Here is a 54942-nt window from a genome sequence, read left to right on the forward strand (position 1 = left end):
TCAGCCCCGGGAAGAACGCGCCCGCATAGAGCTGCACCACCGACACGCCCGCGGTGGCGCCATAGACGATCAGCAGCACCGACGGCGGGATCAGGATGCCCAGGCAGCCGCCCGCCGTGACCGCGCCCGCCGACAGCGCCGTGCTGTAGCCTGCGCGCAGCATTGCGGGGAAGGCCAGCAGCCCCATCAGCGTGACCACGGCGCCGACGATGCCAGTGGCGGTCGCGAAGATCGCGCAGGTCACCAGCGTGGCCACCGCAAGCGAGCCGGGAATCCACGCCAGCGCCAGGTGCAGGCTGCGGAACAGCTTCTCGATCAGGTTGGAGCGCTCGACCAGGTAGCCCATGAACACAAACAGGGGGATCGAGATCAGCACGTCGTTGGTCATGACGGCATACGCCCGCTGCACCATCAGGTCCAGCGTCTGCTGCACCGCGATCTCGGGGTTGGCGTGGCGGTAGGCCAGCCAGGAGAACAGCACGCCCATGCCCATCAGCGTGAACGCGGTGGGGAAGCCCAGCATGATCGCCACCACGATCAGCGCCAGCATCAGCAGGCCAAGGTGCCCGTTGGTCCATTCCGACGGCGCCGGCATGAACCAGATCACCGCGCCGACGATCAGCACCATCAGCGAGACGCCGAACCATAGCTCCTTCCTCATCGCCCGGCTCCGTGCTGGTCGTCAGGAGGGGGAGGGGCAGGGGGAGGCGCCTCCACCATTTCGGCGGTCTGCGTGCCATGCACCATCTCCTTGAGCTTGTCGACATCGACTTCCTCGACGTCGCCCTCGCGCAGCGGCCAGTGCCCGCTGTTCAGGCACAGGATGCAGCGGATGGTCTCGGCCACGCCCTGCAGCAGCAACAGCGCGCCGGCCACGGGAATGACAGCCTTGAACGGGTAGATGGGCGGGCCTTCGGCGGCGATGGAAGAGTGTTCGTTCTGCGCCAGCGAGACCTCGAAGAAATCGATGCCGGCCCAGGCCAGCGCGATCACGCCGGGGAAGAAGAAGACCAGGTAGAGGACCAGGTCGATGCTCGCCTGGATCCGCGGTGGCAGGAAGCCGTACAGGATGTCGCCGCGCACATGGCCGCGCTTGGCCAGCGTGTAGGCGCCGGCCAGCATGAACATCGTGCCGTACAGCATATTGCTGGCATCGAACACCCAGGCGTGCGGCGTGCCCAGGGCGTAGCGCGAGAACACCTCGTAGCTGATCATCAGCGTAAGCCCGATGATCAGCCACGCGGCGGCCTGGCCGACAAAGGTGCTCAGCCAGTCGATGCCCAGCAGCAGGCGCTGCACGATGCGGCCCCGGTGGCGCGGTTCAGATGCGCTTGGAGAAGTAGTAGCTCGATGCCATCCGGAAGTCGACGTTGGTGTCGTTCTGCCAGCGCGTGGCGCGCTGCGCGAAGGCCTTCATCGAGTCGTTGACCTTCTTGAACATCGGGTTCTCTTTTTCCTTGCGCGCCACTATCTCGTCCCAGACCTTCAACTGCGCCTGCAGAACGGAGTTCGGGGTCGCATAGAACTTCACGCCCTGCTGCTGCAGCGCCTGGTAGTCCTTGGAATAGCGGTCGATCGCCTTCATCGACATATCCGCGGACGCCGCGTCCACTGCGTTGGCAATCAGCGCCTTGAGCTTGGCCGGCAGCGCGTCATAGCGCTTCCGGTTGAACAGGATCTCGAACTGCTCCGAGGGCTGGTGGAAGCTGCGCAGCATGCAGACCTTGGAAACGTCCTGGAAGCCCAGCGCGCGGTCCGAGCTGGCATTGTTGAACTCCGCCGCATCGAGCAGGCCGCGGTCCATCGCCGGCACGATCTCCGCGCCCGGCAGCGCATTCACTGCGGCGCCCAGGCCGGTGAAGATATCGATAGACAGGCCCACGGTGCGGAATTTCAGGCCCTTGAAGTCTTCCGGCTTGGTGATCGGCTTCTTGAACCAGCCCAGCGGCTGTGTCGGCATCGGCCCGTACAGGAACGACACCACGTCCAGGTTCAGGCTGCGGTAGATTTCCTGCTGCAGTTCCTTGCCGCCGCCGTACTTGTGCCAGGCCAGCACCATGTTCGGGTCCATGCCCCAAGCCGGGCCAGAGCCCCACAGCGCAAGCGCCGAGTTCTTGCCGTACCAGTACGCGATCACGCCATGGCCGCCGTCCAGCGTGCCCTTGCTGACCGCGTCGATCAGGTCGAAGGCCTTGACCACCGCGCCCGCGGGCAGCAGCTCGATCTTCAGGTCGCCGCCGGACATATTGTTCACCTTGGTGACGAAGTCGCCGGCGAACTCATGGAAGATGTCCTTGGTGGGCCAGGTGCTCTGCCAGCGCATGGTAACCGGGCCCTGCGCCTTCACGATTGCCGGAAAGCCCATTGCCGCCGCGCCCGCTGCCGCCCCCGCGGCGCCGCCAAGGAAGCCGCGTCGTGAAACGCCAGATTTCCTCGTCCTGGATGCCATGACCGTCTCCATATGATGTGTATGTGTAACTACGCACGAGCGCCAGCCGTTGGAGCCGAGCCAACTCGACACTGACGCGAACACCGGAAAAGTCGGGAAATGCGTTGAATCGCTGAACGCTGAAACGCTGAAACGCCGGACCAGGAACGGGTGCACCCAACAGTTGGCGCAAGGTGGTCCGTGATTCCCTTCATGGTAGGAAAGGCACAGGGAACCACAATCTAGGGATTACCCGCGCGGTGTGGAGCGGCGCACTTGGCTCCGCCGTGCCGTCGCTGCGCCTGCGCCGCGCGGCCGCGCATGCGCCGTTCAAGGGGCGGGGGATCAGCCTCGCGCGATCCCGACGGTGAATTCGCCGTCCAGCATGCCGCCGGGGTCGGCCGGCCGGCTGACGCGAACCAGGTTGGGGCGGCTGCCGGCGATCGGGTCCAGCGTGGTCGCGCGCGACGGCACGCCGTGCGCGCGATAGGCCGGATGGCTGCCCAGCACCTCGCGGTTCAGGGCATCGCTGAAGTACAGCTGGCTGGTCAGCGCTTCCGACTGGCCAAGCAATACCTTGAAGTGGATATGGACGGCGCGCGGTGCGTACCAGCCGGGATAGATCGTGGTGAAAGTGGCCATGCCGTCCTGGCCGGCTGGCTGCACCCCGCGCAGGAAGCGCGCCTCACGGTTGCCGGGGCTCTCGCCGCTGTAGCTGCCGTCGGCATCGCAGTGCCAGATGCTCACCAGCGCACCGGGCACCGGCGCGCAGCCGCGGTTGGCATCGACCACCCGGATGTGCAGCCGCAACGGCTGGCCGGGGCGGCCGTCGCGGATGTCGGCGCGTACCAGGGCGTCGTCCAGGTAGAAGGGGCCTTCGGTGGCGGCGGGCGTCAGCAGGCACGCCGCGGGCGCGGCCATGGCAGGCCCGATGCCGGCGGCGGCGAACACGCCGCCCAGCTCATACAGGAAGCGGCGGCGCGCCGCGTCGGTGTGCGCCGTGCTGTCAGCGCCAGCTGCTGGGCGCGCCTTCATCGTTGGCTCCGTGGTGTTGCGTATGCGCCTTGTGACTTGTGGTGCTGCGGCCAGCCGGCGCTTTGCCGCCTGGCCAGGGGGCGCCGGTATCAGCGGCCCATCGCCTTCAGCATAGAGTAGCCGTGGCTGGTAATGCGCGGCTCCTGTTGGCAGCCGTGCAGGACTTCCAGTTGTACCAGTTGTTTTTCGACCAGTGCGTTGAGGTCGACAGGATCGATCTGGCGGGAATCGCTGGAATCGAGGGAATCAGGGCCATCGCTCAACAATAGCAGCGTGGCAAGCTCATGCGGACTCAGCACGTTCGTCTCCTTGGCTAGAGGGGGGCGTTTGCTGGGGGAGTTGCGCGGCGCCGCAATTCTGCTGCGCCTGCGCGCGAAGCCGGCCGGGGCGACCATGCGGCACATGCCACGCATGCCGTTGCGCACTGCGGCAGAACTTGCTGCGGCGCGGCACGGGTGCCCGACGACTAGCTGGTTTGACGGCAGCAGCGGCGCACGGTTCCTTGCGGCAGCGGCCGTTACATCTGGCGGGTCTCCCGTCGTGGCCGCTATCTGCATTATTAGCCAATCCAGATGACAACGTCATGGCCATGGCTGGGTTGGGGGCTTGTGCCGGGCGGCCAGTTGCTTTTGCACTGCCCGCCATTCGGATCCTTAACTTCCATGCGCGCGGGCCGGGTGCCAGAATGCGGGCGCTGGTGCCTGGCGTGCATCAGCGTCACCCTGTGGAACCCCGACCATGAACGCGGCGCGTCTTTCGACCTGTCTTGCCTTTGTCATGACCATGCTGATTTCCCTCGGCGCAGCCGCCGGCGTGCCGTTCGATGCCCAGTTGCGCGAAGCCGCGGCGCGCGGCGATGCCGCAGCCGTTGTGACCCTGCTCGACAAGGGCGCCAGCCTGGAGGCGCGCGACGCACAGAGCCGCACGCCCTTGTTGCTCGCCACGCATGGCAACCACGTTGCGGCGGCAAAGGCGCTGATCGGCGCCGGCGCCGACGTCAATGCCAAGGATGCGATGCAGGACAGTCCCTACCTTTACGCCGGCGCGCGCGGCTTCAACGAGATCCTGCGGCTGACGCTGGCGCACGGCGCCGACCTGCGCAGCACCAACCGCTACGGCGGCACCGCGCTGATCCCGGCCGCAGAGCGTGGCCATGCCGAGACCGTGCGCACGCTGATCGCGGCCGGCGTGGATGTGGATCACGTCAACCGGCTCATGTGGACGGCGTTGCTCGAAGCCATCATCCTTGGCAACGGCGGACCCGCACATACCGAGATCGTGCGCCTGCTGGTCCAGGCCCGCGCCGACGTCAACCTTGCCGATGGCGAGGGCGTGACGCCGCTGCAGCATGCGCGTCAGCGCGGTTATGCGGAAATTGAGCGGATCCTCACCGCTGCGGGCGCACGCTGAACTGTCACAGGCCGATGGCGATGCCGTCGCTGCGTGGATCGTGCGCGCCGGTAATGGTGCCGTCGGCATCGATGCGGATCGCGCCCGGGTGCCCGGCCAGCGGGCTCTGCGCGGCGATCGGGCTGATCTCGTGCCCGCCCGCGGCCAGCGCCTGCATCACCGCCTCGCCGGCATCGGCTTCCAGCTTCAGGCTGTCGCGCGAATCGGAGAAGGTGCGACCCAGCAGGAAGCGCGGGCGCGACAGCGCGGTGAGCGGGTCCATGCCGTAGTCGATCAGCCGTGTCAGCACCGCGGCCAGCGTCTGCGGCTGCCCGTCCGCGCCCTGCGTGCCATAGAGCAGGCGAGGGCGGTCGTGCTCCAGATACATGCCCGGATTGAGCGTATGAAACGGCCGCTTGCCCGGCCGCAGCACGTTGTGGTGCTGCGCGTCGGTGCTGAAGGCGGCGCCGCGGTTGTGCCAGAGGATGCCGGTGTCGCCCGCGAGCACGCCGCTGCCCCAGTCGAAGTAGATGGTCTGCAGCACGCTGGCGCAACGCCCGGCGCGGTCGACCGCCGCCAGGTAGACCGTGTCGCCGGTGCGGAAGGGGTACGGCCACGGCATGGCGTGGCCGGGGCGGATTCGCGCGGCCAGCGCGTCGAGCCGCGCCGGAGACAGCATGGCATCGACCGGCACTTCGCTAAACTCGGGATCGGCCACGTGGTGGTCGCGTTCGGCAAAGGCCAGCTTTATCGCTTCGACCAGCAGGTGGTAGTAGTCGGCGCTGCCTTCGGGGATGCCGGCCACATTGAAACGGTCGAGGATGCCCAGGATCTGGAGCGTCGTGATGCCCTGCGTAGGCGGGCGCAGGCTGACCAGTTCGCCACCCCGGTAGGGCACCCGCAGCGCCGTTTCATCGCGCGCCCGCGTGGCGGCCAGGTCGGCCTCAGTCAGCGGCGAGCCGGCGGCGCGCAAGCCGGCGGCGATCCGTGCGGCCAGCTCACCCTCATAGAACTCGCGCGCCCCGTGCTCCGCAATGCGTTGCAGGCTGCGCGCCAGCGCGGGCTGGCGGAAACGCTCGCCGACTTCCGGGATGCGCCCGTGCGGCATGAAGGCGCGCGCAAAGCCCGGCCAGTCCTGCAGCTCGGCGGCGCGGAAGGTCTGCCAGAAGTGCTGCGACGGCGTCACCGCGAAGCCGTCTTCGGCGTATGTAATCGCGCGCCGGAATAGCGCGCTCCAGTCCTGTGTGCCTGCCCATGCATCGCGGCTGATTGCATAGGCGCGGTCCCAGGTATCGACGGTGGCTGCGGTGGTGAGCGCCGCGGCCGCGCCACGCAGCGGGATCGCCCCATCGAACGCAGGCGGGTTTGCCACTGCCTGGCCGATGCCCGACAGCGTGCGCACCGCGCCCGCGCCGTCGCCGATGATCCAGAACGCATCGCCGCCCAGTCCGGTGAAGTGCGGATAGGTGACGGCCAGCGTCGCGCCGATGGCGATGGCCGCCTCGATCGCATTGCCGCCCGCCCGCAGCACTTCCAGCCCGGCCTGGCTGGCCAGCGCGTGCGGGCTGGTGACCATGCCTGCGGAAGAGCGGGCCAGGTGGCCCTTCACTGGTATGCCGATGGCGCTCATGCGGTGGCCTCGGCAGAAGCGATGGGCGTTGCCGCGGCATCGCCGCCAGTATCGCCACCCAGGTAGGCCTGCACCAGCGCCGGATCGCGCGCCAGCTCTTCGGCCGTACCGCTGGCCACCACGCGGCCTTCTTCCAGCACATAGGCGCGGTCGGCCAGCGCCAGCGCGAGCGCGGCCATCTGGTCGACCAGCAAGATGGTGAGCGAGGCCTCGCGCAGCTGGTCGAGCGAGGCGAAGAGCTCGTCGATGACCTTGGGTGCCAGGCCCAGCGAGGGCTCGTCCAGCAGCAGCACGCGCGGGCGCGACATCAGGCCGCGGGCGACAGCCAGCATCTGTTGCTCGCCGCCGGAGAGCAGGCCGGCGCGCTGGTGCTGCCGCTCGCGCAGGCGTGGGAAGCGCGCGAACATCGACTCGATCCTCTGCTGCATCTCGCCGCGGCCGATGCGCCCGGACGGGAACGCGCCCAGCTTCAGGTTGTCGAGCACCGACAGCTCGGGGAAGACCTGGCGGCCTTCGGGCACCAGCACCACGCCCATGGCGGCGATGCGCGCCGCGTCCAGCCGCGCCAGGTCGGTGCCGTCGAAGGCGATGCCGCCCTGCACCGGGCGATGCAAGCCGGACAGTGTGCGCATCAGCGTGGACTTGCCGGCGCCGTTGGCGCCCAGCAGCGCCACCATTTCGCCTTCGCGCACCTGCAGCGCCACGTCATGCAGCACCGGTGCGGCCCCGTAGCCGGCGCGCAGCGCGCTGACGCCCAGCACTTCGGGCGCGGCAATGCCGTCGCGGCGCTCGCGGGCCGGCCCGGCCACGGCAGCGTCGCCGAGGTAAGCGCGGCGCACGGCCGGATCGGCACGGATCTCGGCGGGCGCGCCGATCGCCAGGCGCTGGCCGGCATCGATCACGACGATATGGTCGGACACGTCCATCACCAACGACATGTCGTGCTCCACCAGCCCGACCGCGATGCCGCTGTCGGCGATGCGCCGCAGCAGCCGGCCCAGGCTGGACTTGTCTTCGCGCGACAGGCCGGCGGCCGGTTCGTCCAGCAGCAAGACCGCGGGGCGCGTGGCCAGCGCGCGGGCGATCTCGACCAGGCGGCGGTCCACGTGCGCCAGGTCGGCCGCACTGGCGTCCGGGTCGCCACGATAGCCGCACGCACTCAACAGTGCGCGCGCCTGCTGGCGGATGGCCGGCTCGGTAAAGCGCGCCGTGCCGAACAGCATGCCGAGCCGCCCGCCGCCCAGCGCGATGGCGACGTTGTCGGCCGCACTCATGCCGCCGAACAGCTGCGAGGTCTGGTAGGTGCGCGCAATGCCCTGGCGCGCGCTGTGGCAGGCGCCGCGCGCGTGCAGTTCGGCCGTGCCCAGCTTGCGGCCGCCGGCGCGCGGCCGGTAGTAACCCGACAGCATGTTCAGCACCGTGGACTTGCCCGCGCCGTTGGGGCCGATCAGGCTGGTGACGGCGCCGGCACGGATCTCGAACGACAGGTTGTCGACCGCGCGCACGCCGCCGAACACCATCGACAAGCCCTCGGCCAGCAACCCGTGCCGCGTACCGTCGGCGCGCTGCGGCAGCCGCACAGCCGCGGTGTCAGCAGCGGCCATGGCATGTCCGGAATGCAGGCGCCGCAGCACGCGTGTCACCACGCCGACGATGCCCTGCGGCGCCACCCACAGCACGACCAGCAGCAGCATGCCGAAGAACAGCAGGCGCAGGTTCTCCAGGCTGGACAGCAGCTCGGGTAGCAATCCGACCACCACCGCGCCGACCACCGGGCCGGCAATGCTGCCCGCGCCGCCGATCATCACCACCAGCACGAACAGGATCGACTGCAGGAACGAAAACATACCTGGCGTGACCATACCCTGCAGCGGCGCGAACAGGCCGCCGGCCAGCCCCGCCAGCGCGGCGGAGAAGGCGAAGGCAACAGTCTTTACCACCAGCGGTTCGATGCCGACCGAGGCAGCCGCGGTCTCGCTGTCGCGCACCGCGCGCATGGCCGCGCCCCAGTTGCCGCGCGCGATGCGCGCATAGGCCGCCAGCGCCACGCCCAGCACCGCCAGCGCGATCAGCGCCAGTGCGCGCTCGCCACCGTCCACGCCCGGCAGCGACGGCTGGGCAATGCCCATCAGGCCGTTCTGCCCACCGGTGAGCGCACGCCATTCCACCGCACCGTGCTCGACGATAAAGCCGAAGGCGATGGTCACCATCGCCAGACCCGGCCCCTTGACGCGCAGGGCCGGCAGCGCGAGCAGCGCACCGGTGGCCGCGGCGATCACGGCGCCGGCCAGCCAGGCCGGCCAGAAGCCCCAGCCGGCCTGGCCGGTCAGGATCGCCACGCTGTAGGAGCCGATCGCATAGAAGCCCACATGGCCGAACGACACCTGCCCGGTCAGCCCGAGCAGCAGGTTCAGGCCCACGCCGCAGATGGCCAGCATGGCGACCCCGGCGATGACGAAGACAAAGTAGCCGTTGAGCAGCAGCGCCGCCGCGCCGGTGGCGCCCAGCGCCAGCACCAGAGCACCGATCTGCAGCGGCGTGCCGAGACCGAGCAGCGGCGAGGCCGGCAGGCGGACAGTCGCCGGCGCCGGTGAAGAGGAGAGCATCGAATCGTTCATACCTTGCGTACCTCCGCGCGTCCGAACAGGCCGGCCGGGCGCAGCGCCAGCAGCGCGATGATCAGCGCGAACGTGATGATCTGGGTGTAGCTGGAGCCGAGCGAGGCGGTAATCATCGCTTCGGCCACGCCGAAGATCAGGCCTGCCACCATCACGCCCCAGGCGCTGGACAGCCCGCCCAGGATGGCGACGGCAAAGGCCTTGAGGCCGAAGACCGTGCCCATGTCGGCCTGCACGTTGAACAGCGGCGCGATCAGCACGCCGGCCACGCCCGCCAGCAGCGTCGATAGCGCGAACGCCGCGGCCACGGTGCGGCGGATCGGGATGCCCATCAGCCGCGCCGCGTCGCGGTTCTGCACCACCGCCAGCATCGCCAGGCCCCAGCGCGAGCGGCGCAGCACGCAGTGCAGCACGCCCGCCAGCGCCAGCCCGACCACCGGGATCAGCAGCTGTAGCGGATAGACGCCGAGCCCGTCGGCAAGCTGCAGCGACGACACCGCCAGCGGCGACGGCAGGCTGCGCGGCTCGGTACCGAAGGTCTGCGTCACCACGTTATCCAGCACGATGCCCAGCGCTACGGTTGCCATCAGCCAGGCGTCCGAGCCGCGGCTGGCGAACGGGCGCACGGCCAGGAACTCCACCGCCAGGCCGTACAGCGCGCAAAGTGCCAGCGCCAGCACGATCGCCAGGGGCATCGGCCAGCCCAGCGTCTGCGCGAAGGTATAGGTGAGCACCGCGCCCAGCATCATCGAGCTACCTTGCGCGAAGTTGACGGTGGCGCTGACCACGTAGGTCAGGTGGAAGCCCAGCGCCATCAGCCCGTACATGCTGCCCAGGCCAAAACCGCTGATGAGGGCGGAGATCCATAACATGATGCGTCCTTGATGAGGCGGCGGGGTTGGCCGAGAGTGCGTAGCCAGCCGTCCGGCTTACTTCGATGCGACCTGCTTGCTTTCCACCGGCACGATGCGGTTGTCGATGAACTGCGCCCAGACGTAGTCGTTCTCGGACAGCGCGTCGTGCATCTGCGGCGTGAAGGGCTTGATGTAGGTCTTGATCAGGCCTTCATAGCGGTCGATCTTGTAGAAGCCCTCGCGCACCGCCTCGCCCTTGGTCGAGCCTGCCTTGGCGATGGCCAGCGCGGCGAGCTGGGTGGCGTCATAGGCGTTGGCCACGCCAACCGCCGGGGTGATGTCGTCCGGGCCCTTGATGTCGCTGTACTTCGCCTTCAGCGCACTGACCACGCGCGTGCTGACCGGCGTCTGCGCGCCGAAGAAGCTGTAGGTCTGCACGAAATGCACGTTGCGCGCGTTGGGCCCGGCCAGCTCGGTGAAGCGCCCGCCCGCGGGACCCCAGTGCGAAACCACTGGCACCTTCCAGCCCATGCGGTCCAGCGACTTGACCACCTGCGCCGACGGGCCGACGTTGCCCACCATCAGCAGCACGTCGGCGCCGGCGGCCTTCAGGCGGCCGAGCTGCGGCACCACGTCGACGTCATTGGCCTCGAACTTCTCGATGCCGGCGGGCTTCATGCCCTTGGCCGCCAGCGCGGCGACGATACCTTTCTCGTTGGACTCGCCCCACGGGTTGTTCACCAGGATCAGCCCGGCCTTGCTGGCCCCGAAGGTCTTCTGCGCGTACTGCAGCATGGCCTTGTCGACCACTTCATCGACTGCCGAGACGCGGAACGCATAGTTCGGATTGGCGCCGTTGCGCGTGATCGGCGTGCCGGCCGCCCACGGGCCCATGAACGGGACCTTCTCCTGGTTGGCGATCGGCACGATCGCCATCGACACCGGCGTGTCCAGCCCGCCGAACAGCACCGCCACCTTCTCCTTGTAGATCAACTCGCGCGCGGCCAGCACGCCCTTGGCGGGGTTCCCTTCATCGTCGCGGCGCACCAGTTCCAGCTTGCGCCCGCCCAGCAGCCCGCCCTTCGCATTGATCTCGTCGATGGCGATGGCCATGCCGCGCGTCAGCGATTCGCCGGCGCGGGCCGACTGGCCCGACAGTGCCGTGATCAGGCCAATCTTGATGGTGTCGGCGGCCAGCGCCGGCAGCGCGGGCAGGGCGCAGGCGGCAGCGGCCGCAAGCATCAGCGCGCGGCGGCGCGGTTGGAAGCGGGGGCGGGACATGGCAGTTCTCCGGAAAGGTGCAGGCAATGAAGGAAGCGTCGGGGAATGACGGGCTCGGCCATGCGCTCGCAAGAGCTGTGCCATCCGTTGACGAATCCACATTTCGATACACACCGATTGGCACGCAAGAATGCGGACGATATGGCCTGCTTTTTGCGAACGATTATGCAATCACATTGCATACGACCAAAGCGGGTGCGCGCTGCACGAGGGCAGTGCGCAATGGGCCAAAGCGGTGCACGATTGCGCCCCCAGTGGGCGCCGCGATGAACCTCATACAGAGAAAGGCAGGTCGATGACCAATAATCCGAGCCCGCTCCCCTGGGCAATCCCCGCTCTTGCAGGCGTCAGCGCACCGTCCACGCCCTTCGGGCCACTGCGTACCCACGGGCGCTTTCCATATCGCCCGATCACCGACGCGGACGACTACAGCTGGCCCAACGGCGCGCGGCTGGCGGTCTACCTGGGCTTCAATATCGAGCACTTCGCCTTTGGCGAGGGCCTGGGCGCCAGCCTCGGTCCGGTCTCGCCGCAGCCTGACGTGCTCAACTACAGCTGGCGCGAGTACGGCAACCGCGTCGGCGTGTGGCGCTGCCTGGAACTGTTCGACCAACTGGAGATGCCGGCCGGCGTCCTGCTCAATACCGCGCTGTACGACCATTGCCCGGAGGTGCTCGATGCCTGCCTGGCGCGCGGCGACGAACTGATCGGCCACGGCCATACCAACGCGAAGCGCCAGAGCGACCTGGACGAGGCGGGCGAGCGCGCGCTGCTGCGCCATTGCCGCGAGCGTATCGCCGCGCATGCCGGACAGGCGCCTTCGGGCTGGCTGTCGCCGTGGATTTCGGAAAGCGCGCTGACGCCCGACCTGCTGGCCGAAACCGGCTACCGCTACACGCTGAACTGGTGCCATGACGACCGCCCGGTGCGCATGGATACCCGCGGCGGCCCGCTGTGGGCGATTCCGTACCCGCAGGAGCTCAACGATATCCCCATGATCGTGGCCAGGCAGATGGACGGCAGCACCTTTGCCGACATGATCATCGATCACTTCGACGAGATGCTGGCGCAAGCGAACCACCCTCAGCACCCGCAGCCGCTGGTGATGGGCATTGCGCTGCATCCCTACCTGGTAGGCCAGCCCTACCGGCTGCGGCACCTGCGCCGGGCGCTGGCGCATATCGCCACGCTTCGCGCGCGCGGGCAAGTCTGGATGACCACGCCCGGCGCCATCTGCGACTTCATGGAGCGGCAGCAACTACTGATAACGCCCGCCTCGCCCGCGGTGGCCGCCGCAAGCTAACATCATGACCATCCATTCCCTGACCGAAGTCATGTCCGTCAACGCCGCCAAATCCGCTGCCCGCAAGACCCCGGGGGCACCCAGCAAGCGCAAGGCCGCCGCGCCGGCAGAGACTGCCGCCGACGTTCCTGCCGACGCCGACAGCCGCATCTACCAGGCCATCTTCGACGGCGTGCTCAACCATCGCCTGACGCCCGGCACCAAGCTGCCCGAGCCGGAGCTGTGCCAGCTGTTCGGCGTCGGCCGCGCGGTGGTGCGGCGCGTGCTGGAGAAGCTCGCCCACGACGGCATCGTTGCGCTGCGACCCAACAAGGGCGCGGTCATCGCCGAGCCCACGCCCGAGGAAACCAGCCAGATCTTCGAAGCCCGGCGCGCGCTCGAGCGCGTGCTGGTGGAACTGGCCGTGGCGCGCGTGACCGCAACTGACCTGCGCGAACTACGCCGCCAGCTTGACGAGGAGCACGCTGCCATGCACCGCTTCGACCAGCCCTCGTGGGCGCGGCTGGCCAGCGGCTTTCACCTGCGCATCGCCGCGCTGGCGCGCAACCCGGTGCTGCAGCGCTACCTGACCGAGCTGGTGTCGCGCTGCTCGCTGATCGTCGGCCTGTACGAACCCCCAGGCCATGCGCCGTGCGAGCACGATGAGCACGTCGCCATCGTCGCCTGCATCGAGGCGCGTGACGCCGCCGGCGCGGTGGCGCGCATGGAAGCGCATCTGCGCGAACTGGAAGAGCGCATCGAGACCTCACGCATGCAGGGCGAGAAGAGCCTGGCGCAGATGCTGGGACTGTGACCGGACGAAGGAAGCGCTCAGGGCAATATGGAAATCGATTTCGACGCCATTACCGAATACCAGCGCTACAAGCTGATGGCCAGCCTGATCGTGCCGCGGCCGATCGCGCTGGTGACCACGCTGGGCGCGGACGGCACCGCCAACGCCGCGCCGTTCTCGATGTTCAACATGCTGGGCGAAGAGCCGCCCATCGTGATGATCAGCATCAACCGCCTGGGCGACGGCGGGCTCAAGGATACGGCCGCCAATATCGTGCGCACCGGCGAGTTCGTGGTCCATCTCAGCGACGAAGCCATGGCGGAGAAAATGCACCGCTGCGGAGAGCGGCTGCCGCCGGATGTCAGCGAGCTGGCGCACGTAGGGCTGACTACCGCGCCCAGCACGCAGGTGGCGCCGCCGCGCATCGCCGAGGCGCCAGTCGCTTTCGAATGCAGGCTGTGGGAGACGCTGGAAACCGCCAGCCGCCAGATCTTTATCGGCCGCGTGCTGCGTCTGCATGCGCGCGACGGCCTGATTGACACCGAACGCTGGCGCGTGCGGCTGCAGCAGTACTTCCCGGTCGGGCGCTTTGGCGCCAGCTTCTACGTCACCACGCGCGACCGCTTCTCGCTGGAGCAGGAGGCGGGCACGCTCACTGCCTCGACCGCGATCGACGAGATGTGACCCGATAAGACCGAAAAGGCTGGTCGCGCATCGAAGGCAGCTTCACCGTCCCCTACGCGCTCGACGCGGTATGGGCCTTCATGGCCGACCTGCCGGCCGTGGCGGGCTGCCTGCCGGGCGCGGTGCTCACTGAGGTGGCGGGGGAGAAGGGGGGGACGGTAAGGGGCCATATCGCCATCAAGTTCGGCCCCAATTCCAAGGCCGCGGGCGACATCGCCTACCAGCTGAAGGCGCTATCCGCGCACGAGACCGAAGTCGCGGTCGACCTGCAGTATTCGCTGCAAGGGCCGCTGGCGCAGTTCTCGCGGTCGGGGCTGGTGCGCGATTTCGTGCGGCGCATGATTGCCGATTTCGGCAAGTCGGTGGCGCGCCGGATGGGACCCGACGCTGAGCGATGCCGAACGCAACCAGGCGGTACGCCTCAATCCCGTGGCGATGTTCTTCGGCGTGCTGTGGGAGCGGGTCAAACGGTGGTTCGGCGCCCGCTGAACACGCCCGCCGGGCTGTCGCACCCTTGCCCGCGTCAGCCCGGATGCACTACAACCAGTAGTGCGGTGGCAGTGGTCTTGCCGCCATTGGAGATCGCATGTGCGACATCGGCCGCATAGCGCGCCGTCTCGCCGTGCCGCAGTTTCTTCTCGTCGGCGCCGGCGCGCACCGTCATCGACCCGCTCAGCACCGACAGGTGTTCCTGCGTGCCGGCCTCATGCGGCTCGGAGGCCAGCACGCCGCCGGCCTGGATGGTCAGCTCATACCACTCGAAGCGCCCGGCCAGGTCGATCGGGCCGAGGATGCGCAGGTCGCAGCGGGTATCGGGGCTTTTCAGCGAGGGCGTGGCGTGGGGCTGGACTACGGTGATGCCGCCGCCGGGCCGCTCGGGCGCACCGCCCGCGAGGAAATCGGTCAGGCTCACGCCAAGCGCATTGGCCAGGCGCCAGAGCACGGCCACCGTCGGGTTGGCGAGGTTGCGTTCGATCTGCGACAGCATCGACTTGGACACGCCGGCGCGGCGCGACAGCTCGTCGAGCGACAGGCGCTGCTGCTGCCGCAGTGCCTGCAGCGCCATGCCGACGGCCGGAGGGCCATCGGCCTGCGGGTTTTGGACCAGGGCTTGCGTCATGATTGGATGTTCGCTATATTGCGCAAAATGTTCGATATACAGAACGTGTTCGATTTATCGATCGAATCCTAGCATATCGCCTGCACACCAACGGGAGCCGCCATGTCGAATGCCGAGGCATTCTATGCATCCATCCGCACCGAACTCGACGCCATCCGCGAGGCGGGCCTGTTCAAGCAGGAGCGCGTGATCGCCACGCCGCAGGGCGCCCGGGTGCGCACTGCCGACGGCCGCGAGGTCATCAACCTGTGCGCCAACAACTACCTGGGCCTGTCGTCCCACCCGCAGGTGATCGAGGCCGCCCACGAGGCGCTGCGCACGCATGGCTACGGGCTGAGCTCGGTGCGTTTTATCTGCGGCACGCAGGACCTGCACAAAACGCTGGAGCGGCGGCTGTCGGCCTTTCTCGGCACCGAGGACACCATCCTCTACGGCTCGGCCTTCGATGCCAACGGCGGTTTGTTCGAGACGCTGCTGGGCGCGGACGACGCGGTCATCAGCGACGCCCTCAACCATGCCTCGATCATCGACGGCATCCGCCTGAGCAAGGCGCGCCGCTACCGCTACCAGCACAACGACCTGGACGACCTGCGCGTGCAGCTGGCGCAGGCACAGGCGGACGGCGCACGCTTCACGCTGGTCTTTACCGACGGCGCGTTCTCGATGGACGGCACCATTGCGCGCCTGGACGAGATGCGCGCGATCTGCGATGAATACGGCGCGCTGCTCGGCATCGACGAATGCCATGCGACGGGCTTCCTCGGCGCGCGCGGACGCGGCACGCATGAGCTGCGTGGCGTGTTCGGCAAGATCGACATCATCACCGGCACGTTGGGCAAGGCGCTCGGCGGCGCCTCCGGCGGCTTCACCAGCGCGCGCACGGAAGTGGTGGCGCTGCTGCGACAGCGCTCGCGGCCCTACCTGTTTTCCAATACGGTGGCGCCGGCCATCGTGGGCGCATCGATCGCGGTGCTCGATATCCTCGAAGGCAGCACCGAGCTGCGCGACCGGCTCGAGCGCAACACCACGTTCTTCCGCGCCGGGCTCGACAAGCTGGGTTTCGACGTCAAGGCGGGCGACCATCCCATCATCCCGATCATGGTCTACGACGCCGACAAGGCTCAGCAGCTCGCGCAACGTTTGCTGGAACTCGGTGTGTACGTGGTGGGCTTCTTCTATCCGGTGGTGCCCAAGGGCCAGGCCCGCATCCGCGTGCAGATGAGCGCGCTGCATGACGAAGCCGCGCTGCAAACCGCGCTCGACGCCTTCGGCCAGGCCGGCCGCGAACTGGGGCTGATTCGATGAGCGAGGGCAAACCGAAGATCCTGATCGTCGGCGCAAACGGGCAGATCGGATCGGAACTGGCACTGGCGCTGGCCGAGCGTTACGGGCGCACCAACGTGATCACCTCCGACGTGGTGCCCACCGGCCGCCACGTGCACCTGACCCACGAGATGATCAACGCCACCGACCGCGGCGAGCTGGCCACCGTGGTCGAGCGCCATGGCATCACGCAGGTCTACCTGCTCGCCGCGGCCTTGTCCGCCACCGGCGAGAAGGCCCCGCAGTGGGCGTGGAACCTCAACATGACCAGCCTGCTCAACGTGCTTGAGCTGGCACGCCAGACCGGCCTGGAACGCGTGTTCTGGCCGAGCTCGATCGCCGCCTTCGGCCCGACCACGCCGCGCGACGCCACGCCGCAGAAGACCGTGATGGAGCCCACCACCGTCTACGGCATCTCCAAGCAGGCGGGCGAGGGCTGGTGCCGCTGGTACCACGCCAACCACGGCGTGGACGTGCGCAGCGTGCGCTATCCCGGCCTGATCTCGCACAAGACCCCGCCAGGCGGCGGTACCACCGACTATGCCGTCGATATCTTCCATGCAGCGGTGAAGGGCGAGCCTTACACCTGCTTCCTGGAGGAAGACGAGGCGCTGCCGATGATGTATATGCCCGACGCCATCCGCGCCACCATCGAGCTGATGGAAGCGCCGGCGGACAAGCTGAGCGAGCGCGGCAGCTATAACATCGCCGGCATGAGCTTCACCCCGGCGCAGATCGCCGCGGCCATCCGCGAGCAGGTGCCGGGGTTCGCGATCCGCTATGAACCGGACTATCGCCAGGCAATCGCGCAGGGGTGGCCGGATTCGATCGACGATTCGGTTGCGCGCGCGGACTGGGGGTGGCAGGCGGAGTATGGGTTGAAGGAGATGGTGGCGGATATGCTGGCCAACCTGAAGGCCTCGCTGCGCGCCTGAGCCGCTACGGTGCGATCGCACCGTCGATGGCAATCCTGATCCCCTCGGTGCCGACCGCCACCGGTCCGGTACGCCCAACCAGGTCGCCGGCTCTCGGCAAGGCGCTCCCGGTCGCGGAAATCCGTGCTTCCAGCATGACCTGCTGCTGCCCTGACAGCCTGTGGTCCGGCCGCATCGCCATCGCGTCGTCGAGCGTGAACGACAACGGCAGGTCGCGCGCCTGGCGTCGCATCACCGCCAGCGGCATGCGCGAGCCGTCCGCCGGCAGCGCATAGACGAACAGCGTGTCGCCGGGTTGCGGCGTGCGCCCGGCCTGTTCGCTCAGCGTGACCAGGCCAGTGATTCTTGCCGTCGGTTCCGCTTGTGCAGGCGCCCCGCGCACGGCCGCGAGGTTGGCCGCGACCCTGGCCGCCGTCTGCGAATCCGCCGGCAGCAGCCGCTGCAGGTGCTCCCAATAGCCGATCGCCACCTGCTTGTCCCCGCGCTCCACTGCCGCACTCGCTGCCAGGGCCAGCCCCTTCGGGTCGTCCGGATCCAGCTTCAGCGCCTGCCGTATCTGCACCATCGGCGGTCCTTCCAGCGAGCCGCCGTTCAGGCTGGCCAGCACATCGGCATAGTCGGAGCGCAGCAGCGCCACATCCGGCGCCAGTTCGATCGCGCGGGCGTAAGCCGCGGCGGCGTCGGCGTAGCGTTCCAGCACGCTGTAGGAGCGCGCCAGCATGGCCCAGTCCTCGGCATCGCCGGGCGCTTCGCGCAGGCGCTGCGCGAGCTGGTTGACCATGCCTTCGACCTGTGCGCCGCTGAGCTGGTGCTCGCTGCCGCTGGCGGCGGGGAGGTTGTCGGCGCGCCAGAGCGCGACCGCGTTGCCCAGGTGCAGGTAGAGCAGGATGGCGGCGCTGGGCAGCAATGCCAGCAGCAGGGCGGCGAGTAGCGGCGAACTGGCGGGTGGTGCCGTGCCGGCGGCGGTCCCGCTGGTGTCATCGAGCAGCCGGCGGCCCAGTTCGTCGCGCGCTTCGGTGTGCCGCGCGGCGGTGAGGGTGCCGCTGCGCAGGTCGGCGTCCAGTTCGCGCAACTGGTCGCGGTACAGCGCCACCAGCAGCGCGCGCTCGGGCATACCGGGGTCCGGCGCGGCACGGCGGCGCAGCAGCGGCCACAGCAGGCAGGCCATGGTGGCGGTAATCAGGGCGGCGGCGAGCAGCCAGAAGGTCATCATGGCGGCCCGCTCCGGGCGGGCGGGTCGGCGGTCTCGCCCAGCAGGTCCGCAAGCCGTTGCCGCGCACCGGTGTCGAGCGCGACGTCCGGGGCACGGCTGCGCGAACGCGCGCGCAGGATGGCAACGGCCACGCCGACCACCAGCAGAAACGGGCCGAACCACAGCAGCCACGTCACCGGCCGCAGCGGCGGCTTGTACAGCACGAAGTCGCCATAACGCTGCGCCAGGTAGTCCCTGACCGCGGCGTCGCTGGCGCCGGCGCGCAGTTGCTCGCGGATCTGGCGGCGCAGGTCGACGGCCAGGTCGGCGTTGGAATCGGCCAGCGTCTGGTTCTGGCACACCAGGCAGCGCAGTTGCGCTGACAGCGCATGGACGCGCGCATCGAGTTCGGCTTCAGACAGCGTGGCCGCGGCTGCCAGCATCGACAGGCAGCATAACGGCACGGCCAGCCATGCACGCGCGCCGCTACGCATGGTTGCCTCCCTGCTTCTCAAGCTGTTCGATCAGCGGGATCAGCTTGCGCTCCAGCACCTCGCGCGTGACCGGGCCGACCTGACGGTAGCGCACCACGCCCTGCTGATCGATGACGAAGGTCTCGGGCACGCCATAGACACCGTAGTCGATGCCCACGTGGCCATCGGCATCGACCAGCGATGCCGTATAAGGATTGCCCAGGCGCTGCAGCCAGTCGCGCGCCGCGGCGGGTTGGTCCTTGTAGTTCAGGCCGTAGAGCGGCACCGGCGAGCGCGCGGCAAAGTCCACCAGCAGCGGATGCTCGGTGCGGCACGCGGCGCACCATGACGCCCACACATTCAGCAGCCAGACCTTGCCGCGCATGTCGGCGGAGGCGAGCGTGCGGCCTTCGGGTTCGAGCAGCGGCAGCTGGAACGCTGGCGCCGCCTTGCCAACCAGCGGGGAGGGCAGCTCGCGCGGATCGTGGCGCAGGCCTGCGGCCAGTGCGATAGCGAGTGCCAGGAATGCGGCGAGCGGCAGCAGGAAGCGCGTCATGCCGGCGTCTCCTCGTGTGCGGAGGCCAGCGCGGGCACTGTGGCAGCGTCGGCCGTGGCAGCCGGCTCCGCGGCCGCGCGGCGGCGCAGCCGGTAGCGCTTGTCGCACGCGGCCAGGACTCCACCCAGCGCCATCAGCACGCAGCCGGCCCAGATCCAGTCGACAAAAGGCTTGACGTGGATGCGCACGGCCCACGCCGTGCCGTCGACGTTCTCGCCCAGCGCCACATAGAGATCGCGCGTCAGGCCGCTGTCGATCGCCGCCTCGGTGGTGGGCATGTCCTGGCTGCGGTAGATGCGGCGCTCCGGCGTGAGCACAGCCACCCGCCTGCCGTCGCGCAAGACCTCCACCACGCCACGCAATGCGTCGTAGTTGGGGCCGCTGGCCTGCTTCACGCCGGCGAAGCGGAAGTCGTAGCCGCCCACGCTGACACTGTCGCCCGCACGCATCGGCAGCTCGCGCAGGCTTTCCTGGCCGGATACCAGCGTCACGCCGGCGATAAAGACGCCCATGCCGGCATGCGCCAGCAGCATGCCGACATAACCCGGCGGCAGCTGCCGCAATGCGGCGAGCCGCCGTCCTTGCTGGTGCCGCAGCCGCGCCGCCAGGCTGGCCACGGCGCTGAGCACGCTCCACGCGGCCAGCAGCAGTCCCAGTCCCGTCAGCGCCGAGGCATTGCGCAGCAACAGCAGCAGGCCCAGGCCGATCGCCAGGCTTGCCACGGCCGCCCAGCGCAAGCGCCGCCCCATGTCGGGCAGGCTGCCGTGGCGCCAGCGCGCCAGCGGCGCCGCGCCCATCAGCAGCACCGCGGGCGCCATCAGCGGCACGAACACCTGCTCGAAGTAGGCCGGGCCGACCGAGATCTTGCCCAGCCCCAGCACATCGACCAGCAGCGGGTAGAGCGTGCCGAGCAGCACCGTGGCCGCGGCCACCGCCAGCAGCACGTTGTTGGCGAGCAGCAGCGACTCGCGCGAGACCGCGGCAAACTCGACCCGCCTGGCCAGCTTCGGCGCCCGCCAGGCATACAGCGCCAGCGCCAGCCCGGTGACCAGCCCCAGCAGCGCGAGGATAAAGACGCCGCGCTTCGGGTCGACCGCGAACGCGTGGACCGAGGTCAGCACGCCGGAGCGGACCAGGAAGGTGCCAAGCAGGCTCAGCGAGAAGGTGAAGATCGCGAGCAGCACGGTCCAGGCGCGGAATGCGCCGCGTTTCTCGGTGACCGCCAGCGAATGCATCAGCGCGGTGCCGGCCAGCCACGGCATGAACGAGGCGTTCTCCACCGGATCCCAGAACCACCAGCCGCCCCAACCCAGTTCGTAATAGGCCCAGGCGCTGCCCAGCATGATGCCGAGCGTCAGGAAGGCCCACGCCACCGTGGTCCAGGGGCGCGACCAGCGCGCCCACGCCGCATCGACACGCCCGGCCAGCAGCGCCGCCACGGCAAAGGCGAAGCTCACCGAGAAGCCCACGTAGCCCATGTAGAGCAGCGGCGGGTGGAACACCATGCCGGGATCCTGCAGCAGCGGGTTGAGGTCGCGGCCTTCCATCGCGGGCGGCAGCAGCCGCACGAAAGGATTGGACGCGAACAGCAGGAACAGCAAAAAGCCTGTGCTGATCGCGCCCATCACGCCCAGCACGCGCGCCACCACGGCCAGCGGCAACTGCCGGCTGAACCGCGACACGGCCAGCGACCACAGCGCCAGCATCAGCGTCCACAGCAGCATCGAGCCTTCATGACCACCCCAGACCGCGGCGAGCCGGTATGCCAGCGGCAGCGCGCTGTTGGCATTGGCGGCCACGTAGCGCACGCTGAAGTCGTTACCGACGAAGGCCCAGGTCAGCGCGCCGAAGGCCAGCGCCACCAGCAGGCATTGCACGCGTGCGGCGGGGCGCGCCAGCGCCATCCACGCCAGGTTGCCGCGCGCCGCGCCGGCCAGCGGCACTGCCGCCTGCACCAGCGCCACCAGCAGGGCCACGATCAGCGCGAAATGGCCGAGCTCGGCGATCATTGCCGGGCTCCCTGCGCCGGCGCGGCTTCCGCCATGCGCCGGTTGACCTGCTCGGCTTGCTTCAGCGCGTCAGCCGCTTCCGGCGGCATGTAGTTCTCGTCGTGCTTGGCCAGCACCTCGCTGGCGACGAAGGTGCCGTCCGCCTCCAGCTTGCCGCGCGCCACCACGCCCTTGCCCTCGCGGAACAGGTCGGGCAGCAGGCCGCGGTAGCGCACCGGCACCTGGCGCGCGGTGTCGGTGACGACGAAGCGCACTGTCATGCCGTCGCCTTCGCGCCGGATCGAGCCGGGTGCCACCAGCCCGCCCAGGCGGAAGCTGCGCGCCACCGGCGCCTCGTGCGCGGCGACCTGGCTCGGGCTGAAGAAGAACACCAGGTTGGAGCGAAAGGCGTTGAGCACCAGCGCGGCCGCGACGCCGCCGCAGGCGAGCGCCGCGGCAAGCATTCCGAAGCGGCGCTGGCGCGGCGTCATCGGCGGGCTTGCGCGCGTGCGGCGCGGCTGCGGCGTGCCAGCAGCACCAGTTCGAGCGCCAGCAGCAGGGCGCTGACGCCGAAGGCCCCGACGATGTAGATGCCGTGGTGCCCGTGGGGCAGCAGCGATGACAATGTCATGATGCCTCCCTGGAAGCGGCCTGCAGCACTTCGCCGCGCTCGCGCAGGATACAGCGCACGCGCACCAGCGCCACGGCGATGGAGTACATCCAGCACGCCAGCGTCATCAGCAGCATGCCGGCCAGCATGGTGGCCGCCATCGACGGCGCCGCGGTCAGGCTGACTGAGGCGCCCTGGTGCAGTGTGTTCCACCACTGCACCGAGAAATAAATCACCGGGATATTGACCACGCCCACCAGCGCCAGCACCGCGCAGGCGCGTTCGGCGCGGCGCGGCTCGTCGACGGCCGCTTCCAGCGCGATAAAGCCCAGGTACAGGAACAGCAGGATCAGCTCGGAGGTGAGCCGCGCATCCCAGACCCACCACGTGCCCCAGGTCGGCTGGCCCCACAGCGCCCCGGTCCATAGCGCCAGCGCAGTGAAGAGAGCGCCGGTGGGCGCCAGCGCCGAGGCCATCATCGACGACAGCCGCGTGCGCAGCACCAGCGCCAGCGCGCAATACGCCGCCATCACCAGGTAGATGAACATCGACATCCAAGCCGCCGGCACATGGATGAAGATGATCCGGTAGACCTCGCCCTGCTGCGCGTCGGTGGGTGCGACGGCAAAGCCGATCCAAAGCCCGGCCACCGCAAACAACGCGGCCGCGGCAAAGAACCAGGGCGCCATCCGCCCGGCCAGCGGATAAAAGCGGACCGGCGCCGCATAGTCCAGCCAGCCGCCGCGCGTGCGCGGCCCTTCCGCGGCTGCAGGATGGACGGATGGCAACGGCTGGCTCATGCCGGCGTCTCCATGGCAATGCGCAGCCCGGCGGCGGTCGCCAGCGGGCACAGGAACAAGGACAACGCCAGGCACGCGCCCAGCAGCGAAAACTGCGGCAGCACATCGAGCCCGGCGTCGGCAGCGGCGGCAGCGCTGGCGCCGAACACCAGCACCGGCACGCACAGCGGCAGCACCAGAATGCACAGCAGCACCGCGCCGCCACGCACGCCCAGCGTCAGCGCCGCACCGACCGCGCCGATCAGGCTCAGCGCAGGCGTGCCGACCAGCAGCGAGGCCGCCAGCAGTAGCGAGGCGCTTGCGGGCAGCCCGTACTGCTGCGCCAGCAACGGCGTCAGCAGCAGCAGCGGCAGGCCGCTGGCAAGCCAGTGCGCGGCGATCTTGGCCAGCACTAGCAGCGCCAGCGGGTGCGGTGACAGCAGCAACTGGTCCAGGCTGCCATCCGCGTGCTCCTGCGCGAACAGCCGCGACAGCGACAGCATCGACGCCAGCAGTGCCGTCACCCACAGGATGCCCGGCGCCAGCGCCCGCAACTGCTGCGGCTCGGGCCCGATCGCCAGCGGGAACAGGCTGGCGGCGATCACGTAGAACACCACGCTGCCGAGCAGGCTGGCGCGCCGCCGCCAGGACAGCGAAACATCGTGTGCGACGATCGCGGCCAGCGTACGCATCATGCCGGCGCCCCGAGGTGCAGCACCGCGCCGCCCGCGGACAGCAACTGGTGCGTGGCGATCACGGCAATGCCGCCGGCGGCCAGGTGGGCGTCGAGCTGGGCATCGAAGTGCGCGCAGGCGTCTGCGTCGAGCGCGGCCACGGGCTCGTCGAGCAGCCACAGCGCGCGCCGGGCCAGCGACAGCCGCGCCAGCGCGACCCGCCGGCGCTGCCCTTGCGACAGCGCGCGCACGGGGGTGTGCGCGACCCGCTCCAGTCCCTGTGCCGCCAGGGCAGGCGCAACCGCGCCGGCACCGTCATCCCCGGCCAGCCGCGCGGCAAAGCGCAGGTTCTCCGCCGGGCTCAGGTCAGGGTCGATCCCATTGGTGTGGCCCACGTAGGCCAATGCCTGCTGGTAGGCCGGATCGCCGGCGCGCACCGGGCGGCCGCGCCAGTGCAGGGCGCCTTCGTCTGGCATGGCCAGTCCGCACAGCACGCGCAGCAGGCTGGTCTTGCCGCTGCCGTTGGGACCCAGCGCCTGCAGCAGGTCGCCGGGACCGAGTGCAAGCTCGATGCCGCGCAGCACCGGGCGCCCGGCGCGCGACAGGCCCAGCCCGCTGCCATGCAACACTGGTACGGCGTCGCCGCCGGCCGTGGCACAACGTGGGGATTCAGGCAGTACCTCGGATGGCAGGGCAGAGGAGCGGACGGGCACGCGTCATTTCTCCTCGGCTTTGGAGACATCGGGAAGCCGGTGCGCGATGCCCTTGTGGCAGTCGATGCAGGTCTTCTCCTTGTTGGCCAGGTAGGTGGAGTGCATCGCCTGGGCGCGCGGGCTCTGTCGCGTGAAGTCCATCGACTGGTAGTCGTGGCAGTTGCGGCATTCGAGTGAGTCGTTGGCCTTGAAGCGCGCCCATTCATGCTGGGCCAGCTCCAGCCGGTGCGCCTGGAATTTCTCGCGGGTGTCGATGGTGCCAAAGATCTTGGCCCAGACCTCCTTGGACGCCTGCATCTTGCGCGCCATCTTGGTGGTCCAGTTGTGCGGCACATGGCAGTCCGAGCACTTGGCGCGCACGCCGCTGCGGTTGGTGAAGTGGATGGTGCCCTGCAGTTCCTGGTAGACGTTGTCGCGCATCTCGTGGCAGCCGGTGCAGAACTGCTCGGTGTTGGTCAGCTCCAGCGCGGTATTGAACGCGCCCCAGAACACCACGCCCGCGATAAAGCCGCCCAGCGTCAGGAAGCCCAGGCTGAAATAGGCGCTGGGCCTGTTGATGGTTCGCCAGTAGCGCTTGATCAGGTCGAGCATGGCGCGCATCCGCTGTTATGGTTGTTGAACGTGCCTGGCCAGGCCCCGGTGGCGGTTAGTTGGCCGCGCCCTTCTCGCCCTTCTCGCCCTTCGCGCCGGCCTTGCCTGGCTTGCGCTTGAGCAAATCCTCGACGTCGACGAAGGAGTTGCCTATCAGCGGCTTGGCGTCGGCCTGCGGCACATGGCATTGCGTGCAGAAATAGCGGCGCGGCGACACGTCGGCCAGCACATTGTTGTCGCGGTCCATGTAATGCGTGATGCTGACCGGGATCGCCTGGGTCTCTTCGGTGCGCGTGCGCGCGTGGCAGAACATGCAGCGGTTGAAGTCCTTGTCCAGCTGGTAGCCGTCGATCTTGTGCGGGATCGTGGGCGGCTGCATGCTGTAGTTGCGGGTGCGGCGGATGTCCTTGTTCTCGGTCGGGTAGAGCAGCGGCGCCTTGGCCTCGTTGCCGATGGCGGTGGGGCCGCGCATCGCGTCGACCAGGCCCTGCGCGCGTGCGGGTGTGCCTCCCGGCAGCAGCGCGAGCAGCGCCAGCAGCAGCGTGTGCAGGGCCAGCAGGCGGGTCCAGGATCGGCTCGGCTTCATGGCGTCTCCCTCTGGATTGGCGGCGCTAGACCTTGACGATCTTGACCGCGCACTTCTTGAAGTCGGTCTGCAGCGAGATCGGGCAGGTCGCGTCCAGCGTCACCTTGTTGATCAGCTGGCTGGCATCGAACCACGGCACGAATACCAGCCCGCGCGGCGGTGCGTCGCGCCCGCGGGTTTCCACGCGCGAACGCATGCGGCCGCGCCGCGACACCACTTCCACTTCCACGCCGCGGCGCAGGCCCATCGCCTTGGCGTCGTCCGGATGCATGAACACCACCGCGTTAGGGAAGGCGCGATACAGCTCGGGCACGCGCCGCGTCATCGAGCCGGAATGCCAGTGCTCCAGCACGCGGCCGGTGGCCAGCCAGAACGGGTATTCCTTGTCTGGCGATTCGGCGGCCGGCTCGTAGGGCAGGGCAAAGATCACCGCCTTGCCGTCGGGATTGCCGTAAAACTGGAAGCCGGTGCCGGCCTTGACGTAGGGGTCGCTGCCTTCGCGGTAGCGCCAGCGGGTTTCCTTGCCGTTGACGACAGGCCAGCGCAGGCCGCGGGCCTCGTGGTAGGCGTCGAACGGCGCCAGGTCATGGCCGTGGCCGCGGCCGAAGGTCGCATATTCTTCGAAGAGACCCTTCTGCACGTAGAAGCCAAAGGCCTTGGCTTCGGCGTTGTTGTATTCGGCGTTGACTTCCTTGAGCGGGAACTTGTCGACCTGGCCGTTGCGATAGAGCACGTCGAACAGGGTCTTGCCGCGGTATTCGGGCTTCTTGGCGATCAGGTCCGCGGGCCAGACGTCCTCGACCTTGAAGCGCTTGGAGAATTCCATCAGCTGCCACAGGTCGGAGCGCGCGTCGCCCGGCGCATCGACCAGCTGGTGCCAGAACTGGGTGCGGCGCTCGGCATTGCCGTAGGCGCCTTCCTTCTCGACCCACATCGCGCTGGGCAGGATCAGGTCGGCGGCCAGCGCGGTCACAGTGGGGTAGGCGTCCGACACCACCACGAAGTTCTCGGGATTGCGGTAGCCCGGCAGACCTTCTTCCATCAGGTTGGCCGCGGCCTGCATGTTGTTGTTGACCTGCACCCAGTAGGCATTGAGCTTGCCGTCCTTGAGCATGCGGTTCTGCAGCACGGCGTGATAGCCCGGCTTGTCGGGGATGGTGCCGGCGGGCAGCTTCCAGATGCGCTCGGCCTCTTCGCGGTGCTTGGGGTTGGTCACCACCATGTCGGCCGGCAGCCGGTGCGAGAAGGTGCCGACCTCGCGCGCGGTGCCGCAGGCCGACGGCTGCCCCGTCAGGGAGAACGGGCTGTTGCCCGGCGTGGCGATCTTGCCGGTCAGCAGGTGCAGGTTGTAGACCATGTTGTTGGCCCAGGTCCCGCGCGTATGCTGGTTGAAGCCCATGGTCCACAGCGACATCACCTTGACGTTGGGGTCGGCGTAGAGCTCGGCCAACTGGTCGAGCTTGGCCTTGGGCACGCCCGACAGCTTGCTGACGTAGTCGGCATCGTACTTGGCGACAAAGCGCGCAAAGTCGTCAAAGGTGATCGGCTTCGCTGCACCCGGGTCGGCAGCGTTCTTGGCGGCCTTCTGCAGCGGATGCTCCGGGCGCAGGCCGTAGCCGATCTCCGTCACGCCTTCCTTGAACACGGTGTGCTTGTTGACGAAGTCCTTGTTGACCTTGTTGTTCTTGATGATGTAGTGGGCGATGTAGTTCATCATCGCCAGGTCGGTCTGCGGCTTGAAGATGACCGGGATGTCGGCCAGGTCGAAGCAGCGGTGCGTGAAGGTGGACAGCACGGCCACGCGCGTCTTGGGGTAGCTCAGGCGCCGGTCGGTGATGCGGGTCCAGAGGATCGGGTGCATCTCGGCCATGTTGGCGCCCCACAGCACGAAGGCGTCGGCGGCCTCGAAGTCGTCATAGCAGCCCATCGGCTCGTCCATGCCGAAGGTGCGCATGAAGCCGGCCACGGCGGACGCCATGCAATGGCGTGCGTTGGGATCGATATTGTTGGAGCGGAAGCCCGCCTTGTAGAGCTTGGACGCGGCATAGCCTTCCCACACCGTCCATTGGCCGGAGCCGAACATGCCCACGGCGGTGGGGCCCTTTTCCTTGAGCACGCGCTTGAACTGGCGTTCCATCTCGTCGAAGGCGCGCTCCCACGTGACCGGGGCGAATTCGCCGTTCTTGTCGTACTTGCCGTTCTTCATGCGCAGCAGCGGCCTGGTCAGCCGGTCCTGCCCGTACATGATTTTCGACAGGAAGTAGCCCTTGACGCAGTTCAGGCCCTTGTTGACCTCGGCCTGCGGGTCGCCCTGCGTGGCCACCACCTTGTTGTCCTTGACCGCCACGGTCACGCCGCAGCCGGTGCCGCAGAAGCGGCAGGGGGCCTTGGACCACTTGAGCTTCGTCATGTCGCTGTCGGTGACGAAGTTGGCGGCCCCGGCCGGCAGCGTCACGCCGGCCACCGACGCCGTCGCGGCGACGGCGGTCTGCTTGATGAAATCACGACGAGAGAGTTTCATCGTTCATCTCCTCGTTCATCGCCTCGGCGTCCTCGTTGTGCTGATAGACGAGCGCGGCGGACAGCACGCCCTCGAGCTGGTGCAGATAGGTCAGGTGTGCGGCGATGGCGCGGGAGGAGGGAGCTTCGACGGTGACGATCAGCTTGCCGGTATCGCTGGCGGCGTGGACTTCGGCGCCGGTGATGGCCTCGATCGCGGTGCGCACGCGCGCCAGGCTGGCGGGCAGTGCATGCACGACGACGCCGGCGATATGCCACTCGTCGCCGGCCGCGACCGGCCGGATCGGCTGGATGGGGATGGCACGTCTTGCCGCGGGCATGTGCAAGCTCCGGTTCTATGCCGTTTCAGTCTGTGCTGCAGCATTTTTTTTATCTGGCAATCCCGCGCGGGCGGGTAATGCTCGATGTCTCAATGCGCTCAATGCGATGGCGGGCCGCTGACCAGCTGGGTCATCCAGACAATGAACCCATAGCCTGCCACAATGATGACCGACAGCACCGGCACCATCACGGCGGTCAGGAACAGGAAGCTGCGCAGTTCTTCCCTCTTGCGCTGCGGATCGTGGACTTCCCCGGTTTCCATCATGGCTTGAAGTAATCGGCGAGCGTGGTCAGGCAAGGCACCTGATGCGTTACCCAATTAAAGGTAGCGGGAACCAAGGTGTCAAGACTGCACTCGCGAAGGCGGCGTACGGCGGCTTACGGTAGGCCGCGTGCGCGTGCCAGGGCGGCGGCCTCAGTGCGGCAGTGGGCGCCCAGCCTGGCTTGGATGCGCCGCAGGTGAGACTTGACGGTCAGCGCGGACAGGAACCGTTTCTGTGCGATCACCCGATTGCGGTAATTGACAGCGAATCGCGTCGAATGGCGGCGGTAGGCACCCATGCACCGACCCTGCCCGCCGCCGCGTGCTGCGCTTACTGGTAGGTGACCTCCATCACGTAGCCGCCCGGCACCTCGCGCGCGCCCGTGCGCGACCGGTCAGGCACCGTCTCGATGTGTAGCTGCGCGATGCCGATGCGGGCCGGCCGCGTCAGGCGCGGCGGCAGCGGGAGCGGGGCCGCGTGGGGCCCTCCCGAAGGCTGGAGGCAGGTGGCCTGCACCTGGCCCGCGTCCGGCCTGAAGCCGCATGTCGGATTGGCGATTGCGCCCTGGAAAGTGATGGTGCCGGTCTGCGCCGCGGCCATGCCGCTCGCCACAGCCAGCAGGCTTGCCCCGATCAGCCGGCCGGCAATCCCGGCAGCCCCCAAGCTCCGTTCCAGCGATTCCATGTCTTCACCCCTTTGTCAGTGTGGTGCGTTGCATGCCGCCAGGGAACACCTTGCACATCGCGCGCCTAGACGGGTTCGTGCATGGGCCACATTCATGATTGCGGCGCAATCAGAACTTTCTGAAGGGTTGTGACACTTCTGTGACTATTGAGTTGGACGGGGCCTGCGCGGCCCCCGGCAGCGCGGAAAATCCCCGGCTGCCGGCCCCGTCCTTGCCGCCTTATTCCGCGCTGCCCGCGCCCTGGCGCAGGATCAGCCGCGAACGGGCAAAACCCGCATGGGTGCGCAGCGCCTGCATCAGCTGGTCGGACGGCACGCGGTCCAGGTCGGTCACCACGTAGCCGGTTTGGCCGCGCGTCTGCAGGTGCTGGCCGGTGATATTGACGCTTTCCTGCGCCAGCAGCGTGTTCAGTGCCGCCAGCGCGCCCGGCGCGTTGCCGTGCACGTTGAGCAGCCGCGCCGGCGCATGCAGCGGGCCGGGATCGACCTCGGGGAAGTTCACCGCGCCGATGGTGCCGCCGGTGGCCAGGAAGTGCGCCAGCTTGGCCGCCACCTCGGTGCCGATATTCTCCTGCGCTTCCTCGGTGCTGCCGCCCACATGCGGGGTCAGCAGGACGTTGGGCATGTCCTGCAGCTCGCTGACAAAGGGATCGTTGTTGGTCTTGGGCTCTTCCGGGAACACGTCGATGGCCGCGCCACCCAGGCGCTTCTCGCGCAGGGCGGCTGCGAGCGCGGCAATGTCGACCACGGTGCCGCGCGAGGCGTTGATCAGGATCGCGCCCGGCTTGAATGCCGACAGCACGCGCGCATCGATCATGTTGCGCGTGCGCGGGGTGGCCGGCACGTGCAGCGTGACCACCTCGGCCTGCGACACGGCTTCTTCCAGCGAACCTGCCGCGCGCGCCGAGCCGTGCGACAGCCGTGCCAGCACGTCGTAGTAGACCACGCGCATGCCCATCGATTCAGCCAGCACGCCGACCTGCGAGCCGATATTGCCGTAGCCGATGATGGCGATGGTCTTGCCGCGCGCCTCGAACGCGCCGGCGGCGCCCTTGGCCCATTTGCCGGCGTGGGCGAGCGTGTTCTTCTCCGGGATCCGGCGCAGCAGCATCACGGCTTCAGACACCACCAGCTCGGCCACCGAGCGGGTGTTGGAGAAGGGCGCATTGAATACGGGGATGCCGGCGGCGGTGGCTGCTTCCAGGTCGACCTGCGAGGTGCCGATGCAGAAGCAGCCGATCGACAGCAGCTCGGGCGCGCTGCGGATATCGTCGGCGCGCAGGTGGGTGGCCGAGCGGATGCCGACCAGGTCATGGCTGGCCAGCACCTGGCGCAGCTCGCTGCCGGCCAGGGCGCCGGTACGGCGCTCGACCTGCAGGCCGGCTTCGGTGAGTCGGGCGGTGGCGCTCTGGTGGATGTTCTCGAGCAGGATCGCAGTGGTCACGTTCGTTTTCCGCATGGAGGGGATGCGGCGGCTGCCGCATCCCCAATATTTTGCTCGCAAAACGACGCGGGGGCGGTGGAGCCCCTGCTGCCGGCAATGGCACCGGCAACGGCATCCCTGCTGTGCGCGAGCGCGGACCGCGCGCTCAGCGTGCCTTGCGCGCGTCGCCGCCGAGCGGATCGACGATGATCATGGTCTGGCGCAGCACGCCCGCGTCATCGAAATAGCAGCTGAAGTGCGCGGTCTGGTAGGCCTCCTTGTACATCCGGTAGGACCATGCTTCGCGCTTCATCAGGGGGTAGTACTGGACCGGCTCTCGCGGCAGGCCGAAGCGTTCCTGGATGTCTTTCTTGGTCCAGACATTGACCTGCGCGCGGTAGATCTCGGTTTCGGTCAGCATCTGGCGATAGCGGGTGAGCTTGCCGCTGGCGTCGAAATCCGCGGCGTAGACCTCATGGCCGAAGGGCTGTCGTGACCAGATCCAGCGGGTGGTGCCGTCGGCCAGGCGATAGGTCTCGGTAGGCTTGCCGAACGTGTCGCGCACGGCACTTTCGGGGCTGCCGATCAACTTCTGGGCGGTCTGCTCGGGTTGCAGGGTTGCGCAAGCTCCGAGCGAGCCAAGGACGAGCGCGGCCGCGCACAGGCCGCCGATTGACCGAAGCTGCATGGCACTCTCCCGCGGGCGGCATGCCCGCATGCCATTCTCCGGCTACTCTGGCCGGCCGTGCAATAGCGTCAGCCGGCCTGGCCCGATCAGCAGCGGCCCTTCTTCGCCTGGCCCGGCGGGCAGAACGATTCGTTGCCGTACGCGTCGACGCGGCAGTTGCCCTTCTTGGCCTGCCCCGGCGGACAGCCCGGGCCGCCGCCGTAGGTGTCATAGGGGGCGACCACGCAGCCGCCGAGCAGCGCGCTACAGGCAACCAGAAGGGCCAGAGCGGATTTCATTGCATTCTCCTTGTTGTGGGGAAGGTTCTTTTGCCCCGGGAGGATAAATCGTTCTGGTGTCGTGAACTGTAAGGAATGGTGAAACCGTTGGATTCTCGCCAGCAGGCAGGGCACGGGATCCCATCCCGTCTGTTACACCCGGGTACCAAGCTAACGTTCTGCAAACACCTCCTGCGCCACTGCACCGCTACATTCGCGCCAGGAGGACATCACCATGCAGAAAATCCTGGCGGCCTGCATCCTGGCGGGCATTGCAGCAATCGGCCCCGCCACGGCCCAGGCCCGTGTGAATGTGGACATCGGCATCGGCGTGCCGGGTTATGCCGTGGCGCCGCCGCCCGTCTACTATGAACCCGCGCCCGTCTACGTGGCACCGCCCCAGCCGGTGGTGGTGGCGCCCGGCTACTACGACGACTGGCGGGAGCGTCGCGCCTGGCGCGAGCAAGAGTGGCGCGAGCGGAAATGGCGCGAGCGTGAATGGCGCGAACGGCGGCGGGAATGGCGCCGCTGGCATGAAGACCATGACGACTAAATAGGCCACCACGGCAAATGCCGTGTGGCTCGCGGGCCACAATGCGTCCCCGTTCGACCCTGGCCCTTCAGGATTCGGCACACCTTGCCGTTGTACAGGCACGTCGCCAACCCAGCCACCGCGAGCCCGGCCACATGACCAGCCCAGACCAGTCGCAGATTACCCTCCAGGCCGCCTTCCTGCGGCACGCGGAATCCCTTGCCCCGCCCAACCGCGTCTTCGGCGACGATGACAGCGCCGTGTACCGGACGCTGCTGGAATCGACCAAGGCCATCCCCTGGAAGATCGACTGGGCCACGATGGCGTTCGCCTATATCGGCCCGCAGATCGAAGCGCTGCTGGGCTGGGAACCGTCGAGCTGGAAGACCGTCAACGACTGGGCCGAGCGCATGCACCCGGACGACCGCGACGCGGTGGTCAGTTTCTGCGTGGCGCAGTCGCAGGCTGGCACCGACCATGAGGCCGACTACCGCGCGCTGACCCGCGACGGCGGCTACGTCTGGCTGCGCGACGTGGTGCACGTGGTGCGCAACGCGCAGGGCGGCGTCGATTCGCTGATCGGCTTTATGTTCGACATCAGCGAACGCAAGCGCACCGATCAGGAGCTGGCGCGGCTGCAGAAAGAGCTGGAGGACCTGTCGTTCCGCGACAGCCTGACCGGCGTTGGCAACCGCCGCCTGTTCGACCGTGCGATGGAGCGCGAGTGGGTGGCCGGCCAGGCTTCGGGCAAGCCGCTGTCGCTGATCCTGGTCGATATCGACTTCTTCAAGTCTTACAACGATTACTACGGCCACCTGCAAGGCGATGAATGCCTAAAGCGCATTGCCGGCCTGCTGCAGGAGGCCGCCGGGCCGGAGGTGTTCCTGGCCCGCTTCGGCGGCGAGGAATTCGTCATGGTGCTGCCCGACACCGACGCCGAGACCGCGGTGCGCACCGCCGAGCGCTGCCGCGCGCTGATCGCCGGCCAGGCGATCGCGCACGTGCGCTCGCCGTACAACCAGTGCGTGACGGCAAGCTTTGGCATCGGCACCATCGTGCCGGGCGAGCACGACGAGGCGTCGGCATTCATCAACCTCACGGACGCGCAGCTGTATCACGCCAAGGACAACGGCCGCAACCGCATCGCCGCGGTGGATCGTGCGGGGATGCGGGGCGAGGCGTTCAAGGTGCATTCGCGCTGAGGGTGGCGCGCTGCGGCGGGGCAGGGCGTTACCAGGCGTCCTGCAGGATGTCGATCACCTGCTGCGCGCGATCGATGCGGCGCGGATTGGCGCGGACCCACTGGTTCTCCAGCGCCTTGTGCGCCAGCCCCTCGAAGCTTGACGGCGGAATCTCCAGCTCACGCAGCCGCGTGGGCAAGCCGAGATCGCGGATCAGCGCGGCGATCAGCCCGGCCGCATCGGCGCCGTCGTGCCCCAGCGCGCGCGCCATGGCCCGCTGCGCGGGCGCGGTCACCGCGAGGTTGTAGCGCATCACCGCCGGCAGCAGCAGGCACGAGGTGATGCCGTGCGGCACGCCGAGCGCGCCGCCCAGCACATGGCCGATGCCATGGCTGGCGCCGTAGCGCACGCGGTTAACGCCGCTCGCGCACAGCCACACGCCAAGCTGGCAGTCCAGCCGCGCGGCGTGGTCCGCCGGGTCGGCCTGGTGCCGGCGCAGGGCCGCGGCGAGCATGGCCAGCCCGTGCAGGCAGGTGGCGTTTGTCATCGGCTGCGCATCGATCGAACAGAGCGATTCCACGGCATGGTCGACCGCGCGGATACCGGTGGACAGCCATAGCTGCGCCGGCGTATGCACCGTCATGGCCGGATCCAGGATCACGCTGGCGGGGCCGATGCCTTCGGCGGTAACGTGGTGCTTGCTGCCGCTGGCCGTATCGGTACACCCGGCCAGGTCGCTGAACTCGGCCGCCGACAGCGTGGTCGGCACGGCGATCTGCCGGCAGGGCGGCGGCGCGATGCGCGGCACGATCCGCTGCCCGGCGGCATCGACGCGCACGCGATGCGCATCCAGCGCTTCGGCCGTCCTCACATCTTCTGCCAAACACACCAGTGCGACCTTGACCGAATCGATCGCGGTGCCGCCGCCGATGGTGACGACCAGGTCGGGGCGGGCCTCGCGCATGGCACTGGCCAGCGCGATCACCGAGTCGCGTGGCACATGCTCGACGCAGGCATCGAAGCGCCCGACCACCTTGTCGCGCACGCCGGCGATGGAGCGGCCGACCGCGTCGGTGGTGCGGTTCAGGGTGCGGCTGCTCACCACGAAGATGCGCGCGGCGCGGCGCTGGTCGGCCTCCTCGGCCAGGACTTGCGCGGTGGGGCGGCCAAAGTGCACCCGTTCGAGGGGCAGGTAGCGATAGGTTCCGGCTGGCATCAGTATTCCGAAGCGATGAAGCGTCAGTGAGTGGAGGCGCCGGTGCTCAGGCCGGCTGGCGGGACGAATCGTTGGCGGCATGCGCGGCGTATTCCCGCTCGCGCAGCAGGCGCCGCATCAGCTTGCCGCTGGCGGTCTTCGGCAACGCTTCGACGAATGCAATCGCGCGCGGGTACTTGTAGGGCGCGGTGACCTGCTTGACATGGTCCTGCAGCGCGCGCACCAGTTCATCGCCTGGCTGGAAGCCGGGCCGCAGCGTCACGAAGGCCTTGACGATCTCGCCGCGCTCCACGTCGGGGCTGCCTACCACGGCGCATTCCAGCACCGCGGGATGTTCGATCAGCGCGTTTTCCACCTCCATCGGGCCGATGCGGTAGCCGGCCGAGCTGATGATGTCGTCGCTGCGGCCGTCGTAATACAGGTAGCCGTCGGCATCGGCGTGGGCCAGGTCGCCGGTCAGGAGGTACTCGGTACCCTCGTGCTGCACGCGGGTCGACGCGGTCAGGCCGGGATCGTTCCAGTAGCCGAGCATCACCTGCGGATTGGGCAGGCGCAGCGCCAGCTGGCCGCTGGTGCCGGGCGGCAGGGGATGCCCTTGCTCGTCCAGTATCGCGAGCGTCGAGCCCGGCAGCGGCAGTCCCATCGCGCCCGGCCGCACGGGCGCGCCGGGCGGGTTCACCACCGTCATCAGCGTCTCGGTCTGGCCGTAGCCCTCGCGCAGCTCGACGCCGGTGCCCTCGCGCCAGCGGCGCATCACTTCCGGGTTGACCGCCTCGCCCGCGGAGACCGCCAGGCGCAGCCGGCCCAGGTCGTAGTCGGCAAAGCGCGCATTGACGAGGTGGCGGAACTCCGTCGCGGCGCCGCAGAACACGGTGACGCCATGGCGCGCGATTAGCGCCAGCCGCGTGGCGGGATCGAACGGGCCGTTGTAGAACAGCACGGCAGTGCCCGCCGACCATGGCCCGAACAGGATGCTGGTGCCGGCCTTGCTCCAGCCGGTATCGGCGGTACACCACATCAGGTCGTCTTCGCGCAGGCCCTGCCAGTCGCTGGCGGCCACGCGCCAGCTATAGAGCGCGCGCGCTGCATGCAGCACGCCCTTGGGATTGCCGGTGGAGCCGGAAGTGTAGTAGAGGATGGCCGGCTCGTCCGGCGCCATGTCGGCGCAGGCAAAATCGTCGTCGCAGGCGGCCAGCGCTTCGTCGAAGTCCAGCCAGCCGGGCGCGCAGCCCACGGCAATACTGGTGCCGATCCCGGCAATGCCATCGAACTTGCCGACGCTGTCGCGGTGCGCCACCACCGCCGTGGCGCCGGCGTGGCCGATGCGGTAGCCGACGTCCTTGGCGGTCAGCATCTCGATGCAGGGGATCGGCACCGCGCCGAGCTTCAGGCATCCCACCATCGCCACCTGCCATTGCGGGATGCGCGGCAGCATCACGATTACGCGGTCGCCGCGGCGCACGCCCGCGCCGGCCAGCAGGTTGGCGAAGCGGTTGGACAGGGTGCGCATCTCGCCGAAGGTAAAGCGGCGTTCGGCGCCACTGTCGTCGCACCACAGCAAGGCGAGCTTGTCGGGCTGGCGCTGCGCGTGGGCATCGACGACGTCGCGGCCAAAGTTGAACGTCGCCGGCAGGCACCAGCGGAAGCGGCGATAGGTGTCGGCGTACGCCATCATCGGGTCGGGCATGTCTGTCTCCTGGGGCGCTGCGATGGCGCCACGGCAATTGTTTTCAGGTACGGCGCTAGATCACGGCGCGCGCGCGCAGGCGCGCAATCTCGCCGGCGGAATAGCCAAGCCCGGCGAGCACGGACTCGCTGTGCTCGCCCAGCAGCGGCGGCGGCAGCCGGAACGTGCCGGGCGAGGCCGAGAACTTGATCGGGAAGCCGAGCTGCGGGATGCGGCCCTCGACCGGGTGGTCCAGGTGCTGCAGCATGCCGCGGTGCCGCAGCTGCGGATCGTCGAAGGCCTCGGCCATCGTATTGACGGGGCTGGCCGGGATATTGGCCTGCGCCAGCCGCTCGACCCATGTGTCGCATGATTCTGCGCCGAACACCGAGGTCAGGATGGCTTGCTGGAGCAGGGCGTCCTCACCCGTCGGCCACTGCATCGCCTTGAAGTCCGGCCGCCCGATCAGGTCGCAGAAGCGGTCCCAGAAATGCGCCTCGATGATGCCCAGCGACAAATGGCGGCCGTCGGCGCAGCGGTACACGTTGTAGCAGGGCGCCTGGCCGATGAAGGGCCGCTCGCCGCCGCGCGGCTCGACGCCGCCAAACAAATAGTCGGCGGCGTGGTAGCACAGCCAGCTCACCAGCCCGTCGGCCATCGAGATATCGACGAACTGGCCGCGGCCGCTGGTGCCTCGCGCCGCCAGCGCGGTCAGGATGCCGACCGCCGCCATCAGCGAGCCGCCGCCGACGTCGGCGATCGACAGCCCGGGCACGATCGGCCCCGTGCCCGGTGTGCCGAAGAGCTGCAAAGCACCGGTCAGCGCCATGTAGTTGAGGTCGTGGCCGGACGCCTGCGCGCGCGGGCCGTCCTGGCCGTAGCCGGAGATCGCGCAATAGATCAGGCGCGGGTTGGCCGCCGCCAGCACGTCATAGTGCAGGCCGAGGCGCTCCATCACGCCGGGGCGGAAGCCTTCCACCACGACGTCGGCCTCGCTCGCCAGGCGCAGGAACACCTCCTTGCCCTCGGTCGATTTCAGGTCCAGCGTCAGGCTGCGCTTGTTGCGGTTGAGCAGCAGGAACGAGCCCGACTCCTGCTTGTGGATCGGCGCGAACTGCCGGTTGTAGTCGCCGTGGCCCGGCTGCTCGATCTTCAGCACGTCCGCGCCGTAGTCGGCGAGCAGTTGCGTGCAGAAGGCGCCGGGCAGCAGGCGGGTCAGGTCCAGGATCTTCAGTCCTTCAAGGGCGGTGGTCATGGGCGCTCAGAGGTTTGGTTCAGGTGGCGGTCCAGCCGCCGTCCACCAGCAGGCTGTGGCCGGTGACGTAGGCGGCGGCCGGCGAGGCCAGGAACACCGCGGCGCCGGGCACGTCGGCCAGCTTGCCGAAGCGACCCAGCGGGATCCGCGACAGCAACTTCGCGCCGATATGCGGATGCGCCACCACGCCGGCGGTCAGGTCGGTCTGCACGAAGCCATAGGCGATGGCGTTGACGCGGATGCCATGCTCGGCCCAGTCGTGCGCCAGCGCCTTGGTCAGTTGCTCGACACCGCCCTTGGAGGCGGCGTAGGGCACCTGCCGCTTCAGGCCGATATGCCCGGCGATGGAACTGATGTTGACGATGGCACCCTGGCGGTGCGGCAGCATCGCTTCGCCCAGCAGGCGGCAGCACCGATAGACGCCGGTGAGGTTGATATCCAGGATCTGCCGCCATGCCTCGTCGGTGGTGTGCTCCATCGACGCATAGTGCGGATCGATGCCGGCGTTGTTGACGAGGATGTCGATCTGCCCGTAGCGGTCGAGCACGGTGTCGCGCAGGCGCCGGATATCGTCGTCGCTGGCGACATCGGCGCTCACCGTCATGGCTTCGCCGCCGCGGCCGAGGATGGCCTCGGCCACCGCATCCAGCGTGCCCGCGGTGCGTCCGCACACCACCACGCGGGCGCCGTGCGACGCCAGCGCCTCGGCAATCGCGCGGCCGATGCCGCGCCCGCCGCCGGTCACCACGGCGACCTGGCCGCGCAGGTCGAACAGGTTTGCGTAGCCGTTCATCGCGCCGTCTCCGTGCGCAGCGCGCGCCGTGCAATGGCCCAGCGATGGACCTCGGAGGGGCCGTCGTAGATGCGGAACGCGCGCGCCTCGCGGAAGATCTGCTCCACCACGGTATCGCGCGTCACGCCCAGGCCGCCCAGCACCTGAACGCAGCGGTCCGCGATGCGGAAGATCGCCTCCGAGCAGAACACCTTGGCCATGCTGGACTCATGCCTGCCGTGCTGGCCCTGGTCCAGCAGCCAGGCCGTGTGCCAGATCGAAAGCCGGCACATATGGATGTCGATTTCGTTGTCCGCCAGCATGAAGCCCACGCCTTCGTGCTCGCCGATCGGCTTGCCGAACGCGTGGCGCTCGCGCGCATGGGCGGTGGCGATATCGTGCGCGCGGCGCGCGGCCCCCAGCCAGCGCATGCAATGGGTGAGCCGCGCGGGCGCGAGCCGCACCTGCGCATAGCGCAGTCCCTGGCCGACTTCACCGAGCACCTGGTCCGGGCCGACGCAGCAGCCTTCGAAGAACACCTCGGCATGGCCGCCCGCGAAGCTCTGGTCGATGCTGTCGATGATGCGCCCGATGCGGATGCCTGGTGCCTGCATGTCGGTCAGGAACATGGTCGGCCCGCCGCCTTCGCCCGGTACGGTCGCCATCACGATGGCGAAGCCGGCACCATCCGCGCCGGTGATCAGCCATTTGTGGCCGCGGATCACGTAGCCTTCGCCGTCGCGCTCGGCCGTGGTCTGCAGCAGTGCGGGATCGGAGCCGGCGCCGGGATGGGGTTCTGTCATGCAGAAGCAGGAGCGGATCTCCGCGGCGGCAAGCGGGCGCAGCCAGCGCGCCTTCTGTGCCGGCGTGGCCACTACCTCCAACAGGTGCATGTTGCCTTCGTCAGGCGCCGCGCAGTGCAGCGCCAGCGGGCCGAGCAAGGAATAGCCGGCTTCCTCGAACACTACCGCGCGCCCGAGATGGGACAGCCACAGGCCGTCCCATTCCTCGGCCACGTGCGGCGCCAGCAACCCGGCGCGCCGTGCGCGGTGATTGAGTTCCACGCGCAGCGCCTCGGTGGGGCCGTGCGCGCCGCGGCCGGTATCGGCCTCGAGCGGGATGATCTGGTCGCGGATAAACGCCGCGGTGCGCTCGCGCAGCGCTTGCAGCGAATCGGGTAGGGTGAAGTCCATCTGGCTTGTCTCCGTGGTTGCGGATCAGTTGTCCGTCTAGCTGGCGCGTCCGTGCGCGATGTCATGCGTGAAGTCCAGGATAGACCGGCCGATGCGGCCAAAGCCGGCGAACCTGGGCTCGGTCGTGGCGCCGGCGAGGTAGCGCGCATGCAGCTGCAGAAACACCACGCCGAGCTTGAACATCGCCAGCACGCGATGGAACGGCAGGTCCGACAGGTCGCAGCCGGTACGCTGGCGGTAGGCTTCGGCGATCTGCGCGCGGGACGGGAACCCGGGCGACGTGGTCGGCATCTGCCGCAGCTCGCGCACGGCCTCGGGGTCGCCCGGCTCGGTCCAGTAGCTGAGCAGCGTGGCCAGGTCGAACAGCGGGTGGCCGCGCGTGGCCATGTCCCAGTCCAGCACGGCGCGCGGGCGCAGGGTCTCGGGATCGAGCACGATGTTGTCAAGCTTGAAGTCGCAGTGCAGCAGCGTGGGCTTGCCGTCGGGCGGGCAATGCGCGCGCAGCCACTGCGCCAGTTCGCGCACGGCGGGGTGCGGGGCCTCGCCATTGAGGGCTTCGGCGCGGCGCGTCCAGCCTTCGATCGCGCGGGCCAGGAAACCGTCGGGTTTGCCGAGGTCGTCCAGGCCGACCTCGGCAGCGTCCGTCTTGTGCAGCTGCACCAGCAGGTCGACCAGCGTACTGGCGATGCGCGGGCCGGCGACGCTGCTGTCCAGCCACGCTGGCAAGTCGGCGCCGATGGTCAGGCCGGGGCGGTATTCCATCACCAGGAAGTGCGCGCCGAGCACGTCCGGATCGACGCAGTACATCAGGCTGCGCGGCGCCTGCGAAAAGCGCTGCCACAGCCGGCTGCTGAGCACGCGGTGCTCGCGCGCCATGTCGTTGGCGCCGGGCGGCAGCGGGCCGGGGGGCGGGCGGCGCAGCACGCACTGGCGCCCGTCCAGGCGGATCAGGTAGTTCAGGTTGGCCAGGCCGCCGGCAAACTGCCTTGGCATCTCCGTCAGGTCCAGTTCATGGCCGAGCCCGGCGAGGTAGCGGCGCAGCCGCGCCCAGTCGAGCGGTACGGTCTGGGCGCGCGGGCGGAACCCGGGCATGGCCGGGTCTGCATGGGCGGCGGCGCGCGGCGTGGCTGGCAGGATCGTTGCCACGGCCTTACCCCTTGCGCACGCTGGCGCAGGTCGATTTGGCCAGCGGCAGGAAGGCCTGGTCGCCCGGGATCACCTGTCGGACGTGGTAGTAGTCCCACGGGTACTTGGACTCGGCGGGCTTCTTTACCTGCAACAGGTACATGTCGTGCACCATGCGCCCGTCCTCGCGCAGCTTGCCGTTGCGGGCGAACATGTCCGAGACCGGCAGCTCGCGCATCTTCTTCACCGCGGTCATCGCGTCGTCGCTGCCCGCCGCCTGCACCGCCTTCAGGTAGTGCAGCACGGCGGAGTAGACCCCGGCCTGCGCCATCGTCGGCATGCGCTTCTGCACCGCATGGAAGCGTTTGGACCAGGCCCGCGTCTGCTCGTCCAGGTCCCAGTAGAAGCCTTCGGTCAGGTACATGTCCTGCGCCTTGTCCAGGCCCAGGCTGTGCACGTCGGTAATGAACATCAGGGTCGCCGCCATGGTCTGCTTGCGGGTGATGCCGAAGTCCGCCGCCTGCTTGATGGTGTTGGTGGTGTCGTTGCCGGCATTGGCCAGCGCGATCACCTTGGCCTTGGAGGCCTGCGCCGCCAGCAGGTAGGACGAGAAGTCCGAGCCCGGGAACGGATGCGTCGAGCGCCCGACAATCTTGCCGCCGCCGGCGATGACCACGTCGGCGGCGTCTTTCTCCAGCGCGCGCCCGCCCGCGTAGTCGGCGGTGATGAAGTACCAGCTGTCGCCGCCGCGCTTGAGCACGGCGCTCGCGGTCCCGGTAGCCAGGGCGTAGGTGTCGTAGGTCCAGTGCAAGGCCGTGGGGGTGCAGTCCTCGTTGGTGATGCGCGTCGAGGCGCCGCTGGACACGATCACCAGGCGCTGCTTTTCCTTCGCCAGCTTGACCGCGGCCAGCGACGCCGACGAGGCGGGCAGGTCGACGATCATGTCGACCTTGTCCTCGTCGAACCACGCGCGCGCCTTGGTCGAGGCGATGTCGGGCTTGTTCTGGTGGTCGGCCGAAACCAGCCGGATCGCGAAGGCAGGCTTGCCGGAGGCCTTGAAGTCATCGATTGCCATCTTCGCGGCCAGCACCGAGCCCGACCCGGACAGGTCGGAGTAGATGCCGGACAGGTCGGTCAGCACGCCGATGCGGACTTCGCTGTCGGAGATGGCCGGCGAATTCGCGGGCTTCTGCGCCAGCGCAGGCGGCAGGGCGAGCGCCAGCGCCCACGCCACGGCCGTGGTGAGTGGTTTGCGTTGCATTGTGTCTCCTCTCCTTGCCGGCAGCCCCGGCGGGCGGTGTGAACCGAACGTGTGTCGGTTTGTCTGACAATCAGAATAGCAGCCACTTTTGGCTTGTCAAGCGCCGCTGAGGGTTTGACAGCGCGGGTGTGATTGAATAGTCTGATGGTCAGACAATGGGACGTAGACCGGTGCCTGCGCCGGCACAAGCGAGGGAATAGCGTTGGAAGCCCAATTCGAGAAGATCCGCACCATCCCGGCATACCGGGTGCTCGCCGAGGCCATGATCGAGCGCATCCTGGACGGCCGGCTGCGTGAAGGCGACCCGCTGCCGACCGAGGCCAAACTGTGCGAGATGTTCGGCGTGAACCGCTCCACGGTGCGCGAAGGCATCCGCGTGCTCGAGGAAGCGAACCTGGTGCGCCGCGAACATGCCAAGAAGATGGTGGTGACGCGGCCCTCCGACGCGGAGGTCGGCAAGCAGCTGGAGCGCGCGCTGGTACTGCACGAGATCGTCTTCGACGAACTGTGGCAGGCGATGTCGGTGCTGGAGCCGCCGATGGCACGGCTGGCCGCCGCGCGTGCGACGCCTGAGGCGCTGGAGCGGCTCGACGACAACCTGCGCAGGACCGAGCTGGCGCTGAAGGCTGGCGAGAGCCTGGTGGAACTCGACATCGAGTTCCACGGCATCGTCGCCGCAATGAGCGGCAATCGCGCGCTGGTACTGGCCCGCGAACCGCTCAGCCGGCTGTTCTATCCCGCGTTCGCCGCCGTGATGACGCGCGTGCCGGTGGCGGGCAAGCGGCTGCTGGAGGCGCACAAGGCAATCGTCGCCGCGATCCGCGCGGGCGACGAGGACGGCGCGCAGGCCTGGATGGAAAAGCACGTGCAGGATTTCCGGCGCGGCTACCAGTCCGCCAAGCTTGACCTGCAATCGCCGGTGGCGGCGCCGCACGCGAGGCCCGTGCCGCGCGCTGACTGACGCCTTGCATTACTGTGCCCAGGACTGCGATGCGAGCCGTTCGGTGAGGTAGTCGCAGAACGCCTTCACGCGCGGGCTGAGATGCTTGCGGTTGGGGTAGACCAGGTAGAGCGGTTCCTTGGCCGGGTCCTGGTAGGGCTCCAGCACCGGCATCAGCCGGCCCGCGCGCAGGTCCTTGCCGATATGGAACTCGGCCAGCCGCACGATCCCGAAACCGTCGAGCGCCAGGTCGCGCGCGATCTCGCCCTGCGTGGTGTCCACTACGCTGGCAGGCCGTACGCCGTAGGTCATGCCATCCTCGGCGCGAAACGGCCACACATTCCACTCGCTGACAAAACTGAAGCCCACGCAGGTGCGCTGCTGCAGGTCGGCCGGCGTCTGCGGCCGTCCGTGCCGTGCCAGATATTCCGGTGACGCGCACACGATCCAGCGGCTCGCGGCGATCTTGCGCGCCACGCGTGAGGAGCTTGGCAGCGCGCCGCTGTGGATGGCGACGTCCACGCCCTTGTCGAAGGCGTCTTCATACTGCGGCGCAATATGGAACTCCACCGACAGCCCCGGATAGGCCTTCAGGAACGCGGGCAGCCACGGCACGATCTGGTGCCGCGCGAACGTCAGCATGGTGTGCACGCGGACCCTGCCGTGCAGCGCCTCGCTGAGCGCACCGCCGTGCGCATCCGCATTGGCCATCGCTTCTACCACCATCTCCGCGCTGGGCAGGTAGCTCTGGCCTTCTTCGGTCAGGGCGACGGTGCGTCCTTGCCGCACGAACAGGCGCACGCCCAGGCGCGTCTCCAGCCGCGCGACCAGCTTGCTGACCGCTGACGGCGTGATGTCGAGATTGCGCGCGGCGGCAGAGAAGCTGCGGCTGCGGGCCGAATGCAGGAAAGCGACGAGCTCTGAATATTTGTCCACGTCTGGTTGCCCTTGATGACGGGGCGCGGGCGCGCCGGCCTCCGGTCGTTGGCATTGTCCGCGTCCGGTGGCAAGGCGACCTGTGCCTGCCTGGCACAGCGGCTATTCCGCCGCGGTGCTGGTTCCCCGATTCTTCACGCAACACAATGCGCTCAACCCTGCGTGACCAGGGTCGGTACCCACTCAAAGGAGCTCGTTGTGCAAGTGTATTCGCGCAAATTCCACAATCCCAGCGGCGTGCAGGCCGCGGTGAATCCGCTGCCGCCGGACGCGCGCCCGGACATCTTCTTCGGCAACCTCACCGACATCGATGACATCCGCTGGATCCCCCAGGCCGATGGCGTCGCCTTCCTGCCGTTGTGCTTCGGCGTGACCCAGGGATATTACGTCAACCTGCTGCGCGTCCGTAAGTCCGGCGTGCTCTCGTGCCACAAGCATTTCGGCGCGGTGCATGCGGTGGTCCTCAAGGGCCACTGGTTCTATCTCGAGCATGAAGAGATGTACACCGAAGGCTCATTCATCATGGAACCCCCGGGCGAGACCCATACCCTGGTGGTGCCGGACGACGTGCCGGAAATGATCACCTGGTTCCACGCGGTGGCGGGCTACATCTACCTCGACGGCGACAACATCGTCGGCCACGAGGACGTTTTCACCAAGATCGCTGCCGCACGCCGCCACTACGAAGAGAACGGCCTGGACCAGCGCGACCTCGACAAGCTGATCCGCTGATCCGCTGCACGCGAAGCGCGCCATCGACAAAGCCCGTGGAACCCGCCGCGCGCAAGACAGAGGACCCTGCCGCCACCGAGCAGGGCCCGGGGAGACAATATGGAAATCCAGACCAGCCAGGTGCAGGACCTGGCGCAAGCCCATCACGCGCCCGCGCGCAGCGGCGCGGTGCGCACCATCTTTGCCGGCAGCATCGGCAATACGGTCGAATGGTTCGACTGGTCGATCTACACGGTATTCGCCATCTATTTCGGCAAGCAGTTCTTTCCGGGCGAAGACAGCAATGCCGCCTTGCTGTCGACCTTCGCGGTGTTCGCCATCGGCTTCTTCATGCGGCCGCTGGGCGGCTGGCTGATCGGCGCGTTCTCTGGCCGCTATGGCCGGCGTAGCGCGCTGACGCTGTGCATCATGATGATGGCGGGCTCGTCGTTCGCGATCTCGATCCTGCCGACGTACGCGCAGATCGGCATCTGGGCGCCGGTGCTGATGACCGCCGCGCGCATGGTGCAGGGGCTGTCGGTCGGCGGCGAGTACGGTGCGGCCACCACCTACCTGACGGAATCGGCGCCGCCGGCCAGGCGCGGCTTCTACGGCAGCTTCCTGTTCTGCAGCATTGCCGCGGGCCTGCTGCTGGCCTCGGGCCTGGCGTGGCTGATGACGCGCTTCATGACGCCCGAGGCCCTGCATGACTACGGCTGGCGCATCCCGTTCTTCCTCGGCGGCTGCGGCTCGGTGTTCGGCTTCTGGATTCGCCACGGGGTCAACGAGACGCAGGCGTTCACGAAGATGAAGGCCGCAGGGGAGATCCGCCGGCGCTCGCTGGACTGGGTCTGGCAGCACCACCGCGGCGCGATGCTGCGCCTGATGGGGAGCACGGTGCTGCCGGCGTTCAGCTTCTACCTCTTTGTCAGCTACATGCCGGTCTACGCGATGCGCAAGGGCGGCGCCACGCCCGATGTTGCGTTTCAGGCGAGCACCATCAGCATTGCGCTGTTCATGCTGGCGCTGCCGCTGTGCGGTGCGCTGTCGGACCGCTTTGGCCGGCGCCCGCAGCTGCTCGTCTATGCGCTGGCCAACCTGCTGTTCCTGTACCCGGTCGTGTCGATGCTCAATGCGGACTTCTGGACGCTGCTGCTGATCGAATGCTTCGGGCTGATGGCGTTTGCGCTCTATGCGTCGATCGCGCCATCGATCATGGCCGAATGGTTCGATACGCAAGTGCGCGGCGTGGGCATCGGCGCCGGCTACAACCTGGTGGTGGCGCTGCTGGGTGGCACCACACCGTACCTGCTGACCTGGCTGTCTTCGCGCGGGCAGGAGGGCTGGTTCTTCCTCTACGTGGGCTGCGGCGCCTTCATCACCCTGCTGACGTTCTGCAAGACGCCCGAGACGCGCGGCATGCCGCTGCGGTAACAGCGCAGCAGCATATGCAACCTCAAGGCCAGCCGTGAGGCTGGCCGCCTGTCTGCCATGGCAGAAGCGCAGCACAATATCTTTCAACCTTATGGCTTTGAGGCAATGACATGCAAAGACTGACCATTGATGTGGATGGCGTCGCCACCAGCTACCTGAGCGCCGGCGACCCCGCGCATCCCGCCGTGCTGCTGCTGCACGGTACGTTCTGGAGCCGCGCGTGGCAGCCAGTGCTGGACGAGCTGGCTGCGGCCGGACTGCACTGCGTGGCGGTGGACCTGCCCGGGCTCGGCTGCTCCGGCGGCGAGCTGACCATCGATACGGCATCGATCCCGGCACTTGCGGCCTGGGTGGAACGCTTTGCGCACGCGGCCGGGATCACCGGCCCGGTCAGGCTGGCCGCGCACGACATCGGCGGCGGGATCGCGCAGCACCTGCTTGTACACGGTGGCATCGAAGTCAGCCACCTGGCACTCGTCAATGCCGTGATGTATGACTCATGGCCGGTGCCGGCCGTGGCGCGCTTCCACGACCCGGTGGTCGCCGCCGCCACCACCCACGAGGAAATCATCTCGGCGCGTCGAACGGCGATCACGCGATGCCTGGATCGTGCGGCAACCCCTGAACTGGTTGACGAGTACCTGTCGCCATGGCTGGATGCGCGCGTGGCGCGCTCGTGGATGGCGGTGGCAGGGGCGGCGGACCATCGCTATACGCAGGCACTGGTGCCGGCCTTGCGTGCGTCGGCAATCCCCAAGCTGCTGGTCTGGGGCGAGGACGATCCCTTCCAACGCATCGAGCATGCTTTTCGCGCGAGATGTCGAACACCCGGCTGGTGCGCATCCCGCTCGCCTGTCATTTCCCCGCGGAAAACGACCCGGGCGCGGTATCGGCGGCGCTGCGCGATTTCTTTCTGGCCTGAGGGGAAGGCGGAACGCTGGCGGTGCCCACGCTCAGGCATGCCTGCCGGCGTTATTCCAGCTGGCGCCTCGCTCTCACGGAAGCGCCAGACTTTGCCCGCACCACGCGCCGCACCGACATCAGGAAGCGATCAACCGCCGGTGCGCGTGTTTGCGCTTGCGCATGGAAGGCGAACTCGACATCGAACTGTGTCCTCAAGTCCCGAAGACGCAACAGCCTGACCGTTGGCGGACACATCGGCCGAATGCTCTCCGGCACGAAGGCGTACCCCATGCCTGCCGCGACCAGGCCGAGCATGGTCGGGATATCGGTGCCGATCTGCACGATCCGCGGGAAGAAACCGCTCCTGGCACACTCCGCGACCAGTGCATCGTGCTGTGCCGGAGAGCGTTCCCGGCTGAACCAGATGAACTTCTCTGACGCCAGGTCGGCCAGTCGTATCGCCGCAGGTTCCTCCTGAGCGGCGGGCATGGCCAGGACAAAGCTGTCGCGCAGCAGCAGATGCCCGTCGAGCGAAGGGTCATCCTTCGGGCGCCAGGCCATGATGCCGCCATCCAGCTCGCCATTGCGGATGCTGTCGGCTTGCTGCGCCGACAGCATCGGCTCTACCGACAGCAGTATGTCGGCCTGATGCTCCCTGAAATCCTCCAGGATCGACGTGGTCTGTGCCAGGGCGAGATAGTTCGGCAGCACGCCGATCCTGAGCGTCCCGCTCAGTCCCTGACCGATCCGGTGGGCGCGATCGCACGCCTGGTCCGCATCGTGAAGCAGTTGCCTGGCGTCCTGCAAGAAGCCGACACCGGCCGCCGTCAGCTGCACCCCTTTCGGATGCCGGACGAGCAGGGCGGTACCCACATGCTCCTCCAGGTCCCTGATCTGCCGCGACAGCGCGGGTTGCACGATGTTCAGGGCGCGCGAGGCCGCGACAATGCTGCGGGCTTCCGCCACCGCGACGAAGTAGCGCAGATGTCGCATCTCGATGGTTGGCATTCACGCTCCTCACCCGCTGTCGGCGATCTATGTTCTATGCCTTGAAAGTATAGCAATGTGAAGAATTGAGTATTTGAAAGCATGCTGAATGACGTCTACGCTGTGGCATCTCCGGACACCGCCTTCTCACCATCCATGTCATTTCATATCCACACGCCGCTGCTGCTGTCCCGGCCGCTCTCCGTCCGCCTGGGCAAGCCAGTGCGCCTGAAGATGGAGGCGCTTCAGCCATCGGGTTCCTTCAAGTTGCGCGGGGTCGGGTACGCCTGCGAGCGATACCTGGAGCAAGGGGCAAAGGGCTTTATCACCTCGTCCGGTGGCAATGCCGGCATTGCCGTGGCGTACTGCGGCCGTGAACTGGGCGTGCCGGTGACTGTCGTGGTCCCGGAATCCACCTCGGCACGGGCCCGCTCGCTGATCACGCTGGAAGGCGCGCGCTTGATCGTGCATGGGAAGTCCTGGGCGGAAGCCAATGAGTTCGCACTCGGGGCCGCGTCGCCGGAGACTGTCTTTATCCATCCCTTCGATGACCCGCTGCTATGGGAAGGGCATGCGACGCTGGTGGACGAAGTCGCCCAGGCGGGATGCAAGCCGGGAGCCGTTATCTTGTCAGTGGGCGGGGGTGGCCTGCTTTGCGGCGTGCTGGAAGGCATGACCCGCAATGGCTGGTCCGATGTACCGGTGATCGCCGTGGAAACGGCCGGGGCCGCTTGCTATGCGGCGTCGATCGCCGCCGGAAAACCGGTGGCGCTGGCCGAGATCGCCACCGTCGCCACATCGCTCGGCGCCCGGTCTCCCTGCCAGCAGGCCGTGGACTGGGCCTCCCGGCATCCCATCCGCAGCGTCGTGGTGACCGACGACGCGGCCGTCGGCGCTTCCCTGCAGTTCCTGCAGGACCATCGCGTCGTGGTCGAGCCGGCCTGTGGCGTGGCCCTGGCTGCGCTGAACCTCGATATACCCGAGCTTGACCAAGCGTCGGAGCTGCTGGTGGTGGTCTGCGGCGGGGCGGGTACGTCAGCGGCGGATCTGCTCGGATGGATGCCGAGCTGAACGCAGCCCCCCGCTGTACTTGCGGGCGGCGCCGCCGTATCGTCGTGGCCTGCCGTCGGTTGACCCCGGCAAACGTGTGGCGCAAGGGCCTCAGATCCAGAGATCGTTCGGCGTGGTGCGCTGCCGTGTCGCCGGTGTTCACCAGACCGCGCTGCGGGGACTCTTCTACCTGGCGGCTTGCGGGTGTGCTGGCGGCCGTGGGGTCAGGCGACCAGGGGAAAGCCGGAGTCGAATGTCTGCCGCACGTCGAGCCGTTGCCTGAGTAGTCCCACTTTCAGGTAGAAATCAGCCGTGCGCTGCTGCTCGGCGATCAGTTCGGCATCGATGTTCCGCCATTGCGTGTGCCGCCGCTCGAACTGCAGCCTTGCCGCCTGCGGTGAGATCCCGATGATGCGGGCGAGCGTCGCCGAGAACTCCGGTACATGCTGGTAGGACCATCGCTGCGCACGCACCACCCGACGCAGGAAGTCTTGCAGCACTACGCGCTTCGTCGCCAGCGCTGCATCGGTGGCGGCCAGATAGCTGAGGCCGGACCATAGCCCGCGTCCGCTGACCAGCACGCGCGCGTGGCCGCTCGTTTCCGCCATGGCGGTATAGGGTTCCCACGTCGCCCACGCATCCACCGAGCCGTTGCTCAACGCAAGCTTGGTATCCGCTGGCGGCAAAAAGCGGATGTTGGCGTCCTCTGGCTTCAGCCCCGCGGATTCCAGCGCCTTGAGCGTGACCAGGTGCCCGATCGAGCCACGGTTCGTGCCGATGCTCGTGCCTCTGAGGTCGGCCGCCTGCCGCAGCGGCGAGTCGGGTCGCACCAGGATCGCCGTACCGTAAGGGTCAGAGCGGTTGGCGCCGATCAGCTTGATCCGCGTGCCGGCCGCAAGCGCAAAGATCGCCGGGGCATCACCGATCGGGCCGCTGTCGACCGCGCCAGCGTTCAGCGCCTCGGCCAGCGGCGCCGCGGCGGGAAACTCGGTCCATTGAATGTCGTAGCTCAGGCCCTCGAGCGCGTTGGCGGATTCGAGCAGGGCGCGCAGGCCGCCCTTCTGGTCGCCGGCCTTCAGGACCGGGCGCCCCTGCGCTTGCGCATTGCCGGCGGCGAACGTGGTGAAGGAGAGGATCGGGCCGGAGGCGAGCGCGGCAGTGGCGGCGGCGCCCTGGCGCAAGAACTGTCGTCGGGAAGCGGTCATGGCATTCAGGGGATGTAAGAACACACGACCGTACGCTCGTGGCACGCGAATACCAACGAATAAAACCGGCAATCCATATGCGCGGCCCCGCCGAGAAATTCGGATGGCCAACGCAAATCTGGCGGTCCCTTCTCCTACTCCGGCTGAATCCCCGCTGTCTTGATAATCTTCCCCCACCGCTCCAGCTCCGCCACCTGGAACTTGCCCAACTCCTCAGGCGAAGACACCTTCACCTCCATCCCGTTCTCCACCACAAAGTGCTTCACCTGTTCGCTGGCCATCGCCTTGCGCATCAGCTCATACACCCGGTTGACGACCGGCGCCGGCGTCCCGGCAGGCGCATAGAGCGCGTTCCAGTAGCCGAATTCATAGCCTGCGACACCCTGTTCGCTGATCGTCGGCACATTGGGCAACAGCGCCGAGCGCCGCGGGCTGCTGACGCCGAGCGCCCGCAGCTTTCCGGCCTTGACCTGCGGCAGGCTGGTGGTCAGGTCGACGATCATCACGTCGGTCTGCCCTGCGACGAGGTCGATGACGGCGGGCGGGTTGGCCTTGTACGGGACGTAGGTCAGCCTGGTGCCGGTCATGTGCTGGAACTGCTCGGTGGCAACACGCGCGGACGACGACCCGGACCCGTAGGTCAGCTTGCCGGGTTCCTTCTTTGCGAGCGCGACGAACTCGGGCACGGTCTTGGCCGGCACGTTGGGGTTCACCACCATCAGCATATAGCCCTGCACCAGCTGCCCGATCGGCGCGAAATCCTTGATCGGGTTGTAGGGCAGGGACTTGACCAGGTGCGGGTTGGCGGCCTGCGTGGTGTTGGTCGTCATGAACAGCGTATAGCCGTCCGGCGCCGCGCGCGCGACCTGCTGCGCGGCAATGCCGCCGAACGCGCCGGGTCGGCTGTCGACCACGACCGGCTGGCCGGTCTCCTTGGTGATCTGCGCCCCCACCGCGCGGGCGAGGCCGTCGGTGGTGCTGCCGGGGCTGGAGCCGATCACGATGGTGATGGGCTTGGCCGGATAGGACTGCGCGCCGGCGATGCCGGATGCGAGCAATGCCAGGGTGAGTGCCGCGAGGTGGGGGATATGCATGATGTCTCCGTTGGTTTGTTATGGGGTTTGATGGTGGGCGCCAGGCTCAGGTGGTCAGGCTGAACTCGGGCCGCTGGCCCGCCAGGGCCTGGGCGATGCTGTCGAGCACCATCTCGCCCATAGCGGTGCGGGTCTGGTGCGTGGCGCTGGCGCGGTGCGCCTGCAGCGTGACGTTGCCCATGGCGAACAGCGCCTCGGGGACGTTGGGCTCGTCGACGAAGACGTCAAGCCCCGCGCCCGCGATCTGGCCGGCCTCGAGTGCCGCGACCAGGTCGTCTTCCTTCACCAGCCGGCCGCGCGCGATATTGATCAGGTAGCCGTCCTTGCCGAGCGCGTCGAGGACCGCGGCATCGACGATGCCCTCGGCCTTGTCGGCGGCGGCGGCCAGCACCAGGGCATCGCTCTGGCGGGCGAGTTCGACCAGCTCGGGCACGAAGGTGTGGGGCACGTCATCCATCGCCTTGAGATCGGTGTAGGCGATCGGGCAGCCGAATGCAGCCAGGCGCGCAGCGATGGCGCGGCCGACGCGCCCCATGCCGACGATGCCCACGCGCATGCCGCTGACGCGGCGGGCCAGCGGGATCGCGCTCGGCTGCGGGTTGCGCACCCACTCGCCGGCGCGGATGAAGCGGTCGCCCGCGCACATGCCGCGGCAGGTCGCGAGCAGCAGGCCCACGGCGAGGTCGGCCACGTCCTCGGTCAGCGCGCCGAAGGTGCCGGTCACCGGCAACCCGCGTGCGCGGGCGTATTCGAGGTCGACCGCGTCGGTGCCCACGCCGTTGACTGCCACCACCTCCAGGGCAGGGAGCTGCTCCATCATCGCGCGCTTGATGCCGGTGTGACCGCCGGTGATGACGGCGCGGATGCGGGGGCCGTGCTCGCGCAGGTAAGCGTCCTTGTCGGCCTGCTCGAAGAGCCGGTGCACGGTGTAGTGCGCGTCCAGCTTGTCGTTGATGGCGGGGATCAGGATGGGGCTCAGCTGGAGGATGTGTGGTTTCATTGGGCTCGGTGTCGTGGGCGCTGCGTTTTGGCCAGCGCGGGGGCAGAGATGAAGTAGGCGACATGCTGCACCGCACTCATCAGTCATCCTATGACGTGCGTGCGGCCGTCGCCAAGAGAAACTGGTCGAATTGCGGGTAAACGCGAGGAGGCGGGAAAGGGCGAAGTCGTGCGATTTTGATGTCAATTGTCATCATGGCATGGGGTAATCCCCAGCCGGCAAGCTCGTCGCAAGCCCGTAAAATGTTGTAGGACAACGTATCACATTCTTGCTGTTCGATGCGTACAGCCAGCGCGAACTGGCCCGTTGGAAGAATGTGATCCAGACTGGAAGATCGCAATCGAGTCATCGCGACGCGCTCGCACGCCGCCGCATGCAACCTGCAACTGGAGGAGACCGTATGCGCGAGAACCGGATTCGAACCATGTGGGCCGCCGACCAGGCGGTCGTGAACGGCTGGCTTTCCATCCCCAGCGCCTTTGCCGCGGAGACGATGGCCCACCAGGGCTGGGATTCCCTGACGGTGGACCTGCAGCACGGCGCGCTGGACTACGCGGATGCGCTGGCGCTGCTGACGGCGATTTCCACCACGAATACCGTGCCGGTGGTGCGCGTGCCATGGAACGAGCCGGGCATCCTGATGAAGGTGCTCGATGCCGGCGCGTATGGCGTGATCTGCCCGATGGTCAACAACCGTGCGGACGCCGAACGCCTGGTGGCCGCCACGCGCTACCCGCCGCTGGGCGCGCGCAGCTTCGGGCCGATCCGCGGCCTGCTGTACGGCGGTGCGGACTATCCCGAACGCGCCAACGACACGGTCGTGGTGCTGGCGATGATCGAGACCCTGCAAGGGCTGGACAACCTGGACGAGATCCTCTCGGTCGACGGGCTCGATGGCGTGTATATCGGCCCATCGGACTTGTCGCTCGCGCTTGGTTGTCGGCCGACCTTTGACGATGTCGACCCGCCGGTCGTGCAGGCCATCGCGCACGTGATCGCACGGACCAAGGCGCATGGGCGCGTCGCGGGCATCCACAACGGCGCGCCGGAAGCTGCCTTGCGGCGGATCCAGCAGGGCTTCCGCTTTGTGACGGTGAGTTCCGACGCGCGCTTGATGGCGGCGGGGGCAAGACAGGTGATATCGCAGATGCGCGCGGGGCCCGTGCCACCGCCGGAGACTGCGTCGGGGTATTGAGCCCGGCCAGGCAGGCCAACCAAACTAACGGAGAAGAAAAGTGAAACTGGGATTTATCGGACTTGGCATCATGGGCAGCCCGATGGCTGAGAACCTCATCGCCGGCGGGCATGAGGTCAGGCTGTACAGCCGCAGCGGCGCGCCGCAGGCGCTGCTGGACAAGGGCGGCGTGACCTGCGGCTCCGGCAGGGAAGTGGCCGAGGCGGCCGACGTGATCTTCCTGATGGTGCCCGATACCCCGCATGTGGAAGCGGCGCTGTTTGGCGAGGGCGGGGTTGCCGAGGGGCTCGGCGCCGGTAAGATCGTGGTCGACATGAGCTCGATCTCGCCAATCGCGACCAAGGAGTTTGCCGCCCACATCAATGCGCTCGGCTGCCAGTATCTGGATGCGCCGGTGTCCGGCGGTGAAGTCGGCGCGCGCAATGCCACGCTCTCGATCATGGTGGGCGGCGAAGCAGCGACCTTCGACAAGGTGCGTCCGCTGTTCGCGCTGATGGGCAAGAACATCACGCTGGTCGGCGACAACGGCGCCGGGCAGACCGCCAAGGTGGCCAACCAGATCATCGTGGCGCTGAACATCGAAGCGGTTGCCGAGGCCCTGCTATTTGCCTCCAAGGCGGGCGCGGACCCGGCACGCGTGCGCGAGGCGCTGATGGGCGGCTTCGCCTCGTCCAAGGTGCTGGAGGTGCATGGCGAGCGCATGATCAAGCGCACCTTCAGTCCCGGCTTCCGCATCGGGCTCCACCAGAAGGACCTCAACCTGGCGCTGTCCAACGCGCGCGAGCTGGGTGTGTCGCTGCCCAATACGGCGACGTGCCAGGAGCTGTTCAACGCGTGCGCCAGCCATGGCGGCGCGGGCTGGGACCATTCGGCGATCGTGCGGGCGCTGGAGCTGATGGCCAATCACGAAATCGGATCCTGAAGCGCACCGCAACGCGACCCGCGCCCGCTGACCGCCGGACGGCGGTCGCGGAGTGGGTCATCGCGCAGTGACTACGCGGTGGCCGCCATGCCGGCCATTCGCGATTCGCTCCTGAGTTCCTTGCGGTAGCGGTTCAGGTCCTGCACCGTCTCGAAGGTGCGTTCGAACAGCAGCGACAGGTTGTGCAGGATCCGTTCGATGACCTTCTTCTCCCAGCCTTTGTCGAAGCGGATCTGTTCGTCCAGCCAGTGTTCGAGCCAGTCCGGGTCCGGCAGGCGCGACTGCACCGTGTCGTTGGGGAACAGCGCCTTGTTCACGTGCAGGTTGGTCGGGTGCAGCGGCTTCTCGGTGCGGCGCGCCGAGGCCATCAGCACGCCGATCTTGGCGAAGGCGGCGCGCGCGTTGTCGCCGAACTGGGCCAGGTACTTCTTCATGTAGCGCAGGTAGGCGCCGCCGTGGCGGGCTTCGTCCTGCGACAGGGTGCGGTAGATATGCTTGATCACCGGTTCCGTGTGCCATTCGGCGGCGCGGCGGTACCAGTGGTTCAGGCGGATCTCGCCGCAGAAATGCAGCATCAGCGTTTCCAGCGGCGGGGCCGGGTCGAACTCGAAGCGCACCGCGTGCAACTCTTCTTCGGTCGGCACCAGGTCCGGGCGGAAGCGGCGCAGGTACTC

General features: G+C 68.1%; 56 protein-coding genes and 2 pseudogenes (2 of these 58 cut by a window edge). 16 read left to right on the top strand and 42 right to left on the bottom strand.

Annotated features, from left to right (window positions below):
* The 5 genes from K307_RS10065 to K307_RS10085 form a co-directional block, all read right to left on the bottom strand.
* Window positions 1-661 carry the 5' end (the start) of a TRAP transporter large permease gene (locus K307_RS10065; protein ID WP_042877912.1) on the bottom strand. 1298 nt of this gene lie to the left of the window's left edge, so only the first 661 of its 1959 coding nucleotides appear in the window; it begins with the start codon at window positions 659-661; its stop codon lies beyond the left edge, outside the window.
* The gene (locus tag K307_RS10070; RefSeq protein WP_042877914.1) at window positions 658-1299 is read right to left on the bottom strand and encodes a TRAP transporter small permease subunit; all 642 of its coding nucleotides are present in this window, start codon (window positions 1297-1299) and stop codon (window positions 658-660) included. Before K307_RS10070 ends, K307_RS10065 begins: the two co-directional genes overlap by 4 nt.
* Window positions 1300-1321: 22 nt before the next feature.
* Window positions 1322-2449, bottom strand: a complete 1128-nt coding sequence (locus K307_RS10075; RefSeq protein ID WP_042877915.1) for a TRAP transporter substrate-binding protein — start codon at window positions 2447-2449, stop codon at window positions 1322-1324.
* A 324-nt stretch (window positions 2450-2773) separates the two neighbouring features.
* Complete coding sequence (locus tag K307_RS10080) at window positions 2774-3463, bottom strand: intradiol ring-cleavage dioxygenase (protein ID WP_042877916.1); 690 nt, start codon at window positions 3461-3463, stop codon at window positions 2774-2776.
* An 89-nt stretch (window positions 3464-3552) separates the two neighbouring features.
* Window positions 3553-3762: a hypothetical protein gene (locus K307_RS10085; protein WP_042877917.1), complete on the bottom strand. Its 210-nt coding sequence runs from the start codon at window positions 3760-3762 to the stop codon at window positions 3553-3555.
* Between the two features lie 439 nt (window positions 3763-4201).
* Here K307_RS10085 and K307_RS10090 point away from each other — a divergent pair, with 439 nt between their 5' ends.
* Window positions 4202-4873: an ankyrin repeat domain-containing protein gene (locus K307_RS10090; protein WP_042877919.1), complete on the top strand. Its 672-nt coding sequence runs from the start codon at window positions 4202-4204 to the stop codon at window positions 4871-4873.
* A gap of 4 nt (window positions 4874-4877) precedes the next feature.
* Here K307_RS10090 and K307_RS10095 read toward each other — a convergent pair whose 3' ends face one another.
* Genes K307_RS10095 through K307_RS10110 form a run of 4 tightly spaced genes read right to left on the bottom strand, consistent with a single transcriptional unit; the run spans window position 4878 to window position 11235 of the window.
* Window positions 4878-6482, bottom strand: a complete 1605-nt coding sequence (locus K307_RS10095; RefSeq protein WP_042877921.1) for a gamma-glutamyltransferase family protein — start codon at window positions 6480-6482, stop codon at window positions 4878-4880.
* Complete coding sequence (locus K307_RS10100; RefSeq protein WP_080744976.1) at window positions 6479-9100, bottom strand: ATP-binding cassette domain-containing protein; 2622 nt, start codon at window positions 9098-9100, stop codon at window positions 6479-6481. Before K307_RS10100 ends, K307_RS10095 begins: the two co-directional genes overlap by 4 nt.
* Entirely contained in the window at window positions 9097-9972 is an 876-nt protein-coding gene (locus tag K307_RS10105; RefSeq protein WP_042877923.1) for a branched-chain amino acid ABC transporter permease, read from the bottom strand. The genes K307_RS10100 and K307_RS10105 overlap by 4 nt, the downstream gene beginning before the upstream one ends.
* Window positions 9973-10029: 57 nt before the next feature.
* On the bottom strand, window positions 10030-11235 hold the full coding sequence (locus K307_RS10110) for an ABC transporter substrate-binding protein (RefSeq protein ID WP_051974800.1): 1206 nt from the start codon (window positions 11233-11235) through the stop codon (window positions 10030-10032).
* 295 nt (window positions 11236-11530) lie between these two features.
* Here K307_RS10110 and K307_RS10115 point away from each other — a divergent pair, with 295 nt between their 5' ends.
* The 4 genes and pseudogenes from K307_RS10115 to K307_RS51020 form a co-directional block, all read left to right on the top strand.
* On the top strand, window positions 11531-12538 hold the full coding sequence (locus tag K307_RS10115) for a polysaccharide deacetylase family protein (RefSeq protein WP_051974801.1): 1008 nt from the start codon (window positions 11531-11533) through the stop codon (window positions 12536-12538).
* A gap of 4 nt (window positions 12539-12542) precedes the next feature.
* Window positions 12543-13331, top strand: a complete 789-nt coding sequence (locus K307_RS10120) for a GntR family transcriptional regulator (protein WP_042877925.1) — start codon at window positions 12543-12545, stop codon at window positions 13329-13331.
* 27 nt (window positions 13332-13358) lie between these two features.
* Window positions 13359-13994: a flavin reductase family protein gene (locus K307_RS10125; RefSeq protein WP_042877927.1), complete on the top strand. Its 636-nt coding sequence runs from the start codon at window positions 13359-13361 to the stop codon at window positions 13992-13994.
* Between the two features lie 23 nt (window positions 13995-14017).
* Window positions 14018-14483: pseudogene (locus K307_RS51020) on the top strand (carbon monoxide dehydrogenase); the annotation flags it as partial.
* A gap of 34 nt (window positions 14484-14517) precedes the next feature.
* On the opposite strand, the gene K307_RS10135 reads toward K307_RS51020, so the two are convergent.
* On the bottom strand, window positions 14518-15114 hold the full coding sequence (locus tag K307_RS10135) for a helix-turn-helix domain-containing protein (protein ID WP_042877929.1): 597 nt from the start codon (window positions 15112-15114) through the stop codon (window positions 14518-14520).
* 102 nt (window positions 15115-15216) lie between these two features.
* Here K307_RS10135 and kbl point away from each other — a divergent pair, with 102 nt between their 5' ends.
* A complete protein-coding gene (kbl, locus tag K307_RS10140; RefSeq protein WP_042877931.1) occupies window positions 15217-16419 on the top strand; it encodes a glycine C-acetyltransferase in 1203 nt (400 codons plus the stop codon).
* Window positions 16416-17372, top strand: a complete 957-nt coding sequence (locus K307_RS10145) for an L-threonine 3-dehydrogenase (protein ID WP_042877933.1) — start codon at window positions 16416-16418, stop codon at window positions 17370-17372. The genes kbl and K307_RS10145 overlap by 4 nt, the downstream gene beginning before the upstream one ends.
* A 4-nt stretch (window positions 17373-17376) precedes the next feature.
* On the opposite strand, the gene ccmI is transcribed toward K307_RS10145, so the two are convergent.
* The 19 genes from ccmI to K307_RS10235 form a co-directional block, all read right to left on the bottom strand.
* Window positions 17377-18585 carry a c-type cytochrome biogenesis protein CcmI gene (gene ccmI, locus K307_RS10150; RefSeq protein ID WP_042877936.1) on the bottom strand — a complete coding sequence of 403 codons (1209 nt, stop codon included), beginning with the start codon at window positions 18583-18585 and terminating at the stop codon, window positions 17377-17379.
* Window positions 18582-19058, bottom strand: coding sequence for a cytochrome c-type biogenesis protein (locus K307_RS10155; RefSeq protein ID WP_042877938.1), 477 nt, complete (start codon window positions 19056-19058; stop codon window positions 18582-18584). The genes ccmI and K307_RS10155 overlap by 4 nt, the downstream gene beginning before the upstream one ends.
* Window positions 19051-19593 (bottom strand): DsbE family thiol:disulfide interchange protein, encoded by a 543-nt coding sequence (locus K307_RS10160; RefSeq protein WP_042877939.1) that lies wholly within the window; start codon window positions 19591-19593, stop codon window positions 19051-19053. Before K307_RS10160 ends, K307_RS10155 begins: the two co-directional genes overlap by 8 nt.
* The gene (locus K307_RS10165; protein WP_042877941.1) at window positions 19590-21602 is read right to left on the bottom strand and encodes a heme lyase CcmF/NrfE family subunit; all 2013 of its coding nucleotides are present in this window, start codon (window positions 21600-21602) and stop codon (window positions 19590-19592) included. The genes K307_RS10160 and K307_RS10165 overlap by 4 nt, the downstream gene beginning before the upstream one ends.
* The gene (gene ccmE / locus K307_RS10170) at window positions 21599-22072 is read right to left on the bottom strand and encodes a cytochrome c maturation protein CcmE (protein WP_042877943.1); all 474 of its coding nucleotides are present in this window, start codon (window positions 22070-22072) and stop codon (window positions 21599-21601) included. The genes K307_RS10165 and ccmE overlap by 4 nt, the downstream gene beginning before the upstream one ends.
* The gene (gene ccmD / locus K307_RS44825) at window positions 22069-22212 is read right to left on the bottom strand and encodes a heme exporter protein CcmD (RefSeq protein ID WP_080744977.1); all 144 of its coding nucleotides are present in this window, start codon (window positions 22210-22212) and stop codon (window positions 22069-22071) included. The genes ccmE and ccmD overlap by 4 nt, the downstream gene beginning before the upstream one ends.
* Complete coding sequence (locus tag K307_RS10175) at window positions 22209-22991, bottom strand: heme ABC transporter permease (protein ID WP_042877946.1); 783 nt, start codon at window positions 22989-22991, stop codon at window positions 22209-22211. The genes ccmD and K307_RS10175 overlap by 4 nt, the downstream gene beginning before the upstream one ends.
* The gene (gene ccmB / locus K307_RS10180; RefSeq protein WP_022538026.1) at window positions 22988-23665 is read right to left on the bottom strand and encodes a heme exporter protein CcmB; all 678 of its coding nucleotides are present in this window, start codon (window positions 23663-23665) and stop codon (window positions 22988-22990) included. Before ccmB ends, K307_RS10175 begins: the two co-directional genes overlap by 4 nt.
* Window positions 23662-24273, bottom strand: a complete 612-nt coding sequence (gene ccmA / locus K307_RS10185; RefSeq protein ID WP_042877948.1) for a cytochrome c biogenesis heme-transporting ATPase CcmA — start codon at window positions 24271-24273, stop codon at window positions 23662-23664. Before ccmA ends, ccmB begins: the two co-directional genes overlap by 4 nt.
* A gap of 87 nt (window positions 24274-24360) precedes the next feature.
* Window positions 24361-24948: a cytochrome c3 family protein gene (locus K307_RS10190; protein WP_042881753.1), complete on the bottom strand. Its 588-nt coding sequence runs from the start codon at window positions 24946-24948 to the stop codon at window positions 24361-24363.
* A gap of 55 nt (window positions 24949-25003) precedes the next feature.
* Complete coding sequence (locus tag K307_RS10195) at window positions 25004-25534, bottom strand: nitrate reductase cytochrome c-type subunit (protein ID WP_042877950.1); 531 nt, start codon at window positions 25532-25534, stop codon at window positions 25004-25006.
* Window positions 25535-25559: 25 nt separating this feature from the next.
* Window positions 25560-28055: a periplasmic nitrate reductase subunit alpha gene (gene napA, locus K307_RS10200; RefSeq protein WP_042877951.1), complete on the bottom strand. Its 2496-nt coding sequence runs from the start codon at window positions 28053-28055 to the stop codon at window positions 25560-25562.
* The gene (locus K307_RS10205) at window positions 28036-28374 is read right to left on the bottom strand and encodes a chaperone NapD (RefSeq protein WP_042877953.1); all 339 of its coding nucleotides are present in this window, start codon (window positions 28372-28374) and stop codon (window positions 28036-28038) included. The genes napA and K307_RS10205 overlap by 20 nt, the downstream gene beginning before the upstream one ends.
* A gap of 98 nt (window positions 28375-28472) precedes the next feature.
* Window positions 28473-28637 (bottom strand): periplasmic nitrate reductase, NapE protein, encoded by a 165-nt coding sequence (gene napE, locus K307_RS10210; protein ID WP_042877954.1) that lies wholly within the window; start codon window positions 28635-28637, stop codon window positions 28473-28475.
* A 116-nt stretch (window positions 28638-28753) separates the two neighbouring features.
* Window positions 28754-28936, bottom strand: coding sequence for a LuxR C-terminal-related transcriptional regulator (locus K307_RS50325; RefSeq protein WP_042877956.1), 183 nt, complete (start codon window positions 28934-28936; stop codon window positions 28754-28756).
* A 32-nt stretch (window positions 28937-28968) separates the two neighbouring features.
* Window positions 28969-29322 carry a hypothetical protein gene (locus K307_RS10220; RefSeq protein WP_042877957.1) on the bottom strand — a complete coding sequence of 118 codons (354 nt, stop codon included), beginning with the start codon at window positions 29320-29322 and terminating at the stop codon, window positions 28969-28971.
* A gap of 220 nt (window positions 29323-29542) precedes the next feature.
* Window positions 29543-30781: a phosphoglycerate dehydrogenase gene (serA, locus tag K307_RS10225; protein WP_042877959.1), complete on the bottom strand. Its 1239-nt coding sequence runs from the start codon at window positions 30779-30781 to the stop codon at window positions 29543-29545.
* A gap of 130 nt (window positions 30782-30911) precedes the next feature.
* On the bottom strand, window positions 30912-31433 hold the full coding sequence (locus K307_RS10230; protein ID WP_042877961.1) for a hypothetical protein: 522 nt from the start codon (window positions 31431-31433) through the stop codon (window positions 30912-30914).
* An 86-nt stretch (window positions 31434-31519) separates the two neighbouring features.
* A complete protein-coding gene (locus K307_RS10235; RefSeq protein ID WP_022538037.1) occupies window positions 31520-31711 on the bottom strand; it encodes a hypothetical protein in 192 nt (63 codons plus the stop codon).
* Window positions 31712-31925: 214 nt separating this feature from the next.
* On the opposite strand from K307_RS10235, the gene K307_RS10240 reads away from it, so the two are divergent.
* Together K307_RS10240 and K307_RS10245 are read left to right on the top strand one after the other, a co-directional pair.
* A complete protein-coding gene (locus K307_RS10240) occupies window positions 31926-32243 on the top strand; it encodes a hypothetical protein (protein WP_042877963.1) in 318 nt (105 codons plus the stop codon).
* A gap of 134 nt (window positions 32244-32377) precedes the next feature.
* A complete protein-coding gene (locus K307_RS10245) occupies window positions 32378-33424 on the top strand; it encodes a sensor domain-containing diguanylate cyclase (RefSeq protein ID WP_042877965.1) in 1047 nt (348 codons plus the stop codon).
* A 28-nt stretch (window positions 33425-33452) separates the two neighbouring features.
* Here K307_RS10245 and K307_RS10250 read toward each other — a convergent pair whose 3' ends face one another.
* From K307_RS10250 to K307_RS10280, 7 genes are read right to left on the bottom strand one after another with little or no spacing between them, the layout of a single operon-like run.
* Window positions 33453-34619: an iron-containing alcohol dehydrogenase gene (locus tag K307_RS10250; protein ID WP_042877967.1), complete on the bottom strand. Its 1167-nt coding sequence runs from the start codon at window positions 34617-34619 to the stop codon at window positions 33453-33455.
* Between the two features lie 46 nt (window positions 34620-34665).
* Window positions 34666-36306, bottom strand: coding sequence for an acyl-CoA synthetase (locus K307_RS10255; protein ID WP_051974803.1), 1641 nt, complete (start codon window positions 36304-36306; stop codon window positions 34666-34668).
* Window positions 36307-36361: 55 nt separating this feature from the next.
* Entirely contained in the window at window positions 36362-37540 is a 1179-nt protein-coding gene (locus K307_RS10260; protein ID WP_042877970.1) for a CaiB/BaiF CoA transferase family protein, read from the bottom strand.
* A gap of 19 nt (window positions 37541-37559) precedes the next feature.
* Window positions 37560-38333: an SDR family NAD(P)-dependent oxidoreductase gene (locus K307_RS10265; protein WP_042877971.1), complete on the bottom strand. Its 774-nt coding sequence runs from the start codon at window positions 38331-38333 to the stop codon at window positions 37560-37562.
* On the bottom strand, window positions 38330-39505 hold the full coding sequence (locus K307_RS10270; protein ID WP_042877972.1) for an acyl-CoA dehydrogenase family protein: 1176 nt from the start codon (window positions 39503-39505) through the stop codon (window positions 38330-38332). Before K307_RS10270 ends, K307_RS10265 begins: the two co-directional genes overlap by 4 nt.
* 36 nt (window positions 39506-39541) lie before the next feature.
* Entirely contained in the window at window positions 39542-40651 is a 1110-nt protein-coding gene (locus K307_RS10275) for a phosphotransferase family protein (RefSeq protein ID WP_230625623.1), read from the bottom strand.
* Window positions 40652-40655: 4 nt separating this feature from the next.
* The gene (locus K307_RS10280; protein WP_042877975.1) at window positions 40656-41891 is read right to left on the bottom strand and encodes an ABC transporter substrate-binding protein; all 1236 of its coding nucleotides are present in this window, start codon (window positions 41889-41891) and stop codon (window positions 40656-40658) included.
* Window positions 41892-42093: 202 nt separating this feature from the next.
* On the opposite strand from K307_RS10280, the gene K307_RS10285 reads away from it, so the two are divergent.
* Complete coding sequence (locus K307_RS10285) at window positions 42094-42852, top strand: FadR/GntR family transcriptional regulator (protein ID WP_042877977.1); 759 nt, start codon at window positions 42094-42096, stop codon at window positions 42850-42852.
* Between the two features lie 9 nt (window positions 42853-42861).
* Here K307_RS10285 and K307_RS10290 read toward each other — a convergent pair whose 3' ends face one another.
* Window positions 42862-43767 carry a LysR family transcriptional regulator gene (locus K307_RS10290; RefSeq protein ID WP_042877978.1) on the bottom strand — a complete coding sequence of 302 codons (906 nt, stop codon included), beginning with the start codon at window positions 43765-43767 and terminating at the stop codon, window positions 42862-42864.
* A gap of 198 nt (window positions 43768-43965) precedes the next feature.
* Here K307_RS10290 and K307_RS46000 point away from each other — a divergent pair, with 198 nt between their 5' ends.
* The 3 genes and pseudogenes from K307_RS46000 to K307_RS46005 all read left to right on the top strand — a co-directional run.
* The gene (locus K307_RS46000; RefSeq protein ID WP_230625625.1) at window positions 43966-44499 is read left to right on the top strand and encodes a 2,4'-dihydroxyacetophenone dioxygenase family protein; all 534 of its coding nucleotides are present in this window, start codon (window positions 43966-43968) and stop codon (window positions 44497-44499) included.
* Window positions 44500-44598: 99 nt separating this feature from the next.
* Complete coding sequence (locus K307_RS10300; RefSeq protein WP_042877979.1) at window positions 44599-45912, top strand: MFS transporter; 1314 nt, start codon at window positions 44599-44601, stop codon at window positions 45910-45912.
* Window positions 45913-46022: 110 nt separating this feature from the next.
* Window positions 46023-46676 (top strand): annotated as a pseudogene (locus tag K307_RS46005) (alpha/beta fold hydrolase); the annotation flags it as partial.
* Window positions 46677-46884: 208 nt separating this feature from the next.
* Here the strand turns inward: K307_RS46005 and K307_RS10310 are convergent.
* The gene (locus K307_RS10310; RefSeq protein WP_051974804.1) at window positions 46885-47823 is read right to left on the bottom strand and encodes a LysR family transcriptional regulator; all 939 of its coding nucleotides are present in this window, start codon (window positions 47821-47823) and stop codon (window positions 46885-46887) included.
* A 135-nt stretch (window positions 47824-47958) separates the two neighbouring features.
* Here K307_RS10310 and K307_RS10315 point away from each other — a divergent pair, with 135 nt between their 5' ends.
* A complete protein-coding gene (locus K307_RS10315) occupies window positions 47959-48873 on the top strand; it encodes a pyridoxal-phosphate dependent enzyme (protein WP_042881762.1) in 915 nt (304 codons plus the stop codon).
* 203 nt (window positions 48874-49076) lie between these two features.
* Here the strand turns inward: K307_RS10315 and K307_RS10320 are convergent, their stop codons facing one another.
* The 3 genes from K307_RS10320 to K307_RS10330 form a co-directional block, all read right to left on the bottom strand.
* Complete coding sequence (locus K307_RS10320) at window positions 49077-50057, bottom strand: ABC transporter substrate-binding protein (RefSeq protein WP_042877983.1); 981 nt, start codon at window positions 50055-50057, stop codon at window positions 49077-49079.
* 134 nt (window positions 50058-50191) lie between these two features.
* The gene (locus K307_RS10325; RefSeq protein WP_042877985.1) at window positions 50192-51151 is read right to left on the bottom strand and encodes a Bug family tripartite tricarboxylate transporter substrate binding protein; all 960 of its coding nucleotides are present in this window, start codon (window positions 51149-51151) and stop codon (window positions 50192-50194) included.
* 46 nt (window positions 51152-51197) lie between these two features.
* The gene (locus K307_RS10330) at window positions 51198-52151 is read right to left on the bottom strand and encodes a 2-hydroxyacid dehydrogenase (RefSeq protein WP_042877987.1); all 954 of its coding nucleotides are present in this window, start codon (window positions 52149-52151) and stop codon (window positions 51198-51200) included.
* Between the two features lie 400 nt (window positions 52152-52551).
* Here K307_RS10330 and K307_RS10335 point away from each other — a divergent pair, with 400 nt between their 5' ends.
* A complete protein-coding gene (locus K307_RS10335) occupies window positions 52552-53346 on the top strand; it encodes an HpcH/HpaI aldolase family protein (protein ID WP_042877988.1) in 795 nt (264 codons plus the stop codon).
* 40 nt (window positions 53347-53386) lie between these two features.
* Window positions 53387-54268 carry a 2-hydroxy-3-oxopropionate reductase gene (glxR, locus tag K307_RS10340; protein ID WP_080744979.1) on the top strand — a complete coding sequence of 294 codons (882 nt, stop codon included), beginning with the start codon at window positions 53387-53389 and terminating at the stop codon, window positions 54266-54268.
* A gap of 71 nt (window positions 54269-54339) precedes the next feature.
* Here glxR and K307_RS10345 read toward each other — a convergent pair whose 3' ends face one another.
* Window positions 54340-54942 carry the 3' portion of a ferritin gene (locus tag K307_RS10345; RefSeq protein WP_042877990.1) on the bottom strand. It continues 255 nt past the right edge of the window, so 603 of the gene's 858 nt are visible here — the last part of the coding sequence; its start codon lies off the right edge, out of view; its stop codon occupies window positions 54340-54342.

The organism is Cupriavidus necator A5-1 (assembly GCF_000744095.1).
Taxonomy (GTDB): domain Bacteria; phylum Pseudomonadota; class Gammaproteobacteria; order Burkholderiales; family Burkholderiaceae; genus Cupriavidus; species Cupriavidus necator_A.

What these genes read in the sequence shown, in the direction of transcription:
- K307_RS10135 (WP_042877929.1), bottom strand. Translation starts at nt 15,114, where the DNA reads ATGACGCAAGCCCTGGTCCAAAACCCGCAGGCCGATGGCCCTCCGGCC.
- K307_RS10095 (WP_042877921.1), bottom strand. Translation starts at nt 6,482, where the DNA reads ATGAGCGCCATCGGCATACCAGTGAAGGGCCACCTGGCCCGCTCTTCC.
- K307_RS10165 (WP_042877941.1), bottom strand. Translation starts at nt 21,602, where the DNA reads ATGATCGCCGAGCTCGGCCATTTCGCGCTGATCGTGGCCCTGCTGGTG.
- K307_RS10300 (WP_042877979.1), top strand. Translation starts at nt 44,599, where the DNA reads ATGGAAATCCAGACCAGCCAGGTGCAGGACCTGGCGCAAGCCCATCAC.
- K307_RS10075 (WP_042877915.1), bottom strand. Translation starts at nt 2,449, where the DNA reads ATGGCATCCAGGACGAGGAAATCTGGCGTTTCACGACGCGGCTTCCTT.
- K307_RS10265 (WP_042877971.1), bottom strand. Translation starts at nt 38,333, where the DNA reads ATGAACGGCTACGCAAACCTGTTCGACCTGCGCGGCCAGGTCGCCGTG.
- K307_RS10190 (WP_042881753.1), bottom strand. Translation starts at nt 24,948, where the DNA reads ATGCTCGACCTGATCAAGCGCTACTGGCGAACCATCAACAGGCCCAGC.
- K307_RS50325 (WP_042877956.1), bottom strand. Translation starts at nt 28,936, where the DNA reads ATGGGTGCCTACCGCCGCCATTCGACGCGATTCGCTGTCAATTACCGC.
- napE (WP_042877954.1), bottom strand. Translation starts at nt 28,637, where the DNA reads ATGGAAACCGGGGAAGTCCACGATCCGCAGCGCAAGAGGGAAGAACTG.
- K307_RS10145 (WP_042877933.1), top strand. Translation starts at nt 16,416, where the DNA reads ATGAGCGAGGGCAAACCGAAGATCCTGATCGTCGGCGCAAACGGGCAG.
- K307_RS10320 (WP_042877983.1), bottom strand. Translation starts at nt 50,057, where the DNA reads ATGACCGCTTCCCGACGACAGTTCTTGCGCCAGGGCGCCGCCGCCACT.
- K307_RS10235 (WP_022538037.1), bottom strand. Translation starts at nt 31,711, where the DNA reads ATGAAATCCGCTCTGGCCCTTCTGGTTGCCTGTAGCGCGCTGCTCGGC.
- K307_RS10120 (WP_042877925.1), top strand. Translation starts at nt 12,543, where the DNA reads ATGACCATCCATTCCCTGACCGAAGTCATGTCCGTCAACGCCGCCAAA.
- ccmD (WP_080744977.1), bottom strand. Translation starts at nt 22,212, where the DNA reads ATGACATTGTCATCGCTGCTGCCCCACGGGCACCACGGCATCTACATC.
- K307_RS10260 (WP_042877970.1), bottom strand. Translation starts at nt 37,540, where the DNA reads ATGACCACCGCCCTTGAAGGACTGAAGATCCTGGACCTGACCCGCCTG.
- K307_RS10090 (WP_042877919.1), top strand. Translation starts at nt 4,202, where the DNA reads ATGAACGCGGCGCGTCTTTCGACCTGTCTTGCCTTTGTCATGACCATG.
- K307_RS10115 (WP_051974801.1), top strand. Translation starts at nt 11,531, where the DNA reads ATGACCAATAATCCGAGCCCGCTCCCCTGGGCAATCCCCGCTCTTGCA.
- K307_RS10245 (WP_042877965.1), top strand. Translation starts at nt 32,378, where the DNA reads ATGACCAGCCCAGACCAGTCGCAGATTACCCTCCAGGCCGCCTTCCTG.
- K307_RS10105 (WP_042877923.1), bottom strand. Translation starts at nt 9,972, where the DNA reads ATGTTATGGATCTCCGCCCTCATCAGCGGTTTTGGCCTGGGCAGCATG.
- K307_RS10230 (WP_042877961.1), bottom strand. Translation starts at nt 31,433, where the DNA reads ATGCAGCTTCGGTCAATCGGCGGCCTGTGCGCGGCCGCGCTCGTCCTT.
- ccmE (WP_042877943.1), bottom strand. Translation starts at nt 22,072, where the DNA reads ATGACGCCGCGCCAGCGCCGCTTCGGAATGCTTGCCGCGGCGCTCGCC.
- K307_RS10330 (WP_042877987.1), bottom strand. Translation starts at nt 52,151, where the DNA reads ATGAAACCACACATCCTCCAGCTGAGCCCCATCCTGATCCCCGCCATC.
- K307_RS10220 (WP_042877957.1), bottom strand. Translation starts at nt 29,322, where the DNA reads ATGGAATCGCTGGAACGGAGCTTGGGGGCTGCCGGGATTGCCGGCCGG.
- K307_RS10155 (WP_042877938.1), bottom strand. Translation starts at nt 19,058, where the DNA reads ATGCGTAGCGGCGCGCGTGCATGGCTGGCCGTGCCGTTATGCTGCCTG.
- K307_RS10280 (WP_042877975.1), bottom strand. Translation starts at nt 41,891, where the DNA reads ATGCAACGCAAACCACTCACCACGGCCGTGGCGTGGGCGCTGGCGCTC.
- K307_RS10310 (WP_051974804.1), bottom strand. Translation starts at nt 47,823, where the DNA reads ATGCCAACCATCGAGATGCGACATCTGCGCTACTTCGTCGCGGTGGCG.
- K307_RS10195 (WP_042877950.1), bottom strand. Translation starts at nt 25,534, where the DNA reads ATGAAGCCGAGCCGATCCTGGACCCGCCTGCTGGCCCTGCACACGCTG.
- K307_RS10100 (WP_080744976.1), bottom strand. Translation starts at nt 9,100, where the DNA reads ATGAACGATTCGATGCTCTCCTCTTCACCGGCGCCGGCGACTGTCCGC.
- K307_RS10080 (WP_042877916.1), bottom strand. Translation starts at nt 3,463, where the DNA reads ATGAAGGCGCGCCCAGCAGCTGGCGCTGACAGCACGGCGCACACCGAC.
- K307_RS10110 (WP_051974800.1), bottom strand. Translation starts at nt 11,235, where the DNA reads ATGTCCCGCCCCCGCTTCCAACCGCGCCGCCGCGCGCTGATGCTTGCG.
- K307_RS10205 (WP_042877953.1), bottom strand. Translation starts at nt 28,374, where the DNA reads ATGCCCGCGGCAAGACGTGCCATCCCCATCCAGCCGATCCGGCCGGTC.
- kbl (WP_042877931.1), top strand. Translation starts at nt 15,217, where the DNA reads ATGTCGAATGCCGAGGCATTCTATGCATCCATCCGCACCGAACTCGAC.
- K307_RS10250 (WP_042877967.1), bottom strand. Translation starts at nt 34,619, where the DNA reads ATGCCAGCCGGAACCTATCGCTACCTGCCCCTCGAACGGGTGCACTTT.
- K307_RS10125 (WP_042877927.1), top strand. Translation starts at nt 13,359, where the DNA reads ATGGAAATCGATTTCGACGCCATTACCGAATACCAGCGCTACAAGCTG.
- K307_RS10175 (WP_042877946.1), bottom strand. Translation starts at nt 22,991, where the DNA reads ATGAGCCAGCCGTTGCCATCCGTCCATCCTGCAGCCGCGGAAGGGCCG.
- K307_RS10335 (WP_042877988.1), top strand. Translation starts at nt 52,552, where the DNA reads ATGCGCGAGAACCGGATTCGAACCATGTGGGCCGCCGACCAGGCGGTC.
- ccmI (WP_042877936.1), bottom strand. Translation starts at nt 18,585, where the DNA reads ATGATGACCTTCTGGCTGCTCGCCGCCGCCCTGATTACCGCCACCATG.
- K307_RS10255 (WP_051974803.1), bottom strand. Translation starts at nt 36,306, where the DNA reads ATGCCCGACCCGATGATGGCGTACGCCGACACCTATCGCCGCTTCCGC.
- K307_RS10270 (WP_042877972.1), bottom strand. Translation starts at nt 39,505, where the DNA reads ATGGACTTCACCCTACCCGATTCGCTGCAAGCGCTGCGCGAGCGCACC.
- K307_RS10315 (WP_042881762.1), top strand. Translation starts at nt 47,959, where the DNA reads ATGTCATTTCATATCCACACGCCGCTGCTGCTGTCCCGGCCGCTCTCC.
- serA (WP_042877959.1), bottom strand. Translation starts at nt 30,781, where the DNA reads ATGCGGAAAACGAACGTGACCACTGCGATCCTGCTCGAGAACATCCAC.
- napA (WP_042877951.1), bottom strand. Translation starts at nt 28,055, where the DNA reads ATGAAACTCTCTCGTCGTGATTTCATCAAGCAGACCGCCGTCGCCGCG.
- K307_RS10325 (WP_042877985.1), bottom strand. Translation starts at nt 51,151, where the DNA reads ATGCATATCCCCCACCTCGCGGCACTCACCCTGGCATTGCTCGCATCC.
- K307_RS10160 (WP_042877939.1), bottom strand. Translation starts at nt 19,593, where the DNA reads ATGACGCGCTTCCTGCTGCCGCTCGCCGCATTCCTGGCACTCGCTATC.
- K307_RS10240 (WP_042877963.1), top strand. Translation starts at nt 31,926, where the DNA reads ATGCAGAAAATCCTGGCGGCCTGCATCCTGGCGGGCATTGCAGCAATC.
- ccmB (WP_022538026.1), bottom strand. Translation starts at nt 23,665, where the DNA reads ATGATGCGTACGCTGGCCGCGATCGTCGCACACGATGTTTCGCTGTCC.